The organism is Legionella sp. MW5194 (assembly GCF_016864235.1).
In the GTDB taxonomy this organism is placed as follows: Bacteria; Pseudomonadota; Gammaproteobacteria; order Legionellales; family Legionellaceae; genus Legionella_C.
In genome coordinates, this window is the sequence record NZ_CP045732.1 from 3,002,501 (window position 1) to 3,060,171 (window position 57,671).

Here is a 57,671-nt window from a genome sequence, read left to right on the forward strand (position 1 = left end):
GGGGGGCAGCCGCTTGCCATTGGCCGCGACACCAACGGCAATCCTTTATTTTTATGTCAGGCTTATTTTAAAGGCAGTAAACAACCCGGCAAAACCTGGCCTGGTTACAACCACTGCAATATTTCTTATGCGGGACACGAAATCATTACTGACAATTACCGGATTCTGGGCTCGGATAGCGGACAGGCCAATTTTCACCAGCACGCCAGTCAAAACGCACAGCAACAACAGTGTATTACCGGGCCTTTCGGTAATAAAGCCTGTGGTTTTAACTGCATTAAATCCACGAATAATGTCGCCTGCGCCACCTCGATGGATCAACAATGTGTCAGTGATAACTTCGGGCGTATTGCCTGTGGGTATGGGTGCGTGCAGTCACCGTTGAAAGTTGCCTGTGCCCGGAAGCGCTCTGAAAATTGCGTCATCAATTCCTTTAACGAGATTCGCTGCGGCAGAAATTGCAGAATGGATAATTTTAACAGGATCCAGTGCGATTAACGGCGTTCATAAGAATAGAATGTAACATCATAGGGATTCTTGTCATCCGCCTGTCTGGACAGCGTCTCCAGACAGCACCACTCGTTCGCATTCCATAACGGAAAAAAGACATCCGCATCAAAAAGGTGATGGATGACCGTCAGATAAAGGCGGGAAGCCAACGGCAAGGCCTGTTCAAAGAGATCCGCCCCTCCAATAATCATGGCTTCAGGAAACTCCGAAACCTGTTCAAGCGCCTTGGGTAAGGATGAAACCGTAACCACGCCAGGAATCATGGACTCAGTCCGACTGAGAACGATATTCAAACGGCCCGGCAATGGCCGGCCAATTGAGGCAAACGTTTTCCTGCCCATAATAATCGGTTTGCCCATGGTGATTTTTTTAAAATGGGCCAAATCAGCGGGAAGATGGCAGAGCAGCTGGTTGTTTTTACCCAGGCCGCGATTTTCGTCCACCGCAGCAATGAGGCTAATTAAGGTCATGAGTAGCCCTCGCTTGAACCATGGTCAACGCGTTACGCACTGCAGCGAACAGGCTTCCTGTGTCGGCGTGTCCTGTTCCTGCCAATTCCAACGCCGTGCCGTGATCCACCGACGTACGAATGAAGGGCAAACCCAAGGTAATATTCACCGCATGATTAAAACCAGCATACTTAAGCACGGGCAAACCCTGATCATGGTACATGGTCAGGTACACATCGCATTGGGTAGCCTTTTGTGTTGCAAACAGGGTATCCGCCGGGTAAGGCCCGCTCACGTCAATCCCCTGTTGGCGTAATGAAGTCAGCGCAGGTTCGATAACATCAATCTCCTCTCGCCCCAGATACCCACCCTCGCCAGCGTGAGGATTTAGTCCGGCAACAGCAATCCGCGGTTCCCGGATACCAAAATCCCTTTGCAGGGACTGATGAACCTGTCTCGCCACGCCAATGATCAAATCCTGGGTTATTGCCTGCGGCACCTCACTTAACGGCAGATGGGTCGTCACCAGAGCAACCTTCATGGCGTCACAGGCCAGCATCATAACAACCTGGTTGACGCTGCAATAATCAGCAAAAAATTCAGTGTGGCCAGTAAAGGGAATACCGGCCTGATTTATGATGGCTTTGTGAACCGGGGCTGTCACCAGAGCCGAAAATTCACCCGTAAGGCAAGCGTTGGCACTCTTCGTCAAAAGGTCCAGCACGTACGGCGCATTGCGTACATCAAGCTGCCCTGCTACCACGGGAGAAGGACAGGGCAGTGAGAACACCGTGAGTTGCCCGGGTTGGGCACAGAGAGGGCTTTGAGGGTTATAATCCTGGATTTCAACTTCGAAACCAAGCGCCTTGGCGCGCTGCATTAAAAGCTGTTTATCACCGATTACCACAAGGGGTAACTCAAGTCCGGCCAGCGAAAGGCACAAATCAGGTCCTATGCCAGCCGGTTCACCGCTGCTGACTAGCAGCGGCTTCATGCTAAATCCTTATCCAGAATCTTAACATAAGCATCTGCTCTTAAATGCTGCTGCCAATTTTGCACCGCCTCGGTAAATTTACGTTGCTGCAGAAAGGCACGGACCTGTTGTCGTTTGAATGTTTCGGTGTCATCGACCTTTTTACGCCCAAGAACCTGAATGATGTGCCAGCCAAAGACCGATTTCACCGGCTTGCTAATGGTGTTAATGGGCAGGGCATCCATGGCTTTTTCAAACTCCATTACCAGTTCCCCGGAATTAACCCAACCCAAATCGCCGCCCTTTACTGCACTCGCGGCATCCAGCGAATATTGCTTGGCCATGTGGGCAAAATCCTTACCCGATTTCAATTGCTGGTATAAATTGTTAGCCTGTTTTTCCGCTTCAGCCGCGGTCATGCTGGCATCCTGTTTCAGCAGGATATGGCGCACATGGGTCTTTACGACTTCATGCTTCTGCTCTGCCCCGCCAATGGCAATCAGCCGAATCAGCTGGAAACCGTTCCCCGTACGAATGGGGCCGGCAATCTGGCCGGTTTTCATGTTCACCACCTGTTTGGCAAACACTTCGGGTAATTCCGCCAAATGACGCATGCCCAAATCGCCACCTTCCAAGGCAAACTCACCACTTGATTCGGCAATCGCCAACCGGTTGAAGTCCTCCCCTTTTTTGATTTTGACCAACAATTCCTGCGCCTTTTGGCGGGCTTTGTTTAATTGTTCGGTCGTAGGCTCTTCCGGCAACGGGATGACAATATTCTGCAAGTGATAGGTAAATTGGGTTTTATCCTGAAATTGCGCCGTTTTAAGATAATCTTCAACCTGCTCATTGCTGATAGCCGAGACGTCCTTGCCCACCGCTTTCTGTTGCACACGGCTGATTAAAATCTCCTTGCGAATGTTTTCACGATAACTCTGCCAGCTAATCCCCTGACGGGTTAATTCTTCACGCAACTGGGTGAGCGTCAGGTGGTTATTGGCCGCAATCTTGTTGATGGCCTCATTCAGCTCCGTGCTGTCAACTGTCATGTCGTTCTGTTTGGCCAGCTGCAATTGCAAATCCACATCAATCAAGTGCTGTAATACCTGTTTGCGTAAGGTTTTTTCAGGAGGCATCTGCATTTTTCTGGCTTGCATTTGCTGCCGCAGCGCGTCCACCTGAGTATTGAGTTCACTTGAGGTAATGACACCATCGTTGACAATAGCCACCACGCTATCTAAAGGCTGAGCTAAGGCAAGGGTTGGCAGTAACAGGGCCAAAGAGACAATCCGCTTTAACATCCAATTTTCCTCTAAATTGTTTTTTTGCCGCCATTTTGGTTTATTTATAACCAAAAAACAAGCTTTGATTAATTAACCGCCATTATGCCTTCATTGATGAAAAGTATCCACATAGCTCGGCAAATATGTGCGAATCATGCCGATGGGATCGCTGTACCCCAATGAGCCCAGGCCCTTTAACAGAAACTGTAGATAAACATGGTTGTTGTATTGAGGCTCGAGGGTATTACTCAGGCTTTGGAAAGAACGTCCTCCGACCAGCCGCACGGCCCAACAACAATTATCGTACTGCACGCCCAGAAAGGACAACATTTCATACCGTTTGCTGATGTTGTAACTGAATGCGCCCAGGGTGCTCCATCGATCATTGAATGGCCAGGCGTAGGATATTGTGGCCTGATGCAATGGATTTTTTTGTGGCTTAACCGAGCTGCGCGCCACCTGAGTAATATCGCCATTAACCAGGTAGGTATAGCCGAGATTAATAATGCGGTTAGCCTCAGGCTGATAGTGGAAATAGACATTGCTGTTATCAGTACTGCGGGTATAAGGATCCCACACGTAGTCGCCGGTCACGGTCCACACCGGATTAAAACGGTACATGGCTCTCGTGGCGACAGGGGAAAAATCAGCCAGTGGTGATAAATAGCCCAACAAGGTCGCAGGATCAATGCAATCCGGCTTGCCAGGACGATTGCGGCAAAGCTGAACCCGCCTGTCTTCAAAATAACGGATTTGCCCCACAGTCACCTGAGCTTTTTCAATCCCGGATTCATCCGCAATCCATCGTGAGGTAACACCATAGGCCAATTGATTGGCATCGCTGATGCGATCATAGCCGGAAAAACGATTCGCACGAAAGACCTGATCCGTATTAAAAATCATGTAGGCTGAATCAAAGACCGGTATCTCGGACTGATCCACAAAAGGGGTATACAGATAATAAAGCCTGGGCTCCAGTGTTTGAGTAAATGAGCGATTCATTATGCTCAGAGGTCGGTCAAAATAAAGGCCCCCGTCGGCGCTTAACCGGGGAATGGTGGGGCTGAATTCAGAATCAGGCATAACCCCGTTTCCCTGAATATTGTAATAGTTCTGAACCAGCTCAACCGTTGGCGTGAAATACCCCCAAGGTTTCATTTGCGGCAAGGAAAGCACCGGATTGAAGTGATAACGCGGCCCTTCCGGTTGCTCAGTAAAACTGTTATCCGGCCAGTGGAATTGATCAAACTGATTATGCAAAATCAAATTGCCATTAAAAGGCAGGTCGTTGTAGTTGCCCAAAGCCACTAATTGCGGCAGGCGCTCATAAATGTCGCTGACCGGCGTTTGGTTCACAGGCTGCAGGGTCTGGTAGCTTTGCAGGGTGGAACGGAACAGCCAGTGATCCGTGGTATAGATTAAATCCCCCTGACGTAACAACTGCCTTTCAGTCAGCACCGACAGATTGCTGCTGAAATCCTGCAGAAAATAATCGTCCGACACCTGCTGGTAATTAATCCGCAGGCGCAGGTTTGGAGCCAGCCGGGTAATGTCATTGTATTGGACAGACCAGCGATTACTGGATTCGTTGCGCAATGACGGAAACTCCAGTTCGTTATCGCGCAGAAACTGTTTAAACGCCCGATCCTGGGGTAAAAAGCGCCCATTAAAAATACCCGTTGAATTTTCGGTCAGGTAACGGAATTGGCCCCCCAGCATCACACCGCGGCGCGTGTAAATCTCGGGGGTTATCGTGGCGTCATAATTAGGCGCCATATTCCAGTAATACGGCAGGGCAAAATTAAAGCCGCCAATGTTGGATGAACCGAGCGTAGGCAGCAAAAACCCTGACTTTCTGTCTTTGGAGGTTGGAAAGCTTAAATAAGGCGTGTAAAAAACAGGGACATCCCTGACGCGCAAACGGGCATGGCGGGCAACACCGGTGGCTGTGGCATCATCCAGGGCAATGGAATCGGCTTCAATCTGCCAGGCTTTGTCCTGCGGAGCGCAGGTGGTATACGTCGCCTTTTTTAAAAAATAATCCTTATTGGCAAAGCGCTCAATAAAGCTGGCACGTCCCCAGGCCGGTAAGGACGCGCTTGGGCGCGGCGAATTAAAGCGGTATACCACGTCCTCTGCCTGTCCGGAGCGATCCAATGGATTGATGTTCACTTTTCTGGCAATCATCAGACGTCCGGGCTCAAGGTAATTGACCTGACCCAATAATTCAATGCGATTAACCTGATTGGTTTTGGCATCACGGTACACGTGAGCGGTCTCGGCATTGACGATACGTCCGGTTTGATGGACTTCAACCTTGCCTGTCAGTGTTGAGCGACCCTGATTGTAAAAGGACACTTCATCCGCCTGTATGCGGATTTCATCGTCTTCAGCCAAGGGTTCAACATCCACCGGCCGGTAAGTACCCCGGCACATCGGCGACGCCGAACTGTCCTCCCAACCCAAACAGTGGGCAATCCTGGCCCGAAGCAGGGGGTTAAGCACCGCCTCGCGTGGAATGATGCAGGCCTGAACCGGTTCAAGCCAGGTTTCGGCTGCACTGGAAACATCCTGATAAAGCAGGATCCCAAGCGTTATCAGGGCGAAACCCGTCGCTGCAACCGGTTTTAAACCGCGCCGCATTAATCGATAATATCTAATGTTCACCGTCACCAAAATACCTTATGATCCTGGTGCACATTGTGCACAGTCATTTAACGCCCCTGATATTTCAGGCAGGCAATGGGTTTGGAGTATAACATGCAACATCGTCAAAGCGCACTGAGCAAATGGCTGCAGAGCGTGCTTCCCCGGCAAGACCATGAATTAATGCCTTTAACCGGGGATGCAAGCTTCAGACGCTACTATCGTCTCCGTTACAACGGAATCAGCCGCATCGTCATGGATGCGCCCCCGGATAAGGAAACCATACGGCCGTTTTTGCTGGTTGGCGAGTTATTACGACAGGCCGGGGTCAAGACACCCACGGTGTATGCTTGCGATGAAGCCCAGGGATTTGCCCTGCTCGACGATTTTGGCGACACCCTGCTGCTGTCTCAGTTGACGCCCGATCGTGCGGACGCCCTTTACCGTCAGGCGCTTGCCAGTTTAGTCGTCATGCAACAATGCCAAACAGCAACACAGGACTGCTCGCTCCCGCCTTTTGACCCATCCTTCATGCGGCAGGAGTTAGGGTTATTCTCCACCTGGTTTCTCGGCAGCTATTTGAAACTTGAATTGACTTTGGCTGAACAGACCATGCTTGAACAATCCTTCGACTGGTTAATGACTGAAATCAGCCGTTTGCCCCAGGTCTTTATCCACCGCGATTACCACTCCCGTAATATCATGATCCTTGAATCGGGGGAATTGGGCATTATTGATTTTCAGGATGCCATGAAGGGTCCGTTAACCTATGATTTGGTATCACTGCTTAAGGATTGCTACATCCAGTGGTCCTGCGAGCAGGTCCGTGACTGGGTCCACTGTTTTTACGCCCAATCCACCATTGCCCAGCAATTGCCGTTTCATGATTTTTTTCGCGCTTTCGAATTGTGTGGTCTGCAGCGGCACCTGAAAGTCCTGGGTGTTTTTTCGCGCCTGTTTATCCGCGACCACAAGCCAGGCTACTTAAACGACCTGCCGCTGACCTTGCATTATACCCTGGCCTTCCTGGAATCCTGCCAGGAATTGCAGCCCCTTTACCAATTCATGCAACGCAGGATTCAGTTACCATGAAAACAGCGATGATTTTAGCCGCTGGACGCGGGGAACGTTTAAAGCCACTGACACTTTATACTCCCAAAGCCATGTGCCGGGTTCAGGGCATACCGCTCATTGAACGCCACGTAGTGAATCTTGCGCGAGCGGGATTTGAAAAAATCATTATTAACCATGCCTACCTGGGTGGACAAATTCGCCATCATCTCGGCGATGGCCGGCGCTTTGGAGTCACTATCCATTATTCCCCGGAGCCTCCAGGGGGGCTGGAAACCGGAGGCGGCCTTCAGAATGCGCGTCATCTGTTGGGCGATGAACCCTTCCTCACGGTGAATGCCGACATCGTAACCCATTACGATTTCACCCGCCTTGCTCTCCCTCAGGATTCTCTCCTGCACCTCGTGCTGGTCCCCAACCCCGCCCATAACCAGGTGGGGGATTTTGGTTTGACCGCAGAAGGCCGAGTAACCAATGATCGGGTTTACACTTACCCGGGGATTGCCTGCTATCATCCTCAAGCGCTTACGTCTTGCCTGCCAGGACGCTATTCGATAGTGCCGCTGATGCGTGCTCTGGTAAGAAACCAGCAGGCTACGGGTGAATTGTTCCAGGGTGCGTGGGTGGACATTGGCTCGATCGACAGACTCAACCAGGCCAATACCCTGGCCTGTGATTAAGCTGACTTGCCCCGATTAAGGGGGGCCCATGGACAGATGATTAACCGCCCATGCGCCCGCCACTTGTCGGGGATTCAGCCGTGGAAGGCACTTCCGGACGGGTTTCCTGCGGAGCAGGAACCGCTTGTCCTTTTTTGGCTTTATCCTGGGCTACGCGCTGCTTATCGGACGCCGGAGCTTGCTCAGGATACTGATGCTGCTGCACCACGACTTCAAGGCCCCGGTCTTGAAGAAACCTGCCAAATCCTTTTTTCTCATCCCCCATCAATTGCATGATTTTTTCAGCATCGGCCCTTAAGGGGTTACCCTCCTTGTCTTTGACAATATCACCGTGTTCATTGGCTTGATAGATAACGCTGCCCTTGCTTAAATAATTATTTTCAGCCAGCCAGGCATTAAACAATTTATCGAGAGACTCTACCGGCACGCCTTTCAAAGCCACGCCTTCTTCACTGTACCCGCGAAGCAACTGCGCCGCCCTGCCGACCGCCACATCCATTTTGACCATGCCTTTGATGATGGCCGTAATCGTTCGGACAGCGGCCTCGGCCAGATGATGCTGCAGGTTTTGAAAATCGGTGCGCATCTGCGTGTCGCCATCCCAGGGAAAGCCGCGGGCATCACGCTGGTAATGGGTATTTTTAACAAAATCCCTGATTTTATTGAGAATGGGCTCTGACTTTTTGTAAACGTCGCCACCCGCTTCTTTCAGGATATTTTCAAATTGCTCCAGAAAATAATCGGCTGCCTCAGGGAATTTAAAGCAGGCTAAGAGGGCATCCTTGTCAGGTAATGGTGTTACTTTAGGCATTCTTACCTCTCGCTATCTTTACCAATGCAAAATGCTGGAAAGGACGTCCCGCATTTTTGTTAATTATTAATCAATTATAGCAATCGGTACTGGCAAAGCAGTACCGATTAGTTCAAAGAAATGGTTAAAAGAACGTAAAGTTTAATCGACGGGGTTGGGTAAATTATCCGCCACAGAGGTGAATGTTTTGTTTTTCATCGATTCGAACGTGAACTCATCCACCTGCATGGCATCCCATCGCGCTTTTTCAACCGCGACCAAGTCATCCATTTCCTGCTGTGTCAATTGCCCCTGGCTGACTTTTTCCGCCAGCTTTACTTTCATGTCATCGAATTTGAAGCGGCGCAGATCACTGACTTTTTTATACAGGTCAGCGCTTTTCAATACCATCTGCAGCGTCTCTTCCATTTTATCCACAGGTTGTCGCCGATCGCCTGAAAGGTAGATGCGTTTTTTAATGCGATCACGGTAATGGTTATTGGTCATCATCCGTTTGGCCAATTGATGATCGGCCTTGTCGCTGGGGTAGCGCATGGTCTGTCCCAAGGGGAAAGCCAGCAGCCGCATGATCACACCCAGCGTACGGGAAGGGAAATTGGCACAAAAAGCAATCATTGCCCGTTGGGCATGATAAAAGCAGTAATCCACCGCCCATTGCGCGTGCAGTTTCTCATCCACATGTTCTTCGTTCTGCTGGTAAGTAAGAAGAACACCCATGGCCATGTAGAGATAAGAAAGGCCGTCAGCCAGACGAGCTGACAGGCGCTCGCGGCGTTTTAAATCCCCACCAAGATAAATCAGGGATAAATCGGCCAACCAGGCGTAAGCATGGCTTAAACGCGCCAGACGTTGATAGGCTCTTTTCATGCCGTTATTGGGGGCACTGATAAACAGCCCACCAGTCCAGCCAGAACAAATGGTTTTGGCAAAATTTTGCATGAAATAATGGATGTGTTTCCACAGCAGGGTATGAAAGGCCGGTTTGTCTTCACGTGAAATGGCATAAAATTCATCGCGAACATAGGGGTGACAAGCCATTGAACCCTGACCAAAGATCAGCAGGTTGCGGGACATGATATTGGCCCCTTCCACCGTCACCGACACAGGAATGCCCAGGTAAAAGCTGGTCATGTAATTACGCGGCCCGACGACCACCGCACGGCCGGCATGGATGTCCATGGCATCATTAATGACAATGCGGGCAAGTTCGGTATTGAAGTATTTGGTGATCGCTGAAGCCACGGAAGGCTTTTTATGTTGGTTGACCGCGGCCACCGTCAGCAGGCGTGTGGCATTGATGAGGTAATTCAAACCAGCCACTTCCGCCAGCTTTTCCTGAATCCCTTCAAACTGGCCGATGTCGACATTGAATTGACGGCGAATGTGAGCAAAGGCCCCGGTAGCCAGATAGGCGATGGTGGACGACGCAGCGCCCAGTGCGGGCAGTGAAATCGAGCGGCCAATGGACAGGCACTCCACCAGCATTTGCCAGCCGCGGCCGGCATTCTTTTGACCACCGATAATGGTGGTGATGGGGACAACAATGTTTTTGCCACGGATGGTGCCGTTCATAAAGGGTTGATCGGCAGGCAGATGACGATTGCCGATTTCGAGATTTTCGGTATCGCGCGGAATCAACAGGCAGGTGATGCCTTCTTCGCCCTCACCCTTTAACAAACCATCCGGGTCTTTGAGGTTAACCGCAAGGCCGATGAGGGTGGCAACGGGTGCGAGCGTAATCCAGCGTTTGTTTAAATCAATTTTTAAATACAATTCCGTGTTGTTGCCCACCTTTTTCTTCATCACCACCGCCTCAGACTGGATGGAGGTCGCATCGCTGCCGGCGCCCGGTTCGGTTAGGGCAAAGCAGGGAATGTCAACGCCTTTGGCAAGATTAGGCAGGTACTGTTGCTTCTGTTCATCCGTACCGTAGTAATGCAACAACTCGCCCGGGCCAAGCGAGTTGGGGACCATCACGGTCACTGCGGCAACACCGGATCGACTGGCAATTTTCATGACGATGTCAGAATGGGCGCGCGCTGAAAAGCCCTTGCCGCCAAATTCCTTGCTGATGACTAAGCCGAAAAAGCCATTCTTTTTTAAGTAAGACCAGACTTTCTCCGGTAAATCACCGTGTTGAATAATTTCCCACTCATCCAGCATGTCGCACAGCGTTTTGGTTTCGTTATCAAGAAAATGCTGCTCTTCGTCGGTTAAGGAGGTGGATACCGCACTGAGTTTCTGCCAATCTGGCGTGCCGGTAAAAATGTCTTTTTCCAGCCAGGTTTCACCGGCATTTAAGGCTTCTTCTTCGGTTTTGGACAGTTTAGGAATGGCTTTCCCTGATCGGGCATAAAAAAAATCAGTGAGAGCCTGGCGCAAGGGTTCCGCCCGAATAACCGCCACAGCCGCAAGAATGCCCAAGGCGATAATAATCGTGGGCAACCAATGCATATCCAGATACACAGTCGCGATAAGCAGGTACACAATACTGCCGGCTTCCCAGAGGATGGGACTCATCGCCCGATAAAGGACAATCAGGGTAAATGCCAGGTAGGCAATCAACAAGAACGTAGCGGCCATAATGGTCTTCCTTTTAACAGCCAAACAGAGTCGAAATGAAACCTAAGTATATACTGTTAATAGCAAAATTGGCGAGATGTACGATTTAAATCCTGATTAACTGTCGAGAACTTTGTTCAGCGTCACCTCAGGAACAACCTCAGGAGCGACCGGTTTGGGTTTGCGCCAGAAATTAAACCAGCCGGTGGTTGGCGATTTTGGTGGCTCTAAAGGTTCGGCTTTGACCACATCCGGGATCACGGAAATACTGGTTAATAATGCATCCACTTCCTCGCTTACGACAACCTTGGGTTTTTCGGTTTTGATGTCAAGCAGGATAAAACTGGACTCACCAAGATGGCTGCTCTCATCCAGGGATTTTTTACCCTCCTTGCTTAAAACGTTCTGCTCATCCTGTTTTTGCTCCGGCTTTTGCCAGCTAAATAGCCGCCCGACATAGTCCATTACACGGAAGAAACCGCTGACTAAGGTCGCCGTATAACCCGAAGCATCAACACCCTGCACGGTTTCCAGCGTCTTGGGATGGGTTTTTTCATAATAAGCCTCGAGATCAATCGATGCGCTTTGCTCGGCAGGTAGAGGATTTACTTCCTGTTTTTTTACAGGTTCGGCAGGAGCAAGAGGGACAGGCTCGTCCGGGTTTTGCATGGCATCAGTCATCTTTTGCACCACATTAAAAGACGGGTGTAATTGTTTAATCTCGTTAAACATGGCCTTGTATTCGGCCAGTTTCTGCTCATAGTCATCTGTGTTTCGCACATCGTTGCTGGACAATTCGAGGACTTTCTCCGCCTCGGTGATTGCCTTATCCAGTTCCTCCAGGGCCTTTTGCAGGTCACCCTCTTCGGTTTGGGCAATCAGGGCCTCAACCCGACTCATCGCCCGGTTAACGTCATTCAGTGCGGCCAACTCCACCTCGACTTGGTCTTGAGCAGGATATACCCGAAAGGCATTGCGCAACCGCGCGATGGGTCCAAAGGCAAAGGCGTTGGCAATTTTGGCCACCAGAAAATCGGTCAACAGGGTTTTAAGCAACGCCAACCCTAAACATTTCAAGACAACCACCGTGATTAATCCCGCTTTTTTGGCATTGGAATAATCAGGGTGATTGCTGATGTCATTGAATTCCTTGCGGTGTGCGAAAAGCTCTTTACCCAATTTGATGGTGAAACGCACCAGGGCCATGACGCCAAGAACCACCGCGCCTGCGATTGTAGCCGTTCCGCCCACCGCGCCCCCGATACCAAGCAGAACCAATAAGGATTGTAACGCGCCAGATGCGCCCCCGATGGCCGTCAGCGGCGCAATGATGGATACCCAAAGAGACGTAAAACTCACTGCTTCGTAAAGCCATCGCAGGACAGTTACCGCCAGACGGGGGTTATTGCCTTTATCAAGGTCGTATTCCACTGCCACGACGCTTCGTCCAAGACGCGGCGGTTTCGCCGTTTTCAATTCCTCTCGGGCATTGATTTCATTCTGAATTTTAGCTTTTGCGGCCCGAAGCCGCTCAATAGCTCGCTGCTGTAGTGCGGCGGCTGCTTTTTCTTTCGCGGGTTTTAACAATTGCATCAGTCTGGCGGCTGATTGAGTCACTGCTTTTTCTTCCTCTTTTTTAAGAGAAGCTTCATCCATTTCCATTTTTTTAAGGACGTTGGCTAAGGTTTCTATCGCTTGTTGCTGTAATTTGTATTTCTGATCGGCATCGAGGTTTTCAGAGGCCTCCAGTGCCATCAGCAGGTAGCGGTTGACTAAAGCGATGCGGATAACGTTGTCATTGTCCGGATCGCTTAAATCCAGGTTTTGAATTAAAAATAAAAGTTGATCCTGTGTTTCTTCTACAGCTGAACGCTCACGAACCGGTTGGGTATTATCCTGCAACCGCTGATCCAGGGCAGTGAAGGCCCCCATGAGCAGGTCTTTTTTATTTTCTCTTTCGTCAGCGTCCTCTTCTTCTGTAAGAAAAGCATTAAACAGGTAGTCGACGCAGGTGGAGGTCAACTCCGGACCCGCCTTGGGGTTTTGCCGTTTCAGGGCCTGGTACTGGAGGTAATAATAAGCAAAAGCATCCCTGTCAGCCGATGAAGCGGCTTTCTTATCCGCGCTGATGGCGTAAGCGTAGGCGCGACTCTCCATGGTCTTCTTCAACTGCACGCCTAACAGCATGTAGAGTCTTTCTTTGGCAATATTAGCCACTTGCAGGGTTTTGTCAGCAATCACATCCCCGTATTCCGTGGCCATTATAGCAAGAAATTGTCCCAGCAGTTCTCGCATTTCCTCACTCTGCATCATCTGATAGGCAATAATGCCCATGAAAGGATACGGGAACAAATTCATTAACGTGTCCCTGTTAATGCTGCTTATTATTTTTTGTACCGATGTTTTAAGGAATTGGCTGCCCCAGGCCAGGAATGATTGCTCATTGATGCCAAGCAGGGTATTTAACAGCTGATCCATCTGCGCTTCTTCAGCTGGAATAAGATGGTCGACACTTAAAGGATCCGTCAGCAGGGGCATTAATTCAGGAATAGGTTTGGCGTTTAATTCATCCGAAAATGTTTTTTGCGCCCGGTAAATCTCACTGGCATCCGAATCCTTAAAATAGTAAGTCAGGAGATTATGGAGAAAATTATCATCCGGTTTGGGTTCATTCGCCGGCCAGACCGTCCAGGCAAAGCGAACCAGTTTTCCACTGAGGGACGTAAAGGACAACTGTTTAATCCCTTCCTCCACTTTTTGGCCGCTAAGCCAACCATCAAGCGCCTGAGCCATCGTATCGGGGTGGATGGTAATCGCATTGTTGAGTTGATTAATGCTTGCTTTTACGCTGTCGATGTACGCAATCTTTTTTAGACAGAGTGCATGCAAGTCGCTTCCTGCATCACATAAATTCAATAATCTGTTGCATTCCTGTTTTTGCGCATCGAGTCCGTTGAGCAGGTATTGCAGGGTTATTTTAATGTTTGGAAACGCCTGGTCCTTAATAAATTGAACACGTGATTGATGCGGTGTCGGGCAAGGCTCAGGGTTGGCCATGCTGGCCGGGAATACTTTGCAAAATGATTTTTCCAACGAAGAGGCCGCAATAAACAAGTCATGACAGGCAGTGAATTCAGCCGTATCAGCAAAGACTGATTTAAGGGACTCATAATCCTTTGTCGATAATCTCTGTCTGGATTTAAGTTTGGCGTAAATCACAGGCAAATGATTCGTGTCCGCTTTATTGATATGCGCCACCCTCGGCTCATCATAACCAATGACACGCTCCAGCAGAGGGACAAACTCATTGTCCATGGCATCAAGCAGCATGGCCTCAATGGCAGGTTCCAGAAAGCGCTGGCTGTATGCTTTCAGGGTGGGATTGTCTTTCCTGCTGTTTATCGCATCCATCGCCAGTTTCAAGGCCGCCAGGGTTTCCGATAAGCCTTTAAGGTCTTTAGCCTGCAATGCCGCATTAAATTGCATCTGCAATTCCTTGAGCTGATGCACCATTAACACCACGTCAAAAGCCCGGAAATCCTCACTTCCCAATATGGCAGGCGTCGGTTTGTCGCTTTTTTGGCCGGCAAATTCGTTCAGACGTTGGTGTAAGGGAATAGCCAACTCGCTTTCATGAAGGCTTTTTCTGAACGCTTTAAACTCGGAATAAGAGTATCTGGTTTGCTTGTCTTTATATAAATCACGGATGTAGGCGTTAAAAAATCGCTCAATCAAGGGTTCCTGAATATCGCTACGGGCAGCCAGTTCATAAAAGGCAAGATACACCAGTGCAGCTTCTGCCCCGGAAGCCTTAGCGCCAAAGGTATGGAAAATTTCGGCAAAATCATCCTGCCGGTTGGTTAAATACTGTCTTACGGACTCCGGGATAAAGTAGGTTAAACGGTTGTAAAATACCCCGAATCCCTCATAAGCCGCCTGCATTAAATTCTGAATACCATCCGCCTTCTGGTGCAATTCCTGATAATAGCGGCTGGTTTCCCGCAACCAGGGCGGCAGCAGGCTTTCATCCACCTGGGCGGTGACATCGGCCATCTGATCAAGGTTAGCGAAGATTCTGCCAATCTGGGCGGCTCGGTCGATGACATTGTCATTGGCAATGGCTTTTCCGGTGGCCTCCGCGGCGCCCAAAAGACCGCTCGCCAATTGCTGGCACTGGTGAACGGGATTGAGCAGGGTATTTTGGATAACATCCTGCAGGGAATCAAAATGGATGCCAAGATGGGACAATAATTTTTGACGGGCAGCGGTTTTTTTCGGATCATCGACAGGGAAAATTTTACCCTTGGCCTTTGAAAGGCGTTCGTTATTCTGCATGACCTGCACGATGAAGGGTAAAAGCTCATCTTTGATCTGATCAATTAATTGTTCATCGATGGGTAATTCAGGCAGGGTAATCTGCACAGCCAGTTTCAATGCTTGCGTCAGCTGATGCTCATCCAGTGACAAACTAACCACGTCAAGTACCCGGGTCAGCATTTCCGCGCTTTTACGGGGAACGTAATTAATGCCCTTGTTATTGGCTACACCAACACAGAATTTTTCCAGAACAAAAGGCAGAGTCAGCAGGGTATCCAAATAATTACGGTGTGCATGCAAGGCATCAAGATACTCCCTGCTTAAGGTTTCGCCGAGTTCTCCGTGGATAATACTAACCGACATGTCCTCCGGGGCATTAGCCAGAGTCCGGATCGCCGTCTCGGTGTTTTTACGGGCTTTATCAAGTTCGCTTAAATAGCCGGTTTTCAGTAATTTCACGCCCCAGGGGTCACGATTGGCCTGCTGGACCTCATCGACAATGCCTTGGGCAAATTCTTTAAGCAGAACCATCGTGCCGGCACTGGCTTCATCATGCCATGCCAAAGGCATTGCCTGGCATAATTTGTTCCATTTGTCCGCTTTAAGCACCATTTGCCGCCGCAGTGCGATGTGCAGGTGAAACGCATAAGCGGTGGGATTGCAACCAGCTTTGTCTAAAGTAAAACCACATAAATCCAGAATGAACTGACTTAGTCTTTTTTTATCGTCAGCAATCAGATTGCTCTCTGTTTTGGTCTGCATAACGGCTCAAAATGCCCAACTATTATTCACTGAGTATAAAACGTATTTATTAAGGAAATATGATATGCGATGAAGAAGGGTTTATGCGTTTGAAAAATGGCGCCAGCGTCAAACCCTTTTTTGCATACGAAGAAAAAAAGGCTTTTAATCGTCAGCTCCGATGAAATAGACTAGCTTAAGAATCACCCAGTCAATCCGCCTATGAAAAAACGCCTGGTTTGGAATTTTGAAATTGACCCTACGCATGCCGAGCAATTCCCAACCCTCGTGCCTGCCGCCAAAGAATCCCTGCGTTGGGAGGCACGTTATTTCTGGATGGAAAATGACATTGCCGTCCTTAACGGCTTAAGCGATTACTATCTTGATTTAACCCGCTATGAGAGCAAACACAGGGAAGACACCTATCACCTGCTTCTTCCCTTTGATTTCAATATTAAAGTCAGGCGGGGGGAACTCCTGTACAAGCCGTTACTCGATCAAACCCCGCTGTTACTGGGGTTTGGTAAAAAAATACCCCTCCATGAACAACCTTCTGAAGCCGTTTTACCCGGCACCGATGGGCTTTCAGCACGGCAACTGCTGGAATTAATTGAAAAAGAGTCCCTCCTCATTACCGTGGAGAAAGATGCGTTGATTCATCAGTTGACCCATGAGCCAACCATTAAACTGGAATTGTCGCGGCTTAAACTCGGTTCGCGCATTTTTTTCAGCGCCTGCCTGGAAGGGCGATCGCAGGCCCTCGTTCAAGCCCTTGCTCGCCATCTTTTCCCTGATCTTAAGCCCTGCGATTATGTGCGCTTTTTGAAACAGCAGGTTGATCATGATTAATACCCTTCTCGCATTGATGGCAAGTTTCGGCAAAATTGGCTTTATCTCGCTGGGTGGCGGTAATTCCATGCTGAAATTGATTGAATACGAAGCCGTGGTCTACCGGCATTGGATTAGTCCTGAAGAATTTGTCAACATGGTGGGTACCACTTTTCTATTTCCCGGCTTAACGGCGGTGAAATTGTCAGCGGTCATCGGTTACAAAGCGGCCGGCTTCTGGGGACTTATCCTCGCCGTTGCCAGCATTAATTTACCGGGTTTGATTTTAGCCGTACTGGGTTACCGTTTTTTAAGCAACAGCACCAGTATCATGGCTCATAAAATCATGGTTTCAGTTCAGTATGGAGCCCTGGCCCTGCTGGCCGCTGCGTCGTTTTCGGTGGCTCAGGGTGTAGTCAGTATGTATTATTCTCTTTCCATCAGTATTGCGACGGTGTTATTTTTTATTGCTCTGGTTTATTTGCAGTTATCGCCGTTTTGGGGATTTATTGCCTTTATTGGCATTTGCTTTTTTATAGTAAGATAAACAGGCGAGAAATTTGCTTGTATTGGCGAATGAGGCCATCTTAATGGAGGAGATCGGTGTGAGCGAATCTCTGGACAATCCGGAATATTACATCAACCGCGAGTTCACTGCCCTGGCATTTAATGAACGGGTTTTACAACTGGCTAAAAACGAACGCGTCCCCTTGCTGGAACGCATGCGATTTTTATGCATATGCAGCAGTAATCTTGATGAGTTTTTTGAAATTCGCGTCGCCGGTCTGAAAGAAAAAATCGCCCTGTCGTCACGCAAACCCAATATCGATGGCTTAACGGCCGATGATGTATTTAATCATTTAAGCCGCAAGGCCCATCTTCTGAGCGATGAACTTTATGAGATTTTCAATAGAGAACTGATGCCGGCGCTGCGCAGAGAAAACATTTATTTTCTCGAAATTGATGAATGGAGCGAAGACATCCAGTTGTGGGCCAAGCATTATTTTAAAAATGAAATTCTCCCCATCGTCAGCCCCATTGCGCTGGATCTGGCGCATCCGTTCCCGCGTTTATTTAATAAAAGTCTCAATTTCATTATTGCCTTGCAGGGCCGGGACGCATTCGATCGCAGCATCGATTATGCGGTGGTTCATGCCCCCCGTTCTCTGCCGCGCATGATCCACCTGCCATCTGAACTCTGTACTTCAGGCGGCAGTTACTTTGTTTACCTTTCATCCATTATTCAAACACACATCCACAGCCTGTTTCCGGGCATGGAAATCAATGGCTGCTACCCTTTTCGTTTAACACGAAACAGTGATTTGTTTTTGCGCGAGGAAGAAATTGAAGACCTGGCAGTCGCTGTACAGCGTGAATTATTCTCCCGCCACTACGGCCATGTGGTCCGGCTTGAAATCGACAAAAAATGCCCGCCGCACATCGTGGATTTTCTTTTGCAGAAACACCACCTTCACCATGAAGACAGTTATTATTGCGATGGACCGGTTAATTTGCAGCGCTATGCCAGCGTTATCAATCAAATCGACCGCCCCAACTTGAATTATCCGCCGCTGCATGTCCAATACCCGACGTTTCTTACCCATAAACGCAACCTGTTTAATGTCCTGGATGAGCAGGACATCCTCCTGCACCATCCTTTCCAGAGTTTTGATGTGGTCATTGATTTTGTGCGCCAGGCCGCGGCCGATCCAAATGTACTGGCCATTAAACAAACCTTGTACCGTACCCGCTCCGATTCCATCATGGTCAAAGCACTGATTGAAGCGGCGCGCTCAGGCAAGGAAGTAACTGCCGTCGTGGAATTGCGGGCCCGTTTCGATGAAGAATCAAACCTTAAACTGGCCAATCGTCTGCATGAGGCCGGGGTGCTGGTCCTGTATGGTGTAATGGGCTATAAAACCCATGCCAAAATGACACTGGTGGTGAGAAGAACGCACGGCAAGCTGAAACGTTATGTTCATCTCGGCACAGGAAATTACCACGAGCAAACCGCAAAACGCTACACCGATTTTGGCTTGTTAACCAGTGAGTCCACCATCACCGCCGACACGCAGATTATTTTCCAGCAACTGACCGGTTTGGGTAAAACGGTCAAACTCAAAGCCTTGTGCCACTCACCGTTTACTCTGCAGAAAAACCTGCTGCAATTGATTGAGGATTGCGCTGTCACCGCCAGGGAAGGCAAAGAGGCTGAAATTATTATCAAAGTGAATGGCCTGACCGACAAGGTCATGATCAAAGCGCTCTACCTTGCCTCCCAGGCAGGCGTAAAAATTACGCTGCTGGTACGAAGCCTCTGCTGCCTTAAACCGGGAATACCCGGCATCTCGGACAATATTCGTGTCATCTCCATTGTCGGGCGCTTTCTTGAGCACCATCGCATTTATTATTTCCGCAGACAGGAAGAAGAATTTTATTTCTGCTCCAGTGCAGACTTGATGGAGCGCAATCTTTATAACCGCATCGAAATCATGTTTCCTATTCTCGATGAGGACTGCCAGCGCCGCATAAAAAATGAAATTTTTAAAAATTACCTGAAGGACAATCGCAATGCCTGGGAAATGCAGGCAGACGGCAGTTACAAAGCCTTAACCCATGGCGCCTACAGCGCTCAGGAAAAATTAATTGCTCTGTATTCTCATGGCATTGAATAGCGGTTACACCAGCAGGGTTTTGTGTTTTTTCCCTGCCTCTTCTCTGACCAGACGGGGAACCAGATAACCTGGAAGCAGGGCTTGCAATTGGCGATAAATGGCCAAAGCCTCATCATCCGGCATGTCAAAATGCGCGCCTCCCTTGACCTTATCGAACACGTGCAGGTAATAAGGCAAGACATTACAATCGAACAGGCGTTCGCTCAACGCGGCAAGGACATCAGGCTCGTCATTAATGCCCTTGAGCAGAACCGATTGATTGAGCAATTGGCAGCCTGACTGGTGCAGGGCAAGGCAGGCTTTCGCCACGGATTCGTCTATCTCCTGGGGATGATTGCAGTGAATAACAATGACTTTGCGCAAGCGCGAAGCGGCCAGTTGGTCTAATAACGTCGCATTGATGCGCTCCGGCAGGACGATGGGAATGCGAGTATGAAACCGCAGAGTGCGTACATGGTTTATCTCACCCAGTGCCTTAATCAATTCGCCCATGACCAGGTCCGCCGCCATCAATGGATCGCCGCCGCTCAATATCACTTCATGAATGGCTGAATCCTCACGAATATAGTCTATGACACGCCGCCAACCTTCGCGGCCCGGATTGTTATCCTGATAGGGAAAATGTCGACGAAAACAATAGCGGCAATTGACAGCACATGCACCGGTCAATGTTAACAGCACGCGGCCCTGGTATTTATGAATTAAACCCTGCATCGGATTAGCAGCCGCTTCCCCCAAGGGATCGACACTGTAGCCTAAGGTCTCATGCAGTTCCTGCTCCACAGCCAATACTTGAAGCAGTAAGGGGTCGTTCGGGTTGCCTGCCTGCATCCGCCTGGCAAAACCGCGTGGGACACGGGTCTTAAATTGCTGCTCGGCCCCCTCACTGCCTAGCGTGTGAGGCAGGGAAAGGTAATCCAGCAACGCCTCTTTTGTGGCAAAACCTTGTGCCAGAATTTTTTGCCAGCTCACAGAAGCATCTCGCATTAATTGTACAAAATTGGTAAACTGCGTGAACTTTAGCGAAATTACGACAAAATCTCAACTGTGGAGAACGAATGGCTATTTACGGCAGTAATGATTTAAAAAATGGTTTGAAGGTCATGGTGGACGGTGCGCCCTGCAACATTGTTGAATGCGAGTTCGTCAAACCCGGCAAAGGCCAGGCTTTTACCCGCATCAAAATCCGCAATTTAAAAACCGGCCGCGTCGTCGAGCGAACCTTAAAATCAAACGAGACTTTATCCTCTGCCGATGTCACCGATGTGGAAATGCAATACCTTTATAATGATGGCGAACAATGGCATTTCATGGTACCCGACAACTTTGAACAATATGCAATCAGTACCGAAACCCTGGCAGACTCCGCCCAATGGTTAAAAGAACAGGATATCTGCATGGTGACACTGTGGAATAACGAACCCATTCAGGTGACACCTCCGAACTTTGTTATCCTAACCATCACCGAAACCGACCCAGGCTTAAAAGGGGATACATCAGGCGGTGGCGGTAAGCCTGCAACGCTCGAAACTGGCGCTGTAGTGCGTGTTCCGCTGTTTGTGCAAACGGGTGAACTGATTAAAGTGGATACGCGTAAAGGCGAATACGTCTCTCGCGCCAAGGAGTAATGGCGCCTGGTGCGGGAGTCTTCCCGCACCGCTGTCTTGCAATCTCTTCCACTGTCCCTAAGTCATTTATTTTAATCATTTTTTTTACCTATTGAACAAAAAAAATTCATGTGTTAGCCTAGCTTGTTTAATTTATCAGGCAGAGCATCATTATGGTTTATTATTTTGGCACCCCCGATCAGGTTAAAGCCGATGAAGCTTACGTCAGCGGTGATTACCACGCGGCGCTGACCCATTATCACCGCGCACTCGAAACCCTGAACCGGTACGCAGCTCAACCCCATTTTCATCCTCCTTCTGCATTTTATGACGCGTTATGCTATGTCAATGCTGAAATTGCTCACACGCAGTGCATGATCATTCAGACCGCTATTGAGGAGGATCGTTTTTCACGGGAGGAAACGGAGATGCTTTGGCAGCAAATCCGTGGAAAAATCCCTGAAATTATCCAGCTCTTTGAACGAATCAGAAATCATAGCCACGTCAAATGCAATCAGGCCTTCATTCATGATCTTTTAAATCTGGCTTCAGAAACCTGCGAAAAAATCAGCGATGAACTGCTCGATTTACAAGACAATCAAGCGTCTTTACCGACTCGGATAATGCTTTTGCAGGCCGGCAACTCCTGGATAAGAGAGGCCATTCATTACCGCCATCAAGCGGGCTTAAGCGCAATAGATCAGCACTTAAGCTATCTCAATACGCTGGAATCACTTTTTAAACTGGACGCAAACCCTGAAACAATGAGCGAGATGCTTTCGTACACGGAAAGCAGCCAGTTACTCATCACCCCCTTACCCCCCACCATGGAACTGGAAGTCTGTTACTATCGCGCACTGGCTACCTTTGAATTGAAAAAAGAGGATTGCGACCTGTTCATGATGCGTTGTCAAAGGCTTATTGACGGGCTCGATTCCTCTGCCAGTGACTTGATCGTGGTGGACGATGCCAAGGCACTGCTTCATCGCTACCGGGAGGCATTTCCTGCCCCTGACGCCCCTGACCGTGTTGATGATCACCTCGATCCCGATCACATGGATGCCTCTGGATTCGAGGAGGAATCAATGGATGATGACTCAAACGTCGTGCCCCACGTTGCTCAGCCCAACACCCTGCCGGCTGCCGCCAGTTCGTTGATTGCAGGCCAGCCACCGTTGTTTAACACGCTGAGTCCGAGGTTATTTTTTCAGCCTCCTGTAAACACAGGAACCATGCGGCTTGTGGCCGCCATGAGAGCCATCACCGATCATGCAACAAATGAGAAATTTTTTGCCAATATCCTGTCGATAGCAGGCGATTATTTCTATAAACATTGCCAGTTTAAATTTAAAAACCGCATGCTGATGGCCAATGATTTGTATGCAACGGCTTTGTCTATTGATGCAAGCCACAGAGTGGCCAGAACCAATCAAAAGCAAATTCAGCGTTTCCCCGAAGTGCGGGATAACTGCCGGTATGCCACGAAAGGGAATCGATATCAGGAGCCAAGAAGCGCCTTTGTTCAGGCAATTGAAGACATCGGCCTGCAACTGGAAGTGCTCACTCCCGAGACGATGCAGAAAATTCTTAACGAGATGGTTCAATCCGTTGCGATGACCATTGAATCAAAAAACATTGCCGGACCCTTATCGCACGCTGTCGCTGACACGTTAAGGAATCATTTTAACCAGGAGGCCCATCAACCGCTCTCTATTCCCGGCCTCTAGCCGCTGTTGCTGCCGCAGGGATTACCACCTGCGGCCAACTAAACCGACTCCATAAGAACTGCCATAATAACCGCCATAAAGTGAACGATTACCGTACCAGTAGCTGTTTCTCCAGGTCACACCAGGATAATAGGAACTGTAATAGCTTCCCCAATAGGGCCTGTAACCATAATAACCCACGGAGTAGACGTAATCGCTGTTGTACCCGGGTGAATACGTGCTGCTGGTAACCGTGCAACTGGAGAGCATGAAGGCGGACAAAGAAAGGCTGCTTACTAGAATTAGTTTTTTCATGACGTTGTCCTTGTCTATAGACGTGTATAAAGTATACGACAAGAACAAATTATTAACAAATTGACCTTATTTATCACCAAAATTCAGCCCGGAAACCGCGCTATCCATGCCATCATTGCTTTTCATGATAAACGATAAGAGTAGAGGAATTGAAAAAGAAAGGGAGGGTCTTCGCGATACAGGTAACGACTTTCCTGAGTTCTGAGCCGCAACTGCTCTTACTGTGGCGATCTATGAAGGACTTTAGGTTTCCTTAATTCACAAGGACGCACACCGCTCTTCAAAACCAATCTCCGTATTCGAAATTTGATTTAGGTTCAGCCAGGGCAGTCATCACCTATATGTCTAATATAATAGACCATTAAGCGCCAGTTGTGCATAATTTACACAAAATTACTTATGAAAAGAGGCTGGATTTGAAGTATCCGGTTGATTTTTTCTATTTTTTTTCATTGGCTGCTCAGTGACTGCATCGATGGGGGCGGGGCCCTGAAAGCCATGATCATTTTCCAGACGTTCTTCCTCTTCGTCATTGGTGAGAGGAATCGCTGTCGGATTGGTGTTTCTTTTCCCTGAATGCTTAAACGTTGACATCGCATCACTCCTTTACTTGTGACAAAAAAAGCAAAAACCACCCGAGGGTGGTTCTTTGCTGTCGGTAACTAAGCGAAATTCTCATTTCGTTACTACCTACATCTTAAGCATAGTAATGAATACCATTTTTTTCAAATTTTTTGATAATAAAGAGATTTAAATATAGTGGAAAATTTTTAAATATCAAACGATTGCTCTATGTAAAAATTTTTATAAAAAATGTTCGCTATTTGCATAATACTTTCATATGTTCTATGGTTACTTAAGCTTACTTCAATTTTGGACAAGCAATGATAAGGAGAATTATCATGGACAATAATCAACAATCCGGAAAAAACCAAACCCAGAGCAATATGGGAAATAATCAAACCCAAACTCAGGGGCAAGGCCAAAAACAAGCTGGCATCAATCAAAAACCGGGTCAAAATCAAACAGTTAAAGGCGGCCAAGGCCAATCCACTCAATCTCAAAACCTGGGTAAAGGCAACAACCAAAATCAGGAAAAAATTAGTCAGGGGCGCAATAACATTGATGATCCCATGCGACGCTAATCGCCAAATCCACTCAAAATTCTGCCAGATTCCTGGCAGAATTTTTATAAAAAACAGTTGATTTTAAGATTAAAACATCTTCATCTGATTGCGAATTTTAATCGCGGAAATTATCAAATTGCAGTGGGATTTTAATGTCTGATTTCTTCAATAAGGCAATTATTTCCTGCAAATCATCGCGTTTTTTTCCTGTTACCCGCACCTTGTCTCCCTGGATAGACGTTTGTACTTTTGCTTTACTGTCCTTAATGATTTTAACGATGTCCTTGGCCATGGGTTGATCAATTCCCTGTTTAAACGTCATTGTCAAAGAGAAGGTTTTTCCACTGTGTACCGGTTTGTCTTCCATGTCCACACCGGACGCATCGACACCACGTTTGCTGCAATGGGTACGAAATAAATCTTCAAGTTGTCTGACCTGAAAATCCGATTCTGATTTTAATGTGACCGTCATTTCTTTTAATTCAATGCTGGACTCCACCCCGCGAAAATCAAATCGCGTCCCCATTTCCCGTACCGCATTATCGACAGCATTTTTAAGCTCAACTTCATTAATTTCGGAAACAATATCAAATGACGGCATAATGGACCTGCAAACAGTTAAAATACGTGGACTTACGATTGTAACTAAAAAAGGGTAGCAGTGAAATTGCAGAAGGGTTACTGGTTGAACCCGGGGAAATCCTGTATAATTTTACAGCATTATTGCCCCTCCCATCTCAAACAGGGGCAGATTTTTTTAATGGCAAAATGGTAATATGCCGGCAGTCGTTGCTTTAACTCCAACAGGTAGGATTATGAATTCGTTTGTTATTATTGCTTTCTATAAATTCACCCCCATCGCCAACCCCGAACAATTGCGTGAAATTCTTCTTTCGAAATTAATTGAGCTTGACATCAAGGGTACCCTCATTCTGGCAAACGAAGGAATCAATGGCAGCTTCAGCGGCACTCGGGAGCAAGTGGATACGTTCATTGCCTACCTTAGCGCTTACCCTGAATTTAAAGGCATTCATTTCAAGGAAAATTACGACAGCACCAACCCCTTCGACAAGTCCAAAGTGAAGTTACGCAAAGAAATTGTTTCCATGGGCGTGGCCAACGTCGATGCACAAAGCAATGCCGGTGACTACGTGAAACCGGAAGAATGGAATGCCCTTATCGACGATGAAAACGTGCTGGTTATTGACACCCGCAACGACTATGAAATTGAATTAGGCACGTTTAAGCGGGCCATTAATCCTAAAACGGTTAATTTCCGCGATTTTCCAGACTACGTTGAAAAAAACCTGCTTGAAAATAAAGATAAGAAAATAGCCATGTTTTGTACCGGCGGGATACGCTGTGAAAAATCCACCGCTTACCTGAAGCAACTGGGCTTTGAAAAGGTCTATCATCTGGAAGGCGGAATTCTTAATTACCTTGAAAAAATCCCCGCACACGAATCGTTATGGCAAGGGAGTTGTTTCGTTTTTGATAACCGCGTCGCCGTCGATCAGTCGCTGGCCTCTCTGCAAAAAGGCAGCATTGATCTCGAGTGGAAAAACAAACATCGTCAAAAAAGCCTTGATGACATGATTGAGTCTTAATTCATCGTGACAACTGCATTAAACAGACTCATGGCCATTCGTTTTGTCAAAATTCTACTCGCAGATTAATATGGATACAGTAAAGAACGCCGCGGCAATTTATCTTGCCAAACCCGAATACCACAAGGAGTTGGCAAAAGAACTTGGCAAGGATAGTCTGACAATTGGAGACCTTTTCTTTTCCCCACGTCAGTCGCAGACTGTTTGCTTTGCAAAAGACAGTTGGCTCAATCCTCAATTTATTGAATTTGAATCCATTTCCCAAGCGGCCGCTGCATTAAAAAATGCGGGCAAATTCTGGTACCTTCATCCCTTAACGCATGTTCGCCGCGGTCGATTAATCGAAGAAAAATTGCGAAAAACACCGTCTCTGATGCGTCATTTTCCACTGACGCATGATCTGCCGCCAGTGAATGTCTTTTTTCTTCTTGATAAGAATACGCTGGTGTACAGCACAGAGCGAACGAATCCATGGCCGGACGGTGAATGTTTATTCATTGAAGACAAGGTCAATCCACCCAATCGGGCTTATTTAAAATTATGGGAAGCCCTGACCCTGCTTAACCATTATCCCAAAGCAGGGGAAAAAGCCCTTGATTTGGGAGCCTCACCCGGGGGGTGGACCTTTGTCATGCAAAGCTTGGGCGCCAGCGTCACGGCAGTTGACAAAGCGCCCTTGGCTGATCCAATCGCAGGTTTACCGCGCGTTCATTTCCTAAAGCAAAGCGCTTTCGCACTTGAGCCCGATAAACTGACAGAGTCCTATGACTGGGTGCTGTCCGACGTGGCCTGCTATCCCGAGCGGGCTTTTCGTTTGATTAAGCAATGGATAGCTTCAGGTAAAGCAAAGCAATTGATTTTTACCATTAAACTGCAGGGAGAAACGGATCTGCAAATTATCAAGGAATTGCAGAACATTCCCAATTCCCGGGTTTTAAATCTGTTTTATAACAAGCATGAAGCCACCTTTTTCCATCCCTTTCCGGGTTAGGTCGCTGGTTGTAATTTGACTCGGGCTAATCGCGTACTCAAAACATTTATCATTAAACCGCAAATAACCAGCATGCCGGCTGCCACCTTCCAAAGCTCAAAGGGCTCGCCTAATACAATGATTGAACTGAAAACGCCCACAACGGGTACTAATAACGTATAGGGAACCACCATACCTACCGGGTAACGGCTTATTAGCCAGTTCCATACCCCATAGCCCACCCAGGTGGAGATGTACACAATATAAAACAGAGAACCAATACCCAACCAGTTGACATGATGGTAGGTGTAAGCCATGCTCGCCGGCCCTTCCAGCAGGAGGGATAAAAGCAGCATCGGAATACTGGCTACAAAGCTGCCCCAAACCACCACCGCCATCATATTGACGCCTTGAAATTTTTTGGTAATCAAATTGCCAATACCCCAGGTGGCAGCAGCAGCAAGAATGAACAGGAATCCGGTTAAGGTGATGTGGCTATCAAGATGCAAGGCGACAAGGCCGATGCCGGCAAACGAAACGATGGCTCCCATGATCTGCAACAGATGAGGCTGCTCTTTTAAAAATACGACGGCAAAGAACAGGCTGAAAAAAACCTGCACCTGAATAATCAGTGACGCCATTCCTGGGGTCATGCCGGCATGCATGCCTAAAAACAATAAGGAAAACTGCAGGGCAAACATCACCAGACCATAGGAGGCAATTAAGGTAAAGGGGACCTTTGGCGGTTTAATAAAAAAAACCGCCGGCAGGCTTGCCAGCACAAAGCGCAGGGCGCAAAGCAGCAAAGGGGACATTTCATCCAGAGCAAATTTAACAAAAAGGAAATTAACACCCCAGACAAGCACCACAACCAGGGCTAATAACACATGGGCAAAAGGCATAATGGAAAACCGCTTGAAACAGTACCCACTATTTTAACTTAAAAAGACCATAGTTTTTTAAAATCCGGTGAAAAAATAGTGTTAAGTTTAAAATCACACGCAGCTGCAGGCGAAAGCCTGCAGCCTGAAAGACAGCGGCTTAATTGCAACGCCTTTCTATCCAGCATTCATCATAATAATTATCGCACACCTCATACTCCTGGCAGCGTGGAACATAATAATTCTCCACAGGCACATTGATAATGACATTGGGCACAGGAGGACCCCAATAAGGGCCTGGATCGTAATAATAAGCGCGCGGCCCATACCCGGGGTGATAATGGGTATTGCCGCCATACCAGCCCACACCAACGCTTACCGCTGACCAGGCCTGGCAATTAAAACTGGCAAGGAGGCTTACGAGAAACAAGCCAATACAAGCGGCATTGCCTTTACGTGTCGTCATTTTATTATCCTTGGGTAATGAATCGTTATTTGAACGCGGAGAACAATAGAATCACTCGGTTGGAGGTATTTTAAATTTGTACAACTTGTTCCGCAATTACCTTTGAAAAAATATTTTACTTCGTTTCAATTCATTCGACGGTTAATCGTCTTGCTAACTGCCGTCGTTATTCGCAAAATGCTGGTCACCCAATTCAACCATCAGGCTACTGTATGAAATCGACATTTGATAAATTCCTTGATTTTTTTAAGAAAAAGAAAAATCCTAAACCCAAAGCCTTTTCCGCGGACAATACCCCCCACCGGTTAAGTCTGGCTGAGGCGAACACCCCGGTTGAAAAAGTGAATAACCGCCCCAAAATCCATACTTTTTCAGAACAGCAACCGCATTCATACAGCGTCTGTGCCGTTCGCATTACGTCCGGGCGCCTGGGGGTCAAAATAGAGTTTGAAATTAAACCCGAAGCCTTGTCTAAAGTGTATTTTCGCCTGACTCAAACCAAAATACCCCTGAAATGCAATAAACACAACGAAGCCTATCATCTGGCTTTAACATTATCACAAAATCGTTACATTCAGATTGTCACTAATGATATGTATGACATTCTTAAAAGCCTTGAAATATTATCCCCCGAGTACCTAAGCCCTGAACTGCTGCAACAAATCGTCCAACATTTTCCTGCCGTGTCTGGCGAGATTGATCTCTACAGCTTTCTTCCACCTCCGTTAGATGAAGCGCCTGAGCCGCCACAGGCAGGGAATACCCCCCTTCAGACCAACGCCAGCTCTTCTGCATTTTTTATCGTCCGCCCTGTAAAACAGGCACCGAACCCGCCAGAAAATCAGCCCTTGAAATACCAATAAGCAGAATCATCTGCCCTTAACTATACTGAGAGAAACTGCTGCGTTACCCTGACCGTCAAATAAGGAAGAAAAATGAAAGGGACCAGTCAAATCACGCTCTCAGTGTGCTTTATAGCCTTTCTCAACCTGCCTGCCTTCGCCTCAAACTCAGAGAAAACGCTCCATTACGGTGTCGCGTATGAAGGCGGTGTGGTTGCTTGCCTGCAGAGCAATGGCGATCTTTATAACCTTATCGCCGCAAGCCAGGACAACAGTGATGGCATCAGTTGGGGTGGGCAGGGAATTGCCATTGGCCCTGCAGCCCAAAGCGAAACGGATGGTTTGGGCAACAGTCAGGCGATTAGAGAAAAATTAGGCGACGACTCCAGTTACGCTGCGAAACTCTGTCTTGATTATGAAGTCGATGCGGCAGGCAATACTCCTTGCAAAGAGGGTCAACCCTGTTACCGTGACTGGTTTCTTCCCGCAAAAAAGCAACTGCACTGTCTTTATAAGCATTACAAGGAAATCGGCGGTTTTGCGAAGGACTATTACTGGAGCTCAAGCGAATTTGCCGGTTATCCCGAATACAGTGCCTGGGATCTTTATTTTTCAGACCAGGATCACCATGATTCGGGCGAAGATGATTTTGAGAGAGTGCGTTGCGTACGCTCTTTTACTCCCCCAAAATCCTGATTTTCAAGGATTACTCCTCGGTGGTGACGCTTAATTTGCCAGCGGCGCTGTAAGCCTGAACATTGGGCTGATACATCGCCTGGGCATACACGGGTGGTACGATGTATTGTCCATTATTAATCGCTTTAATGCGATAAACAATTTCAGTCGCCTCAGAGCCAAGCCCGGTGAAGAAGATGACACGATCTTCACGGACATCGGCATAATCGAGGTATTTCATATTCACGGAATCCCTAACCACCTCAAAGCCGCCGGGTAACAGATCGACAATGGCTACGTTATTCAAATAACGATCATCCAATGCCCTGACCTGAATATGGACTTCCATCTCTTTACCCAGGGCAATGGTGTCGATGACATTGCCATCCACATTGCGGTATTCACGGTCAATTTCTATCCCTTGCTTCAAGGCCTCCGTGGGTGCCTGTTGATCAAAGCCCGCTTGAATCAGTTGATAAAAAATAGACTGCTTTCCTGGATTATTGAAAGTAATTTCCTTAACCCCGCTTTCCAATAACGCCTTCTGGAAAACGGGATTGCTGGCAGGTACGGCGTTGGATGTATTATCCGCCAGGGTTTCGGTCATTGAGAAGCGTCCTGAACCATCCGCTTCCACGGCCTGTGCATACGCGCCGAGCGCCAAACTGGAATAACCGGCCAGCAAAGTGTTAATTTCGCCATTATTCATCGCCGATACCAGTGGGATAACGTACTGATCAGTCATTTTTCCGAGTCTCTCCGGGAAATGACTGGCGACTAAATAAAGGTATTGGGCATTGGCAATCGATTTGCTGTAAAAATCAGTGGGTGAGGCATCGACAGGCGCCTTGTAGCGGCCGATCAGTTGCTGCGCTTCATCCTCGCTTTTCAGCAATTGATAGCTGGCAGCAATGTAAGCCCCGAGAATGTCTTCACGCCAGACTTTTGCCTGCTCTTTTTCCAGATAAAGTTGCAGGTTGGTTAAATAATTGGTTGTGACGACTTCATTGCGGGTTAACAGATAAATGGCGTAGGCTTGTAATCGCGCCTCTTCGAGGTTTCGGGGATTTGGAGCAGCCAATTCCTTTAAAAAGGCGATGCCCGCATAATACAGTTCATTGGGGATGTTATAACCCTGCGCCTTAGCTTCCGTAATAAAGTGCATGGCATAGACAGAAACAAAACGATCGCTGTCACTGGCTGTCATACCTGGCCAGTAGCTAAACCCCCCGCTAGTCATCTGACGTTGCCCAAGCATCTGGAAGGTCGTTGTCAACCGATCGGTAATGGAGGCGGCGTTGCTGTTAAACCAGGGCTGCTTACCCATGGCCAGCAAAGGCAGAGCCTTACTCGTTAATTGTTCCGTACAGCCATAAGGATAATCATTTAAATAGCGCTCCAGGCCGGTGACGAGGATCAGTGGGCTGCTGGACATCGCTGCCTCGACATGCCTGTATTCGGGATACAGGTTTCTATCCAGAGTCAGGCTTTTGGTTCCACTCGTGGTGCTGCCGCTTTTAACCGAGGTGAGGAAGGCCGTAGGAGGTCTGATACTTAAGGTCGCATCCATTTTACTGGACTTAGCCCCTGCACTGGTTACGAAAGTCAGCGAGGCGGAACCAAGAACGGTCTTTGCCCGTAATTTATATCTGACCGTCTTTTCCTTGCCTTCACCAATGGTCAGTGAGGTCTTGGCATCACCCATAATCTCCAATCCGGGAGTAACCGTCAGCGCAACATCAATAGCCGCAGCGTCTCCTGAGTCTTTGATGTTATTGGCAATGCTTGCCGTCACCTCAAACTCATCCCCGGGAGCCACGAACGCAGGCACATTGGGATTGATGACAAAATGCCCGCGCACCTGCGATTCCTTGGTTGCGCCACCCACGGCATCCTCGGCCACGGCAACCGCCATGACTCGTAACGTACCGCTGAAATAATCCGGCACCTGGTATTGCACCTGCCTTGGAGTTTGATCGGCGTCCATAATCCCTGACCAATACACCACGGGTAAATCGGTTTTGCGTTTGAATGGGTTTAAGTGATTCGCCAGGAACTCTTCGCCGCCATCGCCCCCCACCGTCGACAATTCACGCTCTTGAACAAATTTAGGCAGAATCTGATCGACTGTTTGCTGCGTCAACACTTCGAGTGCTCTTTTCTGAAAAAAGAAGCTTAACGGATCGGGCACTTGATAGTTAGCCACCTGCAAAATGCCTTCATCGACAGCATAGACGATGATTTTTCCAGGCTTGTCCGTCTGGTATTCAATAGTAAACGGTTCACCGGGTCTTGCCAGCTGCGGTGTGTTGAGCGCAATTTTCACCGCATGATTGTCATGGCTGACCTTGAAAGGAATGACGCTGTAGCTTAAAGGGCTGATAACGATTTCGGGCGAATTCCAATCTCGTACAAAGGCGACATTCACATAACCGTTGCCCTCAAAATCGGCAGGAATGTGAATAGTCTGGACCGAACTGGTTGTCTCCGTTTTAAACCATTGGGTTGCATAGACTTTGTCCCGCTCAATGGTGATTAATCCGGCACCAGTATAGGGTGCAGTAATCTGCAGCTCAATGTCTTCATCCGCATTATACTCTTCCTTACTGAGCTTGACTGTTAATTCGGCATTCTTTGCCAGCGGAATTTGACTTTCGCCAACCACGCTGAAATTGAATTGGCTCAGCACAGTATTGTTTTTATCCGTTACCTGAACGGAAAAATCACCGATTTGATCCGTTGACAACGGGTATTGAATCCCCTGTTCAGCAATACCAAGCGGCTGGCTGCTCACCAGCGTGGATTGAACAATCGATTGGTATTGATAAGTGCCATCCGGTTTTTTAACCAGTGTTGAAACCGGCCTTAAGGAGTAAAGGTTCAGTTTCAAGTCATTGACAGCCATGGGCTTTAACTGAGGATCGATGGCGATAAACTCGACTTGCCGGGTACTGTTCTGCTTGATGTACTTTAAATCGCCATCCGGTTTATAACCGATAAGGTAGCTTAAAGGACTAACCAGGGCCGTCAATTGCGTAGCAACACTGCGGCCACCCTGGGCTTCAAATCCTTCGGCAAAAAAGGTCAGCTGATAAGTCGCCTTGTCAAATCGCTCCAGGTCCAGATTGAAAACGGCCAAGCCTTCCGCATCCGTTTTAGTCTCCGGCAAATTATCCGTAAACACTTTCGCAGGTTTGTCAGAATCAAGCAGCGGATCAGCAAAAACATAATCAGGGTATTTATCAAAGGCCACGCGTTGCGGAGTCAGTAAAATTTTGGCGCTGACAGTGCGCTCAGCCGCGGGAGCGCCATACAGATTCCAAAGACCCACTTTAGCACTTAAATCGGCAGGCGACATCCAGCCTTCCGAGCGCGGTTGTGACCATTGCGAGGTGATGCGCATGCGATCCGGTTGAAACTCAGACACGCGGAAATTCACCGAGCCCAGGTAACTGTCGGCCTGGTTATCCTTTACGATGTAGAGGTTAACATAATACGGCCCCGTGGGAGAGGTGGCATTGGTTGCGACATCAAAACTCATATAACCTGACGCATCCAGAGTGAATTTTTTATCCAGAATGGTGGTGCCTCGCGGATCAGTGACCGTGGCCTGGAGGGGTAAACCCGCAGGCTGGGGTTTGGCAAAGGTTTGTTTGACAATGACGCCAATGTGCGCTTCGTCCCCGGGACGATAAATGCCCCGGTCGGTAAACAGGAAGGCACTGAGACGGTTTTTTTCATCGGCATTGTAAACCCCTCCGACATCATAACGGGAATAATTCAATTGCCGACCGGGATTATTGTAGGGAATAAATGAGACATCACTGCCGAAACTGGCTAAATAAGCCACGGGCTCCCTGTCTTCGATAAAATCATTGAGGGGAGGGAAATTGGCGCGACCCTGTGCATCCGTGAAACGCGTTAATACCGGCAGCCCGTTTTTACCCAAAACCGCAACCATGGCATTCACCACAGGCACTCCCCCAGTAATCGACTGCACAAAGACATCATGGGATTTGTCGCTGTTGTCCTTCACAATCAAACCCAGATCCGTCATCAAAATCAAACGGCTGTTTTTGACATCAAGCGGGGTATTGTTGTTCATATCCCAGCCCGTAGCCTTGAGCAGGAATAAACCCTGCGGTCCCTGACTGTTGAGCTCGGTGTTGACGTATTTACCCAAATCCAGGGCGGTATACTGCTGCCTGCTTAAATCGGAGTTATCGAACTGGCGTAGTTCAGAAAAAAGCTGACTGATGTTCTGCTGATTAAAGCTTTGATTGATGAAATATGGATTATTGAAATCCCCTTGTGTCTGGGTTACCAGCTGATTGATGTTATCCGGCATAACCCGGGCAATTTCAAATTTAACAGCAGAAAGCCCGCGCACCGTCACCGACAGTTTCCGCTCGCTGTTTAAAGCCAGCAGAGCGCCTTTATGTAAAAAGCCGATTTCGCGCGGGAATTCCGGCACTTTGACAATGGTCGCGTAGTCACTGCTTAAGACGAAATCGCCAAAACTCTTGATGCCTTTATTAAGTTTGACGTACAGGTAACGGGGTTCATTCACTGTAAATTGATAACTGTGCAACGTAGCGAAATGTTGGGCAGCAGGAATGGTGGTTTTATTAAGTGGCGTTGCCAGAGCCAGGATGTTGGCTGTGACCTCACCGGGATTCTGCCACTGATAATTTTTTATCTCCCCTTGTGTACGCGTCGCGGGATAATCCTCAGGCAGAAGGTAGACATGCAGGTATTTGTTTAATTCCGCCTCATTAACACCCACGGACGTTTCCAGATTGAGAACCTGTTCCGGTTGATCTTTGTTGTTCCGTACAATGGCGGCATCCACTTTAACCACTTTAAAGTAACTGCCCATGTCAGGAAGCAGCACATTCCTGCTGACCGCCACCTCCGTTTCACTGGATTGACTGGCTGACTTAACCCCGGGACCGATGGATAAGACGAGATAACGCGAGATTTCAGGCAGTTGCAAGGTCTCTGAACGCAGATACGCCACGCGATTGTGCTTGCCATACGTGACTGTAAATTGATACTGTTGTGCGGCCATATCCAGTTTGTCTTTTTTAATGGCTTCCAGTATCAACCGGGTGTTATTCTCAAAACTGGACGTGTCCACAGGATAATTAAAACGCACGGTGGCTACCACCTGCCGTACATTGGGTTTCACCGGATCCTGATAAAATTTCAATTGACTGATTTTGACGCTAAACGGTTGGGTTGCAAATTGATACGTCAGGGTCTCCATCCGGCTGCTGTCAGCAACGGCCGTTTTATCCAATGTTACCTGATAGGTTTGACCAGCAGGCCAATCCTGACTGGGAGTAAAAATCAGGCGATGATCATTTTCCCATTTCCAAAGCCCCGGGATCTCAGGCGACAGCGTAATGCCTTCAGTAACTTCCTTGCCGATGAGCTTTAAAGGGGCCACCGATTGGCTCAGCAACCCGCCATCCCGGTTCACACCAAAATCAAAAATCACCGGTTCGGGAATTAATTCATCCGCCACCGGGGTTATTTCAGGGGCGGTAATCCTTGCGATAATCCGTTCGGGAACCGGGCGATTTTGATACCATTGATAGGCATAGGCCAGTGCGGCCACCAGAATGAGGGCCGAAATCACGGTACCCACGAATTGCGCGGGTTTTCGGCGGGCTCGCTGACCTAATTCCCGGACCCAGGGCGGAGAGCTCCAGCTGATACGACCAACGAGTCGCGACAGGACAGAGCCCAGTGCTGCAAAGAAACGTGAAAAGGGATTGTTATTCATGTTGGGTCCAATGAAATGGTGGCACTTAATAATTCAATTTGCTTGAGGTATTTAAAGTCCATTTTTTTATCTTTTTTTATCGAATTCGCAGGAAAAAATAACCCACTCGCATGCGGTTGCGGTATAGTAGGGTCATGAAATTCCTCAGTCCCTCTAGAATAATATTTGTTTTGCTGTTTGTCAGTGGATTGGCTGCTTATTTTTTTATTCCCAAACCGCCGCTGCTTGAGGGAGTCGATTATTCGCGGGCTTATTTCGATGAACAGGGTCAACTCCTGCGGCTGAGTTTAAGTCATGATGACCAATACCGTCTCTACACCCCCCTTTCGGCCATTGCCTCTCCCTTGATTGAAGCAGCGCTGCTGCAAGAAGATCAATACTTTTATCAGCACCCGGGCATCAACCCCTTTGCCCTTGGCAAAGCGATCTGGCAGACGTATGTGATGAGATCACGGCGGCTGGGGGCATCAACCATTACGATGCAACTTGCTCGCATCCGCTTCCGTTTAAACTCCAAAACGGTTTCCGGCAAGCTGATGCAGATGGCCCGCGCCTTACAGCTTGAACGACATTACAGCAAAAACGAAATCCTTGAGGCCTATTTAAATCTTGCACCCTACGGCAATAACATCGAGGGGGTGGGGGCCGCGAGCCTGATTTACTTTAACAAACCGGCAAAGCAGCTAACACTGCCGGAAGCATTGACACTCAGTGTGATACCACAAAATCCTGCACGCCGTACCCCTGATAATCGTCAGTTACAAAACATCCGTAACAAGTTGTTCCAACGTTGGCTTACCCTGCACCCGCAAGACCACACATTCAAGGCAGCCATGAGCCTGCCTCTCTCAATGCGCAGTATTCGCCAAATGCCTTTTTCAGCGCCTCATTTTGTCAACTCCCTGACAAAAAGCCACCCGCTGCCCACCACCGTCACGACCACGCTGGATAGTCGTCTGCAGCGCATTGCCGAGCGTCTCTTGCATCACTATTTAACCCGAACCAAACGGTTTGGGGTGGACAATGCCGCCCTGCTGCTGGTGGACACCCGCAGTATGGGCATTAAAGCCATGGTTGGATCGGCTGATTTTTTCAATCAGCACATCGGCGGACAAATCAACGGCACGGACATTAAACGCTCGCCGGGCTCTACCCTGAAACCCTTTATTTATGCTCTCGCTCTGGATCAGGGCTTAATCCATCCAGCCACCGTGCTGAAAGATGTTCCTCACCGGTTTGGCGCCTATAACCCTGAAAATTTTGATTATGACTTCATGGGCCCGATCAAAGCCAAAGACGCCCTGGTCTTAAGCCGCAATATCCCTGCGATTGCATTGGCCAACCAGCTCAGTCATCCTGATTTGCATCAATTACTGGTTGAAGCTCAGGTCACTCAACTCAAGCCCGCCTCCTACTATGGACTGGCGCTCAGTTTGGGCGGTGCGGAATTGACGATGAAAGAACTGACCGCCCTCTATGCCATGCTGGCCAATGAGGGGGTATGGCATGAATTGCGCGCACAGACCAACGACGGACGGGATGGCGGCAAACGCCTGTTAAGCCCGGAAGCCAGTTTTCTGGTTTTGGATATGCTGACGCAGACACCAGCCCCTGGCGTGTCCCATCCTTTTAATCAGAATAAGCTTAAAATGGCCTGGAAAACCGGCACTTCCTCGGGTTTTCGCGATGCCTGGACCGTCGGCGTTTTTGGCCCTTATGTTCTTACCGTGTGGGTTGGCAATTTTAACAACAAAGGCAACCCGGCCCTGGTAGGCAAAGACATCGCAGCCCCTTTGTTTTTTGAAGTAGCAGAAGCGATTCAACAGGAATACGGTCCTCTCCCTAATCTGCGCCAATCCCCCCAAGCCATGAATTTACGGCAGATTGAAGTCTGTAAGGCCTCAGGCATGTTGCCGACCCGCTATTGCAAAGAGACGGAACAGACCTGGTTTATCCCGGGCAAATCACCCATAAAAAGCGATACCATTTACCGGGAAGTAGCGATCGATAGCCGCACCGGATTAAGGACTTGCCATTTTAATGAATACACGCATTTCGAAGTATACGAATTCTGGCCGTCTGATCTGCTCAGAATTTTTAAAAAAGCCGGAATTCAACGACGCTCTCCCCCGGTATACGAACCGGGCTGCGAACGCATCAGCAGTTCAGGCTTGGCGCCGCAGATCACGTCGCCCCAGCACGAACTGCGCTACATGATTCAGGCCCACTCCGCACAAACAGCCAGGATTCCTTTAAGTGCGGTGACCGATGCCGATGTGGCCACCCTCTATTGGTTTATTAATGACACGTACCTCACCCGGACATCCCGTGATGAAACCTATTGGTGGCAAGCAAAGCCCGGGCATTTTATTGTACGCGTGGTGGACGACCACGGGCTGTCTCATGCGCAGGATATAACCATCTCTGTTACAGATTGATACAGTTGACCAAAAAACAGCAATTGTTGTGCTATGTTTTGATTATGGCCGATAACGAGCTGCCCCATGAAGCCCTCGCTTTCTGAGTATTATCAATACGTCCTGGCCGGTCATGCCCGTATTGATCTTTCCCAGGTACCCCCTGCCAGGCAGGCGCAACGCAGGCATTTCATTATTGCCTGCATTAAAGAAAAATTTGAGATCATTACCAGAGATAGCGAGTCGTCTCCGCATTTCAGGCGAATGTTGCGCCAGACAGGCTCCGAACTTGAAGAAGTATTGTATGGCAATCAGGACGATCCATTGGCGCCTTTAATGCCCGGGTATGAAATACCGGATGAGGATACGATTTTTGCCTTTTTTCAGCCGTTAAATGCGCGTTATCTTTTTTTTGAAAAGAACGATGACGAAGCGGCTCAGCATTTCAGCCTTTTTTTTAAAATAGGCAAAATGGTTAACCTTTACCTCGAAAAAAGCGGGGCAGACGATGACGCAATCGGTTTACAGGCTTACAAGATGCTTGTCTGGCACGGGTATACTCCCGGCCGAAATCCGTTTGCGCGCATGGAAAGCCATGTAAACACGCATGGCGCATCGCTTGAAAAACCATTTTCTGACAGCCTTAAGCCTGATTTGCCTATCAACGATCCGCCCATTATCAAATTGGAACAATGGCGCAAACTCATTGCATTGCATGGTCCGATCGCCATCCTGCTCTTACAACAGGCTCAGGCCATTGAACAGGGCTTAAAAAAAACCAGGCTGACATTGCTCGCTGCCATTCAACAAGCCGCTGCCTTGCGTTATGAACGCGCCAGTGAATACCCCGAACTCGCCAGCCTTTGCTACCAATACAATCGTCCGCAAAACCTGTTTAATCAATGCCTGACACTCAGGCCGCTCATTAAAACCCGTGACAGGCTGCCTGACCTTGTGATTGAAGGCAGGGATTTTGGTTACAAAGGGTACAGTCTCGTCAAATTGCCTGCGAATGATCCTAACGCGTACCTGCTTGGTGAAATCAACCACTGCTGCCAATCCATGGGGGCAGCCAGTGAATCCATCGTCCGTGACGGCTTGCTTTTTGAAAACAATGGTTTTCTGGTGCTGCTTAAAGAAAGGAAGCCTGGTGCAGGTCCTCCTCGCGATCTGCAGGGTGTGATTCGTTACTCGGATTATGAGATTGTCGCCCATGGTTACCTGTGGAATTCCACCTCAGGATTGGTGCTGGACTCCTTCGAAAGCCTGCGGGCCGCTGATGAACCCGCTGGCATCTACCTGTTGCAGCAATACGGTCGAGCCGTGTTGCAGGCATACCCGCAATACCGACTTTTTTCGCTTGGCGCCGGTGGGAAAACACCGGCAGCCCTCGTGCATGAGGCAAACCTGCCGCTGCTGTTTTTAACCGATCCCATGCTTCAAGGAAAACAGCACCTCGATTCGTTCCTGCAATTTGTTTTGGCAGAACATGATCTTGACCAACGCCGCGACGCGCTAAGGCGCCGCCTTTCCGATAATAAACTGGGATGGGATCCGGATGACCTTGCCCGATTGGTTGCCGTTGACTCGCTGTATACCGACAGTCAATTTGACAGCATTGAATCCACGTTATTTGATGAGAACGTCTGTCAATTATTGCGCTTGTTTGAGGCCGAAAATCCCGAAAAATTTTCACAATTTTTCCAAAAAAAGACAGGCATTTTTTTGGGCTTGGTTTATACGCTAAAACAATGCCATCTGACGACCGACCATACCCTGTGTTGTCAGGCGCTTGCTTTCACCAAAATAACCACCATTCATACCCTTAGACTCCTGCAACAAATACCGGCTCTCGAAAAGGGCATTTTCAAGCGGCTTTTTTCCTCCGAAGCAGAATTTAAAAAAGGATCAGCGATTTGCCATTTCCTGGCGGGCTGGAATGCGCTGAACAACAGCACTTTCAATTTACTGCTGAATGCTCAAACCGTCGCAGCGAGACTTGCTCTTCAGGATAAAATTCAGCGTTTAGCCAAAAAAAATCAGGTGGTTCCTGACGATTTTCTGGCCCTTGCGACGTTATCGCCCCTACAGCAACAAGAGACGATGGAGCACTTGTGTTTACTGAGCGAAATGGGCTTGTTCATTCCGCCCATCCGCCGTTGTCTGTTGAGGCATCCTGGGCACGGCAATGCTTTACTGCTTTTCTTACCGCGCTTAAACCATCTTCATGCTCAATTCACTGAGAGTGACTATGCCTTCATTCAGCAACACATCCATCAGTTGCCGGCCTTGCAGGTGGCAGCGGATTTTTTAGCCGCTAAAAACCAGTTAACACTCTTCGCCTGGCGGGCCTTGACTCCGGTCATGATAAAGAGAAAATCAAGTACGGATCAATTAAAGCAATGGCTTGAACACCATTGGAAGAAAGAAACCTGCACTGTCACTACCGCGTCGGGAAAACACGGTTTGTTTATTAGTAAAACACCCGTATTCAATGAGCAGGAAATTGACACCGCCACAGTCCGAAATTCTTCACCGCCCGCCTGAATAAATAAAAATTTGAATACAAACAAGGCGATAAAAAAAATGCTTCAATTATTGGAAATAGTAAAGAACAGGGACTACTATTAATTTTGCTGTCTTTATTAATTAATCCATAAGGAAATGAACATGACACAAAGAAACGATCAGGGACATCATGGCCAACAAAAAATTAATTCCGCATCAGACAATGCCCGATTCCACCCGAATCATGATAAAAATAATGCGGAAAAATCAGAAAAAAGCCATGACTCAAACTTCTCTCGAACCGCTCGAGACAGCAAAGAAAGAGCTGACACTCGAGACAATAAAAAGCAAGAAAAACAATCCTATAGCCGTGATGAATCGTCTCAAAGAAATGTTAATTCACGTCAAAACAACACTCCAAGAAACTAAGAAAAAGATATCGCCAGAATATTGATTCTGGCGATATTTCATTCGCGTGATTTTTTAAATAAAAACAAACATCTAATTGATATATATAGCTAAATTTTTTGCCAAAAAGCGCGCAATGGTCTAATCTTAAGACAAGCCATATTTTTTATGGATTAATATAAATCCTGTATAGATTAAAATTTAAAGCGGTTTTATAGTTGGATATGGCTCTCTGTTTAATTGAAGCACCTAGGAAATGACGCTTCTTTTAATCTCTGATTTATTAAATACCGCTATGCATAAAACCGGGACATTAATAGAGGTAAATATCATGGATAGATTACGTTTGAAGGCAACAGCCCTTCTCATTCTTGGCGGCCTGTCGTTCAGCCCATTAGTGGGCGCGAATGCCGTACCGGCAGACACGACGACGACCACAACCACAACGCCCGTAACTACAACCACGACGACAGAGGGAACGACGACCGAAGGCACGGCAACGGTGAAAACCAGCGACGCTGACTTTCAACACGCCGTCGAAGCCGCTTTGGCGCAATACCCCGATGTCAAAGTCACTGTAACCAACGGGATTGTCTATTTGGACGGGCAGTTAGCCTCCGATACTGACTATGAAAAAGTGGTTATGCTTACCGAATCCGTGGAAGGGATTGGCGATGTCAACGCCGATAACCTGACCGTAAAAGACAGCCGGGCTCCCTTGGCAGATACCTACATCACTGCCAAAGTGAAAGCGGCGATCTTAAAATCGGACATTATGGGAAGAGACATCCCCAGCTGGTCTGTGAGTGTTGAAACCAAAAACGGAAAAGTCATTTTATCCGGTGAGGTCGCTTCCGCCCAGCAGAAGCAAGCCATTATGACTGTCGTTAACTCTGTCAAAGGGGTAAAAGGGGTTGACGATCAGCTAACGCTTTCCGGGGATGATTCATTAACTGAATAACAGTCGTTATTCATTTAACCCGGAGTAAACGGAAGTACAAGGAGAATCATTATGACAAGCTTGATAGTAAACGCCAATGATGTCATTGGCGCTGAAGTAAGGAACCTTCAGGACGAAGACCTTGGCAAAATTGAAGCCCTGATGATTGATAAACTGGACGGACATGTCGCCTATGTCGTATTGTCTTTTGGAGGCTTGTTTGGCATGGGTGACAAATTATTTGCCCTGCCCTGGTCCACTTTTTCCTATGATAAGGAAAATGAGTGTTACATCATCAATATCAGTAAAGAGAGACTTAAAAACTCTCCGGGCTTTGATAAAGATCATTGGCCTGATATGTCCAGTCCCAACTGGAGCACGACAATCCATAATTATTATGGGACTACTCAGCAATAACAAAATGCAAACACCAAAGATGCACTGGCATCTTTGGTGTTTTATAGGGAGAAAAAAAATGTTTAAATACCTGATTGCCTGGTTACTGGGCGTGCCATTGAGTGTATTAGTGTTGATTTGGTTAGTATCTCGCGTCTTTTAATTTTAACCGCACTTATAGACAAGGAAGCTATCATGATTGAACAAACCATCCCTGTGCAAGAAGTTCATGAGGAACACTGCACGATACACCATCATCATTTCAAGCGTATTTCCTGGACAGCAATCTTTGTCGGTGCGCTGATCGGGGTAGGGCTCGGCTTTTTACTGACCCTGTTTAGTATGGCCATTGGTCTCAGTCTCTTCACTTTAAGTAGTAATGGCGCCATCGTTTTGGCCATTGGCGGATTTTTGGGGGTAGTGATTGGCCTAATCGCCTCCATGCTGGCCGCCGGTTATGCCGCAGGCTATCTAGGCCGTCTTTACTGCCCCAAAAGAAATCTTGGCATTGTCTATGGTTTTACAACCTGGACGGTCGCTTTGTTGTTAAGCGCCGTAGCCATTGGCCACATCAGCCAATACGTCGCCAATTACCCGACCGCCATTCCTCATTCAGTGAAACAAATGATTCCCGTAGTCACCGCCAACACGGAAGCGGTGAAACCGAGTGCATCAGCACCTGAAGCTCAAAAGCAAGCCACTGCGGATAATACCATGCGAATTGATACAAGCCCCTCCAACTTAGCCTGGAATGGGTTTGTTATTTTCGTGCTGTTCTTTATCGGTGCCTTATCCACCTGTTTTGGCGCCTGCTGGGGCATGACCTGTAATCGTTGCGATTAATCAGCCAAGGGGGTATCCCGCTACCCCCTCGTGGTCACATCACGCGTCCCCGAGAGTCAGCTAAATCAGGGGCTCAGCCCAACGTTGACATTGTGCTGCCACCACTTGCGGATACGTTCCTTTTTCCTTGTAAATGTCTCTTAAGTACAGTGCATCGCTTTGATTTGTCTTTACCCCATCAAGCAAACGCTCAATCGTTTCCCGCGTGTTTAATTCATCTGCTACATCCTGGATGTTTTCCCAGGTTTGCAGAATATCGTCATGAATGGTTATTTTAGTCTGCGAATCAGGATGGATGAATTCACCTTCATAGCCGTAGCGGCTTGCCTGAAAACGGTTGTAGTTATAGAGGTAATACAGATCGTGGGAAATGGTGACGGGTTTTTCACGCAACAGATAAAGCACCAGCGCCTGGACATAAGCCGTGATATCCACTGCCTTTTTCATGCAAAGCGGCGTATCACACACACGGATTTCCACGGTGCCGAACTCGGGTTTTGGCCGCACATCCCAATAAAAATCCTTCATGCTTTTAATCACACCCAGGCGCCGCAACTTATAAAAATAGTCGGAAAATTCTTCCCAGGTCAGGAAATAAGGAATGACACCGCTCATGGGAAAATTGGTAAATATCGTAGAGCGGGACGAAAAGTACCCTGTATCCACCCCCTGATAGAAAGGGGAACAGGCACTTAAAGCGATAAACTGAGGCACATAACGGCCTAACGCATGCGTGAGATAAAGCGCATCCCTGGCACTGGCACAGCCCACATGGATGTGCTGTCCAAAAACCGTGGAACGCTTGGACAGGTATCGGTATTTCTGCGATAAGCTTTTATAGCGTAATGTTGGAAATATTTTTTGCAGATTCCATCGTTGAAACGGGTGAACCCCGCCCCCACAGAATCGAATGGCTAAGGCCTCAGCCTTGTGCATTAAAAAATCATGGATTGCCGCAAATTCCCGGAGCAGTTCGGCAGGGGAATGATGCACAGACGAATTGATTTCAATCATGCTCTGGGTAATTTCAGGAATGATTTGTCTGCTGAAATCACTTTCACGGATGCTGCGAATAAGGTCCTTCGCCCGCGGAATCAAAGTATAGGTCTGTGGTGAAACAATTTGAAATTCGAGCTCCACACCGATAGAGCCCACGAGTGACTTTTTAAATGGTACTCGCCTCATGGTTGTTCCTTCAATCCACTGGGTGATATGTTAATTATAAATCAGCGGGACATCACTGGAAAAACTTTCACTGTCTAATCATAAACCTTATACTATAAAACTCACGTCGTGCCTTCATTTAAAGACATCAATAAGGGACAATCAGAATAAGGATTATTTTATGCATAAGAAAAAGCAAGGTTTGGCTTTCGTACTGCTGGGCGCCCTTTCTTTAACGATTCAGGCCGATCCGCCCACCAGTTATATGCCGGTTATTATGAAAGAAGACTTCCAAAGCGTGGTCAAACGCATGCAATCACAAAAAGAATCCCTGGCCAAACAACACAACGAACTCTTGAATCAACGCTATGATTTGAGCAATAGACCCTCCAAAACCGCGGCCATGACCGGCGGCAAACCGGTACAGGAAGGGGTGCGGGTCAAATTGCCAGCCGGCGTCACCTGGGAATCCCTGTCAAAAATGACCCCTGAGGAAATCAGGGAAAAAGGCGTATTCCCCAAAGGCTTTTTACCTCTACCCCATCCGCACCATGCCGAGGGCGGCATGCTGTTTCCACAGTTTGTTATCGATGAGATTAAACGTCAGGAGCAGCGGGATCTGACCCGTTTCGATCTGGATTTCGATATCCCTGATCACTTTCTGCCGCCGTTTCCTCCGGCCATCTTTTTGACCACACGTCCGGACCTGGGGGATGTCTCCAAAGGCCAGCTGGTCACTATCAATAATTATTTTGACTTGTTTAACGGCCTGTTAAATCCCAAACAACTGGAAGGCCTGCGCCTGCTGGTGACGCCTTTCCCGCAGCAACAGTTTAACCAGACCGATGATCGCCGCACCCTCACCCCTAGCCGCGGCGTTGCTTGTCTTGACTGCCATGTAAACGGACACACCAACAAAGCCACCCATCTGGTAGGCGATATTCGTCCCCAGGAATTCAGGCACCGCATCAATACCCCCAGTTTAAGGGGAGTAAACATCCAGCGCCTCTTTGGCTCTCAGCGTGCCTTAAAAACCGTTGAAGATTTTACGGAATTCGAACAACGCGCCGCGTACTTCGATGGTGATCCGGTCATTGCCACGAAAAAAGGAGTGAATATTCTCGAACGCGGCAGCCAGGTTCATTTCATGGCGGAATTTCAGGCCCTGCTGGATTTTCCACCCGCCCCCAAATTACGATGGGATGGCAAACTGGATCCTAAAAAAGCCACTGACGCTGAATTACGCGGACAGGCTTTATTCTTAGGCAAAGCCCAATGCGCTACCTGCCATACACCACCCTACTACACGGACAATACCATGCATAACCTCCACACCGAGCGTTTTTTCAAGCCGGAACTGGTCAATGGGTTAATGGAAAGTGCGGACGGCCCGATTAAAACCTTCCCGCTGCGCGGCATTAAGGACAGCCCACCCTATCTGCATGATGGCCGCCTGTTGACGCTGGATGATACCGTTGAGTTTTTTAATCAAGTGCTGGAATTGCAGCTTAACAGTCAGGAAAAGCAGGATTTGGTTGCCTTCATGCTTACCCTGTAACCCCGTAATCCGCTCCTAGGCAGGAGCGGATTTATTTGCAGCAAGCAAAGCCAGAACTGCATCAAAAACGGCGTCCACCGAGATGGCCTGCAAACCAAGTGTTGGGTTGTCCGTGTCTTCAGCGCGCAGAACCTTACAGTTTTCTTCAGGCATATAAGGACCGCAGTCACCAGGATGCAACTCGGAAAATAATGCCACCAAAGGGGTGTTCAGAGCGGCTGCAAGATGCATGACCCCGGTATTGGCTACCACAAGGCCATTTAAGCGATGAAGAAAACACAGGTACCGCTGGAAATCGGGCTCAGTCGGCAATAACACCGCGCAGCCCTGACTGGCCTTTTGTATTTGCAATCCCAAAGTTCGTTCTTCAGGAAGCAGGTCCATTACCACCCGAATATTCATCCCCTTGTTTTTTCCATACTCAGCGAGCATCACAGCCAGTTTGGCAAAATGTTGCCAGGGCCACAACCGATGAATACTCTCCCTGCCCTTACCCCATTTATTAAATCCGCTGTAGGTCGGGTGCAGTCCAATCAAAACCGTACTCGATATTATGCCCTGTGCCTCTAAAAATTCATTAAGCAACGACGCTTTTTTAGCATCGAAGGGCAGGTAATGGCGCTGGTAGTTCGTTTCAGGCGAGGGGGTAACCAATGTCAAACAACGCCAGGCGTAATGCTGCAACTGCGGGCTCTCTTCTATTATTTTAGCCTGCGCGGGCAGCCAGGAAATCGTGCGTTTTTTTCTCTCAAAACAATAAATCAAATCAAACGACTGTTGGCGAATGAATCGCCTGACTTTGTAGAGTTCCCACCAGCGATAAAGAAAATGATTGTTGTATTGAGCCATTGTGTCAGGATTCAGTCCAAAGGCTTTCAGAAGACGAATGCCATCCGGACTGGTAATGACATGAATCCTTGCTTGAGGATACAAACGCTGGATTTCTTTCACCGCGGGCAGGATCATCACCATATCGCCCAGACGGCCAATTCTTACAAGTAAAATATTCATACGATCCGTTACACTGCCGATGTTAGTTAAAGCACGCTCAATAAAAACAGGTCAGTATAACTTATCCCGGAAAGAGCCGTTAGTTTTATCCACCGGATAACAATCACTGGATAATTCTTTTTCTTGCACTATTCTTAAAGATGCCGGATTAGAAAAGAAAGGAAGCGCACCATGAATGACACGGAAGCCCCAAAAGTGAAAAAAGCAAACGAGGAAGCCTCTCTGGTTTTGACTCAGCATGAGCTTGAAGAATTTTTAAAAACGCTCATTAACAGAGACGTGGATCTATATGAAGAGTTTGATGTTGTCCGCTCCATTAATTAAAAGCCTTTGCTCACACACCGGTTAACCTTGAGCAGTCATCCAAGGTTAGTCCAGGTTGTTTTATGTCAGGCCTGATAATCGTATTGCAATTCCAGCGGCATTAATTCATGCAATCGCTGAAAAAGCCGCAGAATATCGATGCAAAAAACATGCTGCTGCTGGCGATTTTCCCACAATTCGTAATCAATTCCTTTGCGAAAAGCCACCTGACGCGACAGTTTTTTCATGAGCTGAATGTCCTGATTGGAAAAACCAAGCTCAATGTTTAACTCCACCAGTTCCTGTAAATTTTTATGTTGTTTAACCGGGCGGTGATCATGCAGCAGGAACGCTTTAAACATCATTTCAAACGCGGTGTACATCAGGGATGAAATGGGTGCCAGGGCGTCGCTGACGCCATAACGGGCAATATTGACTTCTGCGTCATTCTCCAGCAAATGCTGCGCGCAATAGGCATGCTGGCTTGCAATCCTAAGCATCTCAATGGGCGAGTAATAGTGTTTGTCCATGGCATTCCTCGTTAGGTTGTGTGCCTTAAGCGGAGCAATCATGCATCATGATAATGGATGTGTATAATACTCTCAATTCATGATTGTCTTATTTATTGTAACTCATGCAAGCCTTTCTCAACACACCACTGACCATCGGGACCTTGTCTTTAGCCAATCGCCTGATCCAGGGGCCTCTGGCTGGATTCAGCTGCGCGGCATTTCGACGCTTGTTTTATCGTTTCCTGCCACCGGCTTACTGTGTCAGCGAAATGATGTCCGCTCATGATGTCGTCTATAAACATCAGTTTAGCAGCCGCTACCTCTTTCGTGCCCCGGAGGAGACTCATTTATGTTATCAACTTGCCGGTAACGATCCGGCGCTGATGGCTGAAGCGGCGGCCAAACTGGCGGCTTTCGCCCCCGATTTACTGGATATTAATTGCGGCTGCCCTAAAGCCAAGATTCGCAAAAAAGGGGCTGGCAGCGCCCTGCTGCAACAACCCGGCACGCTAAAAGCCATTGTTCGCGCCGTGAAAAACGTCAGCCCCTGTCCTTTAACTGTCAAAATCCGTATCCAGGGGAATGACCAGGACTTCATGCTGGCAGAGCAACTTGCCGAAGCCGGCGCCGATGCCCTGATTGTGCATGGGCGCCGCTGGGTGGATGATTATGACATTGCCTGTGATTTTAAACAGATTGCGCGCATTAAACGCCACATTGCCATACCGGTTATTGCCAATGGCGATATCCATGACTTGGCCAGCCTGCAACACGCCCGATTGCAAACCGGCTGTGATGCGTTCATGATTTCCAGAGCCGGCACTGGCAAACCCTGGCTTTATCAGCAATTGCTGCAACAACCGACGCTGCGTGCGGACACGAACCAGACAAGCGAATTATTTCTGTTGCATCTTTCCTATTTAAGTGAGCAGGACACTGAATACCAGGCGGTTTTACAAAGCAAATCCCTTATCCACTATTATTTCAAAAACCGTCTCACGACCTCGGAGCTGTCGTCTTTTTATGCCTTAACGAGCCTCGCTGCCATCAATGACTACATGCGGCAGTGGTGTTTAAGTCAGGCTGCGGCCACCGTCGACATTTAAAATCTGGCCCGTGATAAAAGCATTATCCGCTAAGGCCAGCACCGCTTGAGCAATGTAATCCGGCTGGCCATGACTTTTTAAGGGTGTGCGAGCAATGATTTGTTCGCGGGCATGAAGGCTTAAGCTGTTTTCATGCTCTGGCCAGGCAATGGCACCCGGAGCTACCGCGTTAACGCGCACAAGCGGCGCAAATTCACGGGCCAGCGATCGGGTCTGCATGGCTAAAGCCGCTTTGGACTGGCAATACAGAGCATAGCCTTTTAAAGGTTTATCCGCATGGATATCGGTGATATTGACGATGCTTCCCTTGTGTTGCTGTAACCAGGGGAAAGCGGCCGTACTTAGCGAAAAAGGGGCAAACACATTAACCTGAAATAATCGATTCTGCTCAGTCACATGCCATTGCTGAACATCGGTACGGAAAAACAGCGACGCATTGTTCACTAACAAGTCAAGACGGCCTGCCCAACGGGTTACGTCGTCGACAATCACTTGTCCGGCATCGTCGCGTAACAGGTCATATTGGATGACGCGGGCACTGTCGGCTTGCAAATTGTTCAATAATTTTGCTAAATTAGCAGCCTCGGTCGACGACTGATGGCAATGAATGGCCACTTTAAACCCTGCCTGATGAAGGAATTGGACGATGGCTGCCCCAATACGACGAGCAGCCCCGGTCACCAGGGCAACACGGCCTTCTTGTTTAGTCATTTGATTCAAGGTATTTTCCCCGTTTTTAATGGTATTTTCCTATGAGTAACCTTACTTCGCTTCATCCCATTTTGCAGGCATGCGGTGAAATTCCCTTTGTTGAATTCATGCAACACGCCCTCTATGCGCCAGGCAGCGGTTATTACAGCGCCGGATTGCAGAAGTTTGGTGCAGAAGGTGATTTTATCACAGCTCCCGAATTAACCCCGCTTTTTGCTCAAACACTGGCGGTACAGTGTCAACAGATTCTTAAGGAACTGGACCGCCCGGTTTTGTTTGAGTTTGGTGCCGGTTCAGGACGTCTTTGTGTGGATTTACTCAAGGCGCTGGAAGCACTGCAGTGCTTGCCAGAGCAATACCTGATCATGGAAGTTAGCGGCAATTTACGCCAACGTCAACACCAACTGATTCAAACGGAACTCCCTCATCTCCAAACGCACGTTCAATGGTTAGAGCGGTGGCCAGAACAGGGCTTTGATGGGGTCATGATAGCCAATGAGGTACTTGACGCCATGCCCGTTCATCGCTTTTTGCAAACGGAACAGGGCTTGCTGGAGAGCTGGATAAGCGTTGATGAACAAGGGCAACTCAGCGAGCGTTTCAAGCCTTGCGACAATTCCCGCCTGATCAATTACCTGCAACAAGCCTTACCCGACCTGCCCTGCCCCTATCAATCGGAAGTGAATTTATTCACAGAGGACTGGCTTAAAGAATGCAGCCGGATTTTACATCGGGGCGCCATGCTGCTGATTGATTATGGTTTCCCGCGCCATGAATATTACCATCCCGATCGCAATCAGGGCACCTTGATGTGCCATTTCCGCCATCACGCCCACAGTAACCCGCTCATTCATGTCGGCGAACAAGACATTACCGCACACGTGGATTTTACCCAGGTGGCCGAAGCGGGGCACGACGCGGGTTTTCATGTCGCCGGTTACACCAATCAAGCCTCTTTCTTGCTTGCGAACGGTTTGCTAAGCTTACTGGAGCGTATAGCCGATGGGCCGCAACGCATTCGAGCTCAGCAAGCGGTAAAACAGTTAATTCAGCCCGAAGAAATGGGTGAGCTTTTTAAGGTGATTGCCTTGACCAAAGGCATCGATTTTCCCCTGCAGGGCTTTCTACTTCATGATAAGCGAGTGAGTTTGTGATATGAGCAAATATTTAACCACGGTGGAATTACAAAAAGAATCCATGAAGTTTTCCGCAGGCCACACGACCATCTTTTCAGCCACCGAGCGCGAACCCTTGCATGGCCATATGTACAACGTTTATCTGGCACTGACAACCTGGGTTGAAGAAAATGGCATGACCTTCGATTACCGCTACTACAAGGAGCGCATTCACAAACTGTGCCGGCAACTGAATCAGACCTTTCTAATGCCGCAATTCTCTCCCTTTCTGCAATACGCTGAAGACGAAACGTACCTTTATTTCACCTTTAACCACAAAAAAATTCCTTTCCTTAGGGAAGACGTCACGCTCATGCCCTTAACCAACATCACTGTGGAAGAGCTATCCCGCTGGTTTGTGCAGGAATTGATTAAAGACACCGCCGAGCTGGACCGTCACCGCATTGAAAAAGTGGTGGTTAAGGTTTTTTCAGCCCCCGGGCAATCCGCCAGTCATGAATGGCAACGCATTTAACAATGGCTCAAATCGTTAAGGTTTGTATTCCACACACTCACCGCGATTATTTCGATTATTTACCGGCTGACACGTTGCCCTTAGCCGGTTCTCGTGTACTTGTACCGTTCCGTAATAAAATTCGCGTTGGCATTGTCATCGGATCAGGTGAGACCGAACAGGAAATTACCACCTTAAAAACCATTGAGCGGCTTTTTGACGAAGATCCACTGTTGACGCCATCATTGCTTGAATTGTGTCACTGGGTGAGCCGCTACTACCAGTCGCCTCTGTCTGAAGTACTTCCCCTTGCCCTGCCTAAAAATTATCGCCTCGGTAAAGAAGCACAATTGGCTTTTGTCGATTATTTTCAATTGGCCCTTCCTGCAAAGGAGGCGTTGCATCGCCTTAATCCAAGGGCGCGAAAACAGCAGCAATTGCTGGCCCAATTCACACCCAACGCCAGGGCGGTCAGCAAACGCGAATTGCAGAAAGCCGGATTTACTTCCACCCTGTTAACCTCTCTGTGCGAGCGTGGCATTCTGGAGTGCCGTCAGGAAGTAGCCCTGCCAATGGCAGGTAATCGCAGTCCCGAGGCGCCGCTTGCGTTAAATGAGGAACAACAGTCAGCGGTCGAAAAAATTACCGCCAACACGACAGGGTATCATTGTTATCTTTTACAAGGGGTAACCGGTAGCGGTAAAACAGAAGTCTACCTTCAGGTGATGAGTACCTGGCTGTCTTTAAACCGACAGATTCTGGTTTTAGTCCCGGAAATCGGCTTAACACCGCAATTGATTCATCGTTTTAACCAGCGACTGAGCGTGCCCATGGCTGTGATTCACTCCGGTCTCAATGAGCAGGAGCGTCAGCAGGCCTGGCATCTGGCTAAAATCGGAGCTGTTAACGTTGTCATCGGCACTCGCACCGCCGTGTTTACACCCATGCCCCACCTGGGCTTGATTATCATTGATGAAGAGCACGACCCCTCATTAAAGCAGGGGGAGGGTGTGCGCTATTCCGCCCGCGACACCGCCTTGATGCGGGCGCACCTTGCAGGCATTCCCATTCTTCTGGGTTCAGCCACCCCAAGCCTTGAAAGCCTGCAAAACAGTCTGCAGGGGAAATACAGCCTGCTGCGTTTAAACCAAAAAGCGCTTAATCAATCGCCACTGCATATTCAAATCACCGATTTACGCAATGTTCCGCTTAACGATGGCCTGGCTGACTCGACCCTTAAAACCATGGCTGCCCATCTGAACGAGGGTAATCAAGTGTTGGTCTTCATTAACCGCCGCGGTTACGCACCGGTTCTGCTCTGCCATCAATGCGGCTGGATGGCAGATTGCCGCGCCTGCGACAGCCACCTGACGCTGCACCGCCAACGCCAGCAGTTGCTTTGCCACCATTGCGGCTTAAGCCAGGCTATTCCCTCGGCCTGCAAACAATGCAAAAGCCGGGAACTCGTTCCTGTCGGTGTGGGGACTCAACGACTTTATGATTATTTAAGTCAGCACTTCCCAACCACCCGAGTATTACGTATTGATCGGGATGAAGTGCGTAAAAAAAATGAACTGGATGAACGGCTGGCCCAAATCCATCGAGGGGAGGCCCAATTAATCATTGGAACGCAAATGTTGGCGAAAGGGCATCATTTCCCCGGTTTGACCCTGGTCGTGATTGTGGACGTGGATGCCGGCTTCTACAATCAGGACTTCCGTGCCTTGGAGCGCCTGGGTCAGTTGCTTACTCAGGTGGCAGGACGTGCAGGACGCGCTGACAAACAGGGGCAGGTGATTATCCAAACCCATTTCCCGACCCACCCCTTGTTAAACACGCTGGTGCAGAAAGGCTACGATGCGTTTGCCGAAGCCTTGCTGACCTCCCGCCAGCAAGCCGCCCTCCCACCCTACCATTACCTTGCCGTGATTCGCGCCCAGGATAAAAAACCGGCGTCACTGCTTCAATTTCTGCATGCGGTCAAGAACCAGTTACAGGGTCAATCCATTGACATCATGGGACCGGCCCCGGCCCCGTTGCCGCGTAAAGCCAATCAATACCGCATGCAATTATTATTGAAGTCATCCTCCCGTAAATTACTGCAACAGTCATTGACGACCTTAAGGGAGTGGTTAACAATAAATAAATCACACAACGTCCGCTGGAATATCGACGTGGATCCCATGGATTTAACATGACCGATGCCAAAATTGCTGTTCACCAAAAAACCTTTTCCATTGCCTGGGGCGACATGGACGCGCTGGGTCATGTCAACAATGGCCGTTATTTCGACTACTTTCAACAGGCGCGCATTGACTGGCTGCAGGAATTGAACCTGGACATGCGGCAAGCGCTTGGTCCGGTTGTTATTCACATTGCCTGCACCTTTTTAAAGCCCGTGGTTTATCCAGCCACATTAACCTTGACCAGCAGCGTGCATAGCCTGGGGCGTTCCAGTTTCGTAATGGATCACGATTTGTTTCAGGATGAGCAACTGATGGCTCAGGGCACAAGTAAAATTGTCTGGGTTGATTATCAGAAAAATCAGTCGGTTCCCGTACCGGAACGCATTCGCGGTTTTTTCAACAAAAATAAATGACATCCTTAAGCTTTCCTTAACGCTATTCTGCCTATAATCCGCTCTCCTTGATTAAGCCTGTACGGAGAAACCATGGCAAAAAAAGAAGAACTGCTTGAATTGAGCGATACCTTACGCAGCAATTACATGTCCTATCAAAAAGACAAAAGTCAGATGGCCCGGCTAAAAGCCGGCATTGAGGCATTTGAAAAGGCGGTGCCGGACCGTTCAAAGGTAAAACACCTGCTGAGGCACGTCACCGTGCTTGATTTGCCGGCCTATCTTGATGTCCTTCTGTTGGCCGCACAAAGTTATGTGGCTTTGGCGCTTGGAAATAAAGACGAATTGGCAAAGCATCACGCATGGTTAGATTGCGCCCTGGGCTGCTACCAATTGACTCTCGAACTCATTGAACCGATCGGACCCGCCAGAATGACACCCACGTTGGGCGATATTGAACTGGACGCCACATTCTGCGTATTAAAAATGGCTTATTTTAAAGCAGAAGGCGAATTACATGCCCTTAAGAAAGAAATGGCTGTAGAAAACAATCCGGACTCAGGGATCAATGCACGCCTTCAGAAAGTCCAGACTGAACTCAGTGCATTTAATCAAACCATCAAAAAACAGTATAAAAACACGTATTACCGAAAAGTCTCAAACATTACCCCCGAACTCGAGGCCGAGGTACAAAAAGGCCTGGATGAGGTTAACAGCCTGTTGAAGGCACCCAAACGGAAGATAAAGGACGTGGCAGAATCACCGTCAACAGAAGAGACCGTCTTTAAAACGCCTGTTTCCCTCCCTAAAAAGAAAAAAAGCCAGGCTGTACAGGTCATGCCCGAGCAGCAGGCAGCCGCTGCCCTGCTGGCATTGTCTTTTTTTGGTAAACAACCCGAACAGGAAAAACCCGGCAATATCGCCAACACCCTGCAATTCTCCTGACGGTCTTAACTGCATTCAGGTTGAGTTTCCTGACCCAACCTGAAAATTTGCCATACTCCCTGTTTTCCATTACTTTAAGCGTCTATTCCCTTTTACAAGACAAGAATGACTGACGCATTAATCTCTCACCAACAGGAAACGGAAGCCTTGTCCGTAGTGGTAGCACGTGTCACTGAGAAAATTAAACAACAGGGCAGGCAAGATGGCTTTTCCGTTGCAGAGCAGTTGGAACTTCTTCAGGAATTGCAGTCTTTTGACTTTGGACGTTTTCTTTTACAGAACCAGGGCATCAATGGGTTCTGGACGCATTACATGTTGACGCACCCCTTTCATGGCCGGCTAACGGGAAAGAATAACCGAGGCCACGCGTTTTCGTCGCTGGAAAAATTTATCCTTGATGACTCCCCCTTAATGTTAGCCACCCAGGAGCGCTTCACATTTTTCCTTAAAGAAAACCAGGCCCGCGTGCGCCCCGAAGCCACATTGGCCTGTATTCCCTGTGGCATGATGGGGGAATTGCTTCATCTTGATTTTCAAGGGATTTCGAATTGCCGGCTGGTGGGTATTGATTACGATGCCGACACTCTGACGCATGCGAAGCAATTAGCCGTTGAGAAAGGCTTAAACCAATGGCTTGTCTTAAAACAGGCGGATGCATGGAAAATCACCGTCGAAGAGGAATACGATTTGATTTCAAGCAATGGCTTAAGCATTTACGAGCCGGGCACCGAACGGCTCCTGCAGCTCTATCAACGCTTTTATACCGCATTAAAGCCGGGCGGTAAGTTAGTCACCAGCTTTGTCACCCCGCCGCCCACAGAAACTCACGCCGGCGAATGGGATTTGTCGCGGATAAACCCGGAGCACCTGCGTTTACAGAAACTGTTATTCACAACGCTTATCGACAGCAAATTCCGCTGCTTTCGAACGTCGCAGGAAACAGAAACCCTGCTTTCACTGGCCGGGTTTTCATCCATCCAGTTTATCTATGACAACGCCCGCCTTTTTCCTACAGTGACGGCATTTAAGCCCCAATGATACCGCACGCTTCCTCAGGTTTTATTGCTATAGTTAATAAAACCAAGGAGGAATCATGTGTCGACTTGTTGCTTATCTCGGGGATGAGGTGTTACTGGAAGACGTGCTGGTGAAGCCCACCAACTCCATTATCATGCAAAGTCTTCACGCCCGCGAATCGACCATCCCAACCAATGGCGATGGTTTTGGTTTAGGCTGGTATGCCCATCACCTCAGCCCTGCGCCGGCCTTGTTTACCTCCATTTCACCGGCCTGGAATGACAGAAACCTGCTGCACTTGACCGCAAAAATTCAATCCACCTGTTTTTTTGCGCATGTACGCGCAGCCAGTGCGGGAGGTGTGACCAATTACAATTGCCATCCCTTTATTCATGGTAACTGGATGTTGATGCACAACGGCGGCATTGACAATTTCATCACCGTTAAACGTCACTTGCGCCACATGCTGGAAGACGACATTTATAACTGGATTCAGGGGGAAACCGATTCGGAGCATTTTTTTGCTTTGTTTCTGCAATTGGCGAAGGGAAAAGATTTATCGCAATTATCCACTGTCGCTGACATTTTTCAGGCGACGGTGACCGAAATCAATCGGCTGGTCAATGATTTCGGTGTGCAAGAAGCGTCTTATTTTAATGTTTGCCTTACGGATGGGCAGCGTTTACTGGCAAGTCGTTATTGTTCTGACAAAAAACTAAAACCCGAATCCATGCATTATTTTTCCGGTCACTGTTTTACGCCGCATAAACACAATCATGGTAAGGCTACAACCGAAGAGCATCATTGCGTGCTGGTGGCGTCCGAAAAATTAACCAAATTCAAAGCACAATGGCAGGACGTGCCGCCCAATCACCTGCTGCTGGTAGATTTTGACCGGGAAATCAGGCTTTACCCCCTGCTGTAATTAAGCGTGCAGTGCGTCTGTTACCTTGGTAAGGCTGGCAGGGGAGGCGCCGGTTTGTTTGCCGAGGTAATTCAGGGCTAAGGAAATGCGCTCCTGACTGACAATTTTAGGCCAACAATAAATATCGTTAAAACATTTCTGTTGTTGTTTAAACGTTTCCGCGAAGGCGCTTCGCATCATTTCCGAATCAGTCCAGGCAATGACAGGCAAAGAGGGCTTCAATTCCCAGAGCGCATCCGCCAGGGCAGGTCCATTACACAATAATCCATCGCTGGCACCCAAATCGCCATCGACAATCACTAAAGACACATCATCTGATTCGATCACATTTAACGCGCTGAGACTGTCATTGACCACTGTCACTTGCACTGCAGGTTGCACGGACTGCAACAGACGTGTTAAGCAAAAGGCATTAAATGCATTGTCCTCGACAATTAATACACGCATGAAAGCTCCTTGAATCAATGCCTGCAGTATACCGAGTAAACCTTAAGAAAAACTTAAGAATTATTGCAATTTCATAAATATTTTTAGTGGCCTTTGTAATAACCAATTGATTTTCATATTATTTTTTGAAAAGCAGGCTGCGAGACAGCCTGTTCGTGTGTTAAGAAAAATTACCTGATGGTAAGGCCATGCGCGTGAGCGGCAATGACTTTGTTGGCCCGGCGTTTAGCAAAAAGACCACACTCCACCACCCCGGGAATGAGCTTGATAGACTCTTCAAGACGGATGGGGGTGGTTATATCCAAATGATAAACATCAAGAATAATATTGCCGTTGTCGGTTTTAAATCCTTCACGGTATTCCGGGTCGCCACCCAGCTTGACCAGTTCGCGTGCCACGTAACTGCGAGCTAAAGGAAGTACCTCGACTGCCACCGGGAAAGCAGCGCCTAAACGATGGACGATTTTTGATTCATCCACGATGCAGATGAATTCAGAAGCCACGGTTGCAATGATTTTTTCGCGGGTTAAGGCCCCGCCGCCGCCCTTTACCATTTCGTTCTGTGCGTTAATCTCATCCGCCCCGTCAATGTAAATGGGCAATTCACCCGCGGCATTTAAATCAATTACCGGAATTCCTGCGGCCCGCAAACGGGATTCTGTGGCCACCGAACTGGCAACACAGGCGTCAATGCGATGTTTAATGCCCGCCAATTCCTCA

49 protein-coding genes (2 of these 49 running past the window's edge) are annotated in these 57,671 nt (G+C 48.2%); 29 read left to right on the plus strand and 20 right to left on the minus strand.

Going from position 1 to position 57,671, the window contains the following annotated elements:
* On the plus strand, nucleotides 1-498 hold the 3' portion of the coding sequence (locus tag GH742_RS13930; protein ID WP_203455454.1) for a DUF3421 domain-containing protein. 312 nt of this gene lie to the left of the window's left edge; the window shows 498 of its 810 coding nt (coding positions 313-810); its start codon lies beyond the left edge, outside the window; the stop codon is at nucleotides 496-498.
* Here the strand turns inward: GH742_RS13930 and GH742_RS13935 are convergent.
* From GH742_RS13935 to GH742_RS13950, 4 genes are all read right to left on the minus strand, one after another.
* A complete protein-coding gene (locus GH742_RS13935; RefSeq protein WP_203455455.1) occupies nucleotides 495-980 on the minus strand; it encodes a dihydrofolate reductase in 486 nt (161 codons plus the stop codon). The two genes, GH742_RS13930 and GH742_RS13935, sit on opposite strands and share 4 nt — an antisense overlap.
* Nucleotides 967-1,953: a 4-hydroxythreonine-4-phosphate dehydrogenase PdxA gene (gene pdxA / locus GH742_RS13940; RefSeq protein ID WP_203455456.1), complete on the minus strand. Its 987-nt coding sequence runs from the start codon at nucleotides 1,951-1,953 to the stop codon at nucleotides 967-969. Before pdxA ends, GH742_RS13935 begins: the two co-directional genes overlap by 14 nt.
* Nucleotides 1,950-3,233 (minus strand): peptidylprolyl isomerase, encoded by a 1,284-nt coding sequence (locus GH742_RS13945; protein ID WP_203455457.1) that lies wholly within the window; start codon nucleotides 3,231-3,233, stop codon nucleotides 1,950-1,952. Before GH742_RS13945 ends, pdxA begins: the two co-directional genes overlap by 4 nt.
* A 90-nt stretch (nucleotides 3,234-3,323) precedes the next feature.
* The gene (locus GH742_RS13950; protein WP_203456968.1) at nucleotides 3,324-5,858 is read right to left on the minus strand and encodes an LPS-assembly protein LptD; all 2,535 of its coding nucleotides are present in this window, start codon (nucleotides 5,856-5,858) and stop codon (nucleotides 3,324-3,326) included.
* Nucleotides 5,859-5,975: 117 nt separating this feature from the next.
* Here GH742_RS13950 and GH742_RS13955 point away from each other — a divergent pair, with 117 nt between their 5' ends.
* On the plus strand, nucleotides 5,976-6,953 hold the full coding sequence (locus GH742_RS13955; protein ID WP_203455458.1) for an aminoglycoside phosphotransferase family protein: 978 nt from the start codon (nucleotides 5,976-5,978) through the stop codon (nucleotides 6,951-6,953).
* Nucleotides 6,950-7,612 carry an N-acetylmuramate alpha-1-phosphate uridylyltransferase MurU gene (murU, locus tag GH742_RS13960; protein ID WP_203455459.1) on the plus strand — a complete coding sequence of 221 codons (663 nt, stop codon included), beginning with the start codon at nucleotides 6,950-6,952 and terminating at the stop codon, nucleotides 7,610-7,612. The genes GH742_RS13955 and murU overlap by 4 nt, the downstream gene beginning before the upstream one ends.
* Nucleotides 7,613-7,652: 40 nt before the next feature.
* Here the strand turns inward: murU and GH742_RS13965 are convergent, their stop codons facing one another.
* The 3 genes from GH742_RS13965 to GH742_RS13975 form a co-directional block, all read right to left on the minus strand.
* Complete coding sequence (locus tag GH742_RS13965) at nucleotides 7,653-8,423, minus strand: hypothetical protein (protein ID WP_203455460.1); 771 nt, start codon at nucleotides 8,421-8,423, stop codon at nucleotides 7,653-7,655.
* A gap of 141 nt (nucleotides 8,424-8,564) precedes the next feature.
* The gene (locus GH742_RS13970; RefSeq protein WP_203455461.1) at nucleotides 8,565-11,006 is read right to left on the minus strand and encodes an acyl-CoA dehydrogenase; all 2,442 of its coding nucleotides are present in this window, start codon (nucleotides 11,004-11,006) and stop codon (nucleotides 8,565-8,567) included.
* A gap of 96 nt (nucleotides 11,007-11,102) precedes the next feature.
* On the minus strand, nucleotides 11,103-16,064 hold the full coding sequence (locus tag GH742_RS13975; RefSeq protein ID WP_203455462.1) for a hypothetical protein: 4,962 nt from the start codon (nucleotides 16,062-16,064) through the stop codon (nucleotides 11,103-11,105).
* 201 nt (nucleotides 16,065-16,265) lie between these two features.
* On the opposite strand from GH742_RS13975, the gene GH742_RS13980 reads away from it, so the two are divergent.
* The 3 genes from GH742_RS13980 to ppk1 are packed head-to-tail and all read left to right on the plus strand — an operon-like array spanning nucleotide 16,266 to nucleotide 19,546.
* The gene (locus GH742_RS13980; RefSeq protein WP_203455463.1) at nucleotides 16,266-16,892 is read left to right on the plus strand and encodes a hypothetical protein; all 627 of its coding nucleotides are present in this window, start codon (nucleotides 16,266-16,268) and stop codon (nucleotides 16,890-16,892) included.
* On the plus strand, nucleotides 16,885-17,418 hold the full coding sequence (locus GH742_RS13985) for a chromate transporter (RefSeq protein ID WP_203455464.1): 534 nt from the start codon (nucleotides 16,885-16,887) through the stop codon (nucleotides 17,416-17,418). The genes GH742_RS13980 and GH742_RS13985 overlap by 8 nt, the downstream gene beginning before the upstream one ends.
* Before the next feature lie 58 nt (nucleotides 17,419-17,476).
* A complete protein-coding gene (ppk1, locus tag GH742_RS13990) occupies nucleotides 17,477-19,546 on the plus strand; it encodes a polyphosphate kinase 1 (protein WP_203455465.1) in 2,070 nt (689 codons plus the stop codon).
* Nucleotides 19,547-19,549: 3 nt separating this feature from the next.
* On the opposite strand, the gene epmB is transcribed toward ppk1, so the two are convergent.
* Nucleotides 19,550-20,533: an EF-P beta-lysylation protein EpmB gene (epmB, locus tag GH742_RS13995; protein WP_203455466.1), complete on the minus strand. Its 984-nt coding sequence runs from the start codon at nucleotides 20,531-20,533 to the stop codon at nucleotides 19,550-19,552.
* A gap of 71 nt (nucleotides 20,534-20,604) precedes the next feature.
* Here epmB and efp point away from each other — a divergent pair, with 71 nt between their 5' ends.
* Both efp and GH742_RS14005 read left to right on the plus strand, forming a co-directional pair.
* The gene (gene efp, locus GH742_RS14000) at nucleotides 20,605-21,174 is read left to right on the plus strand and encodes an elongation factor P (protein ID WP_203455467.1); all 570 of its coding nucleotides are present in this window, start codon (nucleotides 20,605-20,607) and stop codon (nucleotides 21,172-21,174) included.
* Between the two features lie 152 nt (nucleotides 21,175-21,326).
* Nucleotides 21,327-22,880 carry a hypothetical protein gene (locus GH742_RS14005; protein ID WP_203455468.1) on the plus strand — a complete coding sequence of 518 codons (1,554 nt, stop codon included), beginning with the start codon at nucleotides 21,327-21,329 and terminating at the stop codon, nucleotides 22,878-22,880.
* A 21-nt stretch (nucleotides 22,881-22,901) separates the two neighbouring features.
* Here the strand turns inward: GH742_RS14005 and GH742_RS14010 are convergent, their stop codons facing one another.
* Nucleotides 22,902-23,174, minus strand: coding sequence for a hypothetical protein (locus tag GH742_RS14010; protein ID WP_203456973.1), 273 nt, complete (start codon nucleotides 23,172-23,174; stop codon nucleotides 22,902-22,904).
* A 393-nt stretch (nucleotides 23,175-23,567) separates the two neighbouring features.
* A complete protein-coding gene (locus tag GH742_RS14015) occupies nucleotides 23,568-23,768 on the minus strand; it encodes a hypothetical protein (RefSeq protein ID WP_203455469.1) in 201 nt (66 codons plus the stop codon).
* A gap of 308 nt (nucleotides 23,769-24,076) precedes the next feature.
* Here GH742_RS14015 and GH742_RS14020 point away from each other — a divergent pair, with 308 nt between their 5' ends.
* Nucleotides 24,077-24,319, plus strand: a complete 243-nt coding sequence (locus GH742_RS14020) for a hypothetical protein (RefSeq protein WP_203455470.1) — start codon at nucleotides 24,077-24,079, stop codon at nucleotides 24,317-24,319.
* Nucleotides 24,320-24,416: 97 nt separating this feature from the next.
* On the opposite strand, the gene GH742_RS14025 is transcribed toward GH742_RS14020, so the two are convergent.
* On the minus strand, nucleotides 24,417-24,902 hold the full coding sequence (locus GH742_RS14025) for a YajQ family cyclic di-GMP-binding protein (protein WP_203455471.1): 486 nt from the start codon (nucleotides 24,900-24,902) through the stop codon (nucleotides 24,417-24,419).
* Between the two features lie 214 nt (nucleotides 24,903-25,116).
* Between GH742_RS14025 and GH742_RS14030 the strand changes: the two genes are divergently transcribed.
* Nucleotides 25,117-25,908, plus strand: a complete 792-nt coding sequence (locus tag GH742_RS14030; RefSeq protein ID WP_203455472.1) for a rhodanese-related sulfurtransferase — start codon at nucleotides 25,117-25,119, stop codon at nucleotides 25,906-25,908.
* Nucleotides 25,909-25,978: 70 nt separating this feature from the next.
* Nucleotides 25,979-26,899 carry an SAM-dependent methyltransferase gene (locus GH742_RS14035; RefSeq protein WP_203455473.1) on the plus strand — a complete coding sequence of 307 codons (921 nt, stop codon included), beginning with the start codon at nucleotides 25,979-25,981 and terminating at the stop codon, nucleotides 26,897-26,899.
* Here GH742_RS14035 and GH742_RS14040 read toward each other — a convergent pair.
* Nucleotides 26,896-27,780: an EamA family transporter gene (locus tag GH742_RS14040; protein WP_203455474.1), complete on the minus strand. Its 885-nt coding sequence runs from the start codon at nucleotides 27,778-27,780 to the stop codon at nucleotides 26,896-26,898. The genes GH742_RS14035 and GH742_RS14040 overlap by 4 nt on opposite strands.
* A 139-nt stretch (nucleotides 27,781-27,919) precedes the next feature.
* Nucleotides 27,920-28,225, minus strand: a complete 306-nt coding sequence (locus GH742_RS14045; protein WP_108290810.1) for a hypothetical protein — start codon at nucleotides 28,223-28,225, stop codon at nucleotides 27,920-27,922.
* A 212-nt stretch (nucleotides 28,226-28,437) separates the two neighbouring features.
* Here GH742_RS14045 and GH742_RS14050 point away from each other — a divergent pair, with 212 nt between their 5' ends.
* Both GH742_RS14050 and GH742_RS14055 read left to right on the plus strand, forming a co-directional pair.
* Nucleotides 28,438-29,088 (plus strand): hypothetical protein, encoded by a 651-nt coding sequence (locus GH742_RS14050; RefSeq protein ID WP_203455475.1) that lies wholly within the window; start codon nucleotides 28,438-28,440, stop codon nucleotides 29,086-29,088.
* 72 nt (nucleotides 29,089-29,160) lie between these two features.
* Nucleotides 29,161-29,763 (plus strand): DUF1566 domain-containing protein, encoded by a 603-nt coding sequence (locus GH742_RS14055; RefSeq protein WP_203455476.1) that lies wholly within the window; start codon nucleotides 29,161-29,163, stop codon nucleotides 29,761-29,763.
* Between the two features lie 10 nt (nucleotides 29,764-29,773).
* Here the strand turns inward: GH742_RS14055 and GH742_RS14060 are convergent, their stop codons facing one another.
* Complete coding sequence (locus GH742_RS14060; protein WP_203455477.1) at nucleotides 29,774-35,533, minus strand: alpha-2-macroglobulin; 5,760 nt, start codon at nucleotides 35,531-35,533, stop codon at nucleotides 29,774-29,776.
* Between the two features lie 110 nt (nucleotides 35,534-35,643).
* Here GH742_RS14060 and pbpC point away from each other — a divergent pair, with 110 nt between their 5' ends.
* The 6 genes from pbpC to GH742_RS14090 all read left to right on the plus strand — a co-directional run bounded on the left by pbpC (nucleotide 35,644) and on the right by GH742_RS14090 (nucleotide 43,045).
* Nucleotides 35,644-37,971 carry a penicillin-binding protein 1C gene (gene pbpC / locus GH742_RS14065; protein ID WP_203455478.1) on the plus strand — a complete coding sequence of 776 codons (2,328 nt, stop codon included), beginning with the start codon at nucleotides 35,644-35,646 and terminating at the stop codon, nucleotides 37,969-37,971.
* A gap of 66 nt (nucleotides 37,972-38,037) precedes the next feature.
* The gene (locus tag GH742_RS14070; protein WP_203455479.1) at nucleotides 38,038-40,497 is read left to right on the plus strand and encodes a hypothetical protein; all 2,460 of its coding nucleotides are present in this window, start codon (nucleotides 38,038-38,040) and stop codon (nucleotides 40,495-40,497) included.
* Nucleotides 40,498-40,620: 123 nt separating this feature from the next.
* A complete protein-coding gene (locus GH742_RS14075; RefSeq protein ID WP_203455480.1) occupies nucleotides 40,621-40,887 on the plus strand; it encodes a hypothetical protein in 267 nt (88 codons plus the stop codon).
* A gap of 310 nt (nucleotides 40,888-41,197) precedes the next feature.
* On the plus strand, nucleotides 41,198-41,827 hold the full coding sequence (locus tag GH742_RS14080) for a BON domain-containing protein (protein WP_203455481.1): 630 nt from the start codon (nucleotides 41,198-41,200) through the stop codon (nucleotides 41,825-41,827).
* A 51-nt stretch (nucleotides 41,828-41,878) separates the two neighbouring features.
* Entirely contained in the window at nucleotides 41,879-42,223 is a 345-nt protein-coding gene (locus GH742_RS14085) for a PRC-barrel domain-containing protein (protein WP_058525416.1), read from the plus strand.
* Between the two features lie 174 nt (nucleotides 42,224-42,397).
* Nucleotides 42,398-43,045, plus strand: a complete 648-nt coding sequence (locus tag GH742_RS14090) for a hypothetical protein (protein WP_203455482.1) — start codon at nucleotides 42,398-42,400, stop codon at nucleotides 43,043-43,045.
* Between the two features lie 60 nt (nucleotides 43,046-43,105).
* On the opposite strand, the gene GH742_RS14095 is transcribed toward GH742_RS14090, so the two are convergent.
* Nucleotides 43,106-44,230: a YbdK family carboxylate-amine ligase gene (locus GH742_RS14095; RefSeq protein ID WP_203455483.1), complete on the minus strand. Its 1,125-nt coding sequence runs from the start codon at nucleotides 44,228-44,230 to the stop codon at nucleotides 43,106-43,108.
* 160 nt (nucleotides 44,231-44,390) lie between these two features.
* Here GH742_RS14095 and GH742_RS14100 point away from each other — a divergent pair, with 160 nt between their 5' ends.
* Nucleotides 44,391-45,767, plus strand: a complete 1,377-nt coding sequence (locus GH742_RS14100; RefSeq protein ID WP_203455484.1) for a cytochrome B6 — start codon at nucleotides 44,391-44,393, stop codon at nucleotides 45,765-45,767.
* A 15-nt stretch (nucleotides 45,768-45,782) separates the two neighbouring features.
* Here GH742_RS14100 and GH742_RS14105 read toward each other — a convergent pair whose 3' ends face one another.
* Nucleotides 45,783-46,778, minus strand: a complete 996-nt coding sequence (locus GH742_RS14105; RefSeq protein ID WP_203455485.1) for a glycosyltransferase family 9 protein — start codon at nucleotides 46,776-46,778, stop codon at nucleotides 45,783-45,785.
* Nucleotides 46,779-46,949: 171 nt separating this feature from the next.
* On the opposite strand from GH742_RS14105, the gene GH742_RS14110 reads away from it, so the two are divergent.
* Nucleotides 46,950-47,102 carry a hypothetical protein gene (locus GH742_RS14110; protein ID WP_203455486.1) on the plus strand — a complete coding sequence of 51 codons (153 nt, stop codon included), beginning with the start codon at nucleotides 46,950-46,952 and terminating at the stop codon, nucleotides 47,100-47,102.
* 65 nt (nucleotides 47,103-47,167) lie between these two features.
* Here the strand turns inward: GH742_RS14110 and GH742_RS14115 are convergent, their stop codons facing one another.
* Entirely contained in the window at nucleotides 47,168-47,611 is a 444-nt protein-coding gene (locus tag GH742_RS14115; RefSeq protein ID WP_203455487.1) for a hypothetical protein, read from the minus strand.
* Between the two features lie 104 nt (nucleotides 47,612-47,715).
* On the opposite strand from GH742_RS14115, the gene GH742_RS14120 reads away from it, so the two are divergent.
* The gene (locus tag GH742_RS14120) at nucleotides 47,716-48,699 is read left to right on the plus strand and encodes a tRNA-dihydrouridine synthase (protein ID WP_203455488.1); all 984 of its coding nucleotides are present in this window, start codon (nucleotides 47,716-47,718) and stop codon (nucleotides 48,697-48,699) included.
* Here GH742_RS14120 and GH742_RS14125 read toward each other — a convergent pair.
* Entirely contained in the window at nucleotides 48,667-49,419 is a 753-nt protein-coding gene (locus GH742_RS14125; protein ID WP_203455489.1) for a pteridine reductase, read from the minus strand. The two genes, GH742_RS14120 and GH742_RS14125, sit on opposite strands and share 33 nt — an antisense overlap.
* A gap of 32 nt (nucleotides 49,420-49,451) precedes the next feature.
* Between GH742_RS14125 and GH742_RS14130 the strand changes: the two genes are divergently transcribed.
* The 7 genes from GH742_RS14130 to GH742_RS14160 all read left to right on the plus strand — a co-directional run bounded on the left by GH742_RS14130 (nucleotide 49,452) and on the right by GH742_RS14160 (nucleotide 56,504).
* A complete protein-coding gene (locus tag GH742_RS14130) occupies nucleotides 49,452-50,564 on the plus strand; it encodes a class I SAM-dependent methyltransferase (protein ID WP_203455490.1) in 1,113 nt (370 codons plus the stop codon).
* A 1-nt stretch (nucleotide 50,565) separates the two neighbouring features.
* Nucleotides 50,566-51,060, plus strand: a complete 495-nt coding sequence (locus GH742_RS14135; protein ID WP_203455491.1) for a 6-carboxytetrahydropterin synthase — start codon at nucleotides 50,566-50,568, stop codon at nucleotides 51,058-51,060.
* Between the two features lie 2 nt (nucleotides 51,061-51,062).
* Complete coding sequence (locus GH742_RS14140) at nucleotides 51,063-53,237, plus strand: primosomal protein N' (protein ID WP_203455492.1); 2,175 nt, start codon at nucleotides 51,063-51,065, stop codon at nucleotides 53,235-53,237.
* Entirely contained in the window at nucleotides 53,234-53,638 is a 405-nt protein-coding gene (locus GH742_RS14145) for a thioesterase family protein (protein ID WP_203455493.1), read from the plus strand. The genes GH742_RS14140 and GH742_RS14145 overlap by 4 nt, the downstream gene beginning before the upstream one ends.
* Before the next feature lie 72 nt (nucleotides 53,639-53,710).
* Nucleotides 53,711-54,562: a hypothetical protein gene (locus GH742_RS14150; RefSeq protein WP_203455494.1), complete on the plus strand. Its 852-nt coding sequence runs from the start codon at nucleotides 53,711-53,713 to the stop codon at nucleotides 54,560-54,562.
* Nucleotides 54,563-54,667: 105 nt separating this feature from the next.
* On the plus strand, nucleotides 54,668-55,600 hold the full coding sequence (locus GH742_RS14155; RefSeq protein ID WP_203455495.1) for a cyclopropane-fatty-acyl-phospholipid synthase family protein: 933 nt from the start codon (nucleotides 54,668-54,670) through the stop codon (nucleotides 55,598-55,600).
* 55 nt (nucleotides 55,601-55,655) lie between these two features.
* Entirely contained in the window at nucleotides 55,656-56,504 is an 849-nt protein-coding gene (locus GH742_RS14160; protein ID WP_203455496.1) for a class II glutamine amidotransferase, read from the plus strand.
* Here the strand turns inward: GH742_RS14160 and GH742_RS14165 are convergent, their stop codons facing one another.
* Both GH742_RS14165 and rpiA read right to left on the minus strand, forming a co-directional pair.
* Complete coding sequence (locus GH742_RS14165; protein ID WP_203455497.1) at nucleotides 56,505-56,951, minus strand: response regulator; 447 nt, start codon at nucleotides 56,949-56,951, stop codon at nucleotides 56,505-56,507. It abuts the gene before it with no gap.
* A 170-nt stretch (nucleotides 56,952-57,121) separates the two neighbouring features.
* On the minus strand, nucleotides 57,122-57,671 hold the 3' portion of the coding sequence (gene rpiA, locus GH742_RS14170) for a ribose-5-phosphate isomerase RpiA (protein WP_203455498.1). Its footprint extends 101 nt past the window's final position; only the last 550 of its 651 coding nucleotides appear in the window; the start codon falls outside the window, past its right edge; it ends in the stop codon at nucleotides 57,122-57,124.

Bases quoted from the DNA above. Each gene is read 5' to 3' on its own strand.
- GH742_RS13935 (WP_203455455.1), bottom strand. From the start codon at position 980: ATGACCTTAATTAGCCTCATTGCTGCGGTGGACGAAAATCGCGGCCTG.
- pdxA (WP_203455456.1), bottom strand. From the start codon at position 1,953: ATGAAGCCGCTGCTAGTCAGCAGCGGTGAACCGGCTGGCATAGGACCT.
- GH742_RS13945 (WP_203455457.1), bottom strand. From the start codon at position 3,233: ATGTTAAAGCGGATTGTCTCTTTGGCCCTGTTACTGCCAACCCTTGCC.
- GH742_RS13950 (WP_203456968.1), bottom strand. From the start codon at position 5,858: ATGCGGCGCGGTTTAAAACCGGTTGCAGCGACGGGTTTCGCCCTGATA.
- GH742_RS13955 (WP_203455458.1), top strand. From the start codon at position 5,976: ATGCAACATCGTCAAAGCGCACTGAGCAAATGGCTGCAGAGCGTGCTT.
- murU (WP_203455459.1), top strand. From the start codon at position 6,950: ATGAAAACAGCGATGATTTTAGCCGCTGGACGCGGGGAACGTTTAAAG.
- GH742_RS13965 (WP_203455460.1), bottom strand. From the start codon at position 8,423: ATGCCTAAAGTAACACCATTACCTGACAAGGATGCCCTCTTAGCCTGC.
- GH742_RS13970 (WP_203455461.1), bottom strand. From the start codon at position 11,006: ATGGCCGCTACGTTCTTGTTGATTGCCTACCTGGCATTTACCCTGATT.
- GH742_RS13975 (WP_203455462.1), bottom strand. From the start codon at position 16,064: ATGCAGACCAAAACAGAGAGCAATCTGATTGCTGACGATAAAAAAAGA.
- GH742_RS13980 (WP_203455463.1), top strand. From the start codon at position 16,266: ATGAAAAAACGCCTGGTTTGGAATTTTGAAATTGACCCTACGCATGCC.
- GH742_RS13985 (WP_203455464.1), top strand. From the start codon at position 16,885: ATGATTAATACCCTTCTCGCATTGATGGCAAGTTTCGGCAAAATTGGC.
- epmB (WP_203455466.1), bottom strand. From the start codon at position 20,533: ATGCGAGATGCTTCTGTGAGCTGGCAAAAAATTCTGGCACAAGGTTTT.
- efp (WP_203455467.1), top strand. From the start codon at position 20,605: ATGGCTATTTACGGCAGTAATGATTTAAAAAATGGTTTGAAGGTCATG.
- GH742_RS14005 (WP_203455468.1), top strand. From the start codon at position 21,327: ATGGTTTATTATTTTGGCACCCCCGATCAGGTTAAAGCCGATGAAGCT.
- GH742_RS14010 (WP_203456973.1), bottom strand. From the start codon at position 23,174: ATGAAAAAACTAATTCTAGTAAGCAGCCTTTCTTTGTCCGCCTTCATG.
- GH742_RS14015 (WP_203455469.1), bottom strand. From the start codon at position 23,768: ATGTCAACGTTTAAGCATTCAGGGAAAAGAAACACCAATCCGACAGCG.
- GH742_RS14020 (WP_203455470.1), top strand. From the start codon at position 24,077: ATGGACAATAATCAACAATCCGGAAAAAACCAAACCCAGAGCAATATG.
- GH742_RS14025 (WP_203455471.1), bottom strand. From the start codon at position 24,902: ATGCCGTCATTTGATATTGTTTCCGAAATTAATGAAGTTGAGCTTAAA.
- GH742_RS14030 (WP_203455472.1), top strand. From the start codon at position 25,117: ATGAATTCGTTTGTTATTATTGCTTTCTATAAATTCACCCCCATCGCC.
- GH742_RS14035 (WP_203455473.1), top strand. From the start codon at position 25,979: ATGGATACAGTAAAGAACGCCGCGGCAATTTATCTTGCCAAACCCGAA.
- GH742_RS14040 (WP_203455474.1), bottom strand. From the start codon at position 27,780: ATGCCTTTTGCCCATGTGTTATTAGCCCTGGTTGTGGTGCTTGTCTGG.
- GH742_RS14045 (WP_108290810.1), bottom strand. From the start codon at position 28,225: ATGACGACACGTAAAGGCAATGCCGCTTGTATTGGCTTGTTTCTCGTA.
- GH742_RS14050 (WP_203455475.1), top strand. From the start codon at position 28,438: ATGAAATCGACATTTGATAAATTCCTTGATTTTTTTAAGAAAAAGAAA.
- GH742_RS14055 (WP_203455476.1), top strand. From the start codon at position 29,161: ATGAAAGGGACCAGTCAAATCACGCTCTCAGTGTGCTTTATAGCCTTT.
- GH742_RS14060 (WP_203455477.1), bottom strand. From the start codon at position 35,533: ATGAATAACAATCCCTTTTCACGTTTCTTTGCAGCACTGGGCTCTGTC.
- pbpC (WP_203455478.1), top strand. From the start codon at position 35,644: ATGCGGTTGCGGTATAGTAGGGTCATGAAATTCCTCAGTCCCTCTAGA.
- GH742_RS14070 (WP_203455479.1), top strand. From the start codon at position 38,038: ATGAAGCCCTCGCTTTCTGAGTATTATCAATACGTCCTGGCCGGTCAT.
- GH742_RS14075 (WP_203455480.1), top strand. From the start codon at position 40,621: ATGACACAAAGAAACGATCAGGGACATCATGGCCAACAAAAAATTAAT.
- GH742_RS14080 (WP_203455481.1), top strand. From the start codon at position 41,198: ATGGATAGATTACGTTTGAAGGCAACAGCCCTTCTCATTCTTGGCGGC.
- GH742_RS14085 (WP_058525416.1), top strand. From the start codon at position 41,879: ATGACAAGCTTGATAGTAAACGCCAATGATGTCATTGGCGCTGAAGTA.
- GH742_RS14090 (WP_203455482.1), top strand. From the start codon at position 42,398: ATGATTGAACAAACCATCCCTGTGCAAGAAGTTCATGAGGAACACTGC.
- GH742_RS14095 (WP_203455483.1), bottom strand. From the start codon at position 44,230: ATGAGGCGAGTACCATTTAAAAAGTCACTCGTGGGCTCTATCGGTGTG.
- GH742_RS14100 (WP_203455484.1), top strand. From the start codon at position 44,391: ATGCATAAGAAAAAGCAAGGTTTGGCTTTCGTACTGCTGGGCGCCCTT.
- GH742_RS14105 (WP_203455485.1), bottom strand. From the start codon at position 46,778: ATGAATATTTTACTTGTAAGAATTGGCCGTCTGGGCGATATGGTGATG.
- GH742_RS14110 (WP_203455486.1), top strand. From the start codon at position 46,950: ATGAATGACACGGAAGCCCCAAAAGTGAAAAAAGCAAACGAGGAAGCC.
- GH742_RS14115 (WP_203455487.1), bottom strand. From the start codon at position 47,611: ATGGACAAACACTATTACTCGCCCATTGAGATGCTTAGGATTGCAAGC.
- GH742_RS14120 (WP_203455488.1), top strand. From the start codon at position 47,716: ATGCAAGCCTTTCTCAACACACCACTGACCATCGGGACCTTGTCTTTA.
- GH742_RS14130 (WP_203455490.1), top strand. From the start codon at position 49,452: ATGAGTAACCTTACTTCGCTTCATCCCATTTTGCAGGCATGCGGTGAA.
- GH742_RS14135 (WP_203455491.1), top strand. From the start codon at position 50,566: ATGAGCAAATATTTAACCACGGTGGAATTACAAAAAGAATCCATGAAG.
- GH742_RS14140 (WP_203455492.1), top strand. From the start codon at position 51,063: ATGGCTCAAATCGTTAAGGTTTGTATTCCACACACTCACCGCGATTAT.
- GH742_RS14145 (WP_203455493.1), top strand. From the start codon at position 53,234: ATGACCGATGCCAAAATTGCTGTTCACCAAAAAACCTTTTCCATTGCC.
- GH742_RS14150 (WP_203455494.1), top strand. From the start codon at position 53,711: ATGGCAAAAAAAGAAGAACTGCTTGAATTGAGCGATACCTTACGCAGC.
- GH742_RS14155 (WP_203455495.1), top strand. From the start codon at position 54,668: ATGACTGACGCATTAATCTCTCACCAACAGGAAACGGAAGCCTTGTCC.
- GH742_RS14160 (WP_203455496.1), top strand. From the start codon at position 55,656: ATGTGTCGACTTGTTGCTTATCTCGGGGATGAGGTGTTACTGGAAGAC.
- GH742_RS14165 (WP_203455497.1), bottom strand. From the start codon at position 56,951: ATGCGTGTATTAATTGTCGAGGACAATGCATTTAATGCCTTTTGCTTA.